The sequence below is a fragment of the Changpingibacter yushuensis genome (assembly GCF_014041995.1).
GTDB lineage: Bacteria > Actinomycetota > Actinomycetes > Actinomycetales > Actinomycetaceae > Changpingibacter > Changpingibacter yushuensis.
The window spans coordinates 576,715-634,385 of the sequence record NZ_CP059492.1 but is presented as its reverse complement, the minus strand read 5'-3'; the positions used below and the strand labels follow the sequence as shown (position 1 = coordinate 634,385).

51 protein-coding genes and 1 pseudogene (2 of these 52 only partly in view) are annotated in these 57,671 nt (G+C 57.6%); 27 read left to right on the top strand and 25 right to left on the bottom strand.

Annotation, left to right across the window (positions count from 1 at the left end; genetic code table 11):
- Together H2O17_RS02625 and H2O17_RS02620 are read right to left on the bottom strand one after the other, a co-directional pair.
- A protein-coding gene (locus tag H2O17_RS02625; RefSeq protein ID WP_182050205.1) for an N-acetylmuramoyl-L-alanine amidase crosses the window boundary here: on the bottom strand, positions 1-2,048 show its 5' portion. The gene continues 64 nt to the left of window position 1, outside the view; the window shows 2,048 of its 2,112 coding nt (coding positions 1-2,048); it begins with the start codon at positions 2,046-2,048; its stop codon lies beyond the left edge, outside the window.
- A 145-nt stretch (positions 2,049-2,193) separates the two neighbouring features.
- Positions 2,194-3,045, bottom strand: a complete 852-nt coding sequence (locus H2O17_RS02620) for a glycosyltransferase family 2 protein (RefSeq protein WP_343037865.1) — start codon at positions 3,043-3,045, stop codon at positions 2,194-2,196.
- 247 nt (positions 3,046-3,292) lie between these two features.
- Here H2O17_RS02620 and H2O17_RS02615 point away from each other — a divergent pair, with 247 nt between their 5' ends.
- Positions 3,293-4,588 carry an LCP family protein gene (locus H2O17_RS02615; RefSeq protein WP_182050204.1) on the top strand — a complete coding sequence of 432 codons (1,296 nt, stop codon included), beginning with the start codon at positions 3,293-3,295 and terminating at the stop codon, positions 4,586-4,588.
- Between the two features lie 3 nt (positions 4,589-4,591).
- Positions 4,592-6,028 carry an LCP family protein gene (locus H2O17_RS02610; RefSeq protein ID WP_182050203.1) on the top strand — a complete coding sequence of 479 codons (1,437 nt, stop codon included), beginning with the start codon at positions 4,592-4,594 and terminating at the stop codon, positions 6,026-6,028.
- A 77-nt stretch (positions 6,029-6,105) separates the two neighbouring features.
- On the opposite strand, the gene purE is transcribed toward H2O17_RS02610, so the two are convergent.
- Together purE and H2O17_RS02600 are read right to left on the bottom strand one after the other, a co-directional pair.
- Complete coding sequence (purE, locus tag H2O17_RS02605; protein WP_182050202.1) at positions 6,106-6,627, bottom strand: 5-(carboxyamino)imidazole ribonucleotide mutase; 522 nt, start codon at positions 6,625-6,627, stop codon at positions 6,106-6,108.
- A gap of 10 nt (positions 6,628-6,637) precedes the next feature.
- On the bottom strand, positions 6,638-7,882 hold the full coding sequence (locus H2O17_RS02600) for a 5-(carboxyamino)imidazole ribonucleotide synthase (protein WP_246311312.1): 1,245 nt from the start codon (positions 7,880-7,882) through the stop codon (positions 6,638-6,640).
- Positions 7,883-7,914: 32 nt separating this feature from the next.
- On the opposite strand from H2O17_RS02600, the gene H2O17_RS02595 reads away from it, so the two are divergent.
- Positions 7,915-8,412 (top strand): GtrA family protein, encoded by a 498-nt coding sequence (locus tag H2O17_RS02595; protein WP_182050201.1) that lies wholly within the window; start codon positions 7,915-7,917, stop codon positions 8,410-8,412.
- Between the two features lie 38 nt (positions 8,413-8,450).
- Here H2O17_RS02595 and H2O17_RS02590 read toward each other — a convergent pair whose 3' ends face one another.
- The 3 genes from H2O17_RS02590 to H2O17_RS02580 form a co-directional block, all read right to left on the bottom strand.
- On the bottom strand, positions 8,451-9,764 hold the full coding sequence (locus H2O17_RS02590) for an ATP-binding protein (protein WP_182050200.1): 1,314 nt from the start codon (positions 9,762-9,764) through the stop codon (positions 8,451-8,453).
- Positions 9,765-9,770: 6 nt separating this feature from the next.
- Positions 9,771-10,448 carry a response regulator transcription factor gene (locus H2O17_RS02585; RefSeq protein ID WP_182050199.1) on the bottom strand — a complete coding sequence of 226 codons (678 nt, stop codon included), beginning with the start codon at positions 10,446-10,448 and terminating at the stop codon, positions 9,771-9,773.
- 105 nt (positions 10,449-10,553) lie between these two features.
- The gene (locus tag H2O17_RS02580; protein ID WP_246311311.1) at positions 10,554-11,747 is read right to left on the bottom strand and encodes an adenylate/guanylate cyclase domain-containing protein; all 1,194 of its coding nucleotides are present in this window, start codon (positions 11,745-11,747) and stop codon (positions 10,554-10,556) included.
- Between the two features lie 253 nt (positions 11,748-12,000).
- On the opposite strand from H2O17_RS02580, the gene H2O17_RS02575 reads away from it, so the two are divergent.
- The 3 genes from H2O17_RS02575 (at position 12,001) to dapD (ending at position 16,018) form a co-directional block, all read left to right on the top strand.
- Positions 12,001-13,674 carry a DUF885 domain-containing protein gene (locus H2O17_RS02575; protein WP_182050198.1) on the top strand — a complete coding sequence of 558 codons (1,674 nt, stop codon included), beginning with the start codon at positions 12,001-12,003 and terminating at the stop codon, positions 13,672-13,674.
- A gap of 11 nt (positions 13,675-13,685) precedes the next feature.
- On the top strand, positions 13,686-14,837 hold the full coding sequence (locus tag H2O17_RS02570) for a Maf family nucleotide pyrophosphatase (RefSeq protein WP_182050197.1): 1,152 nt from the start codon (positions 13,686-13,688) through the stop codon (positions 14,835-14,837).
- A 203-nt stretch (positions 14,838-15,040) separates the two neighbouring features.
- Positions 15,041-16,018 carry a 2,3,4,5-tetrahydropyridine-2,6-dicarboxylate N-succinyltransferase gene (gene dapD / locus H2O17_RS02565; RefSeq protein WP_182050196.1) on the top strand — a complete coding sequence of 326 codons (978 nt, stop codon included), beginning with the start codon at positions 15,041-15,043 and terminating at the stop codon, positions 16,016-16,018.
- A 72-nt stretch (positions 16,019-16,090) separates the two neighbouring features.
- Here the strand turns inward: dapD and H2O17_RS02560 are convergent, their stop codons facing one another.
- The 6 genes from H2O17_RS02560 to typA form a co-directional block, all read right to left on the bottom strand.
- A complete protein-coding gene (locus H2O17_RS02560; protein WP_182050916.1) occupies positions 16,091-17,428 on the bottom strand; it encodes a citrate synthase in 1,338 nt (445 codons plus the stop codon).
- A 206-nt stretch (positions 17,429-17,634) separates the two neighbouring features.
- Positions 17,635-18,774, bottom strand: coding sequence for a succinyldiaminopimelate transaminase (dapC, locus tag H2O17_RS02555; protein ID WP_182050195.1), 1,140 nt, complete (start codon positions 18,772-18,774; stop codon positions 17,635-17,637).
- Positions 18,775-18,776: 2 nt separating this feature from the next.
- Positions 18,777-19,103, bottom strand: coding sequence for a ferredoxin (gene fdxA, locus H2O17_RS02550; RefSeq protein WP_182050194.1), 327 nt, complete (start codon positions 19,101-19,103; stop codon positions 18,777-18,779).
- 98 nt (positions 19,104-19,201) lie between these two features.
- On the bottom strand, positions 19,202-21,424 hold the full coding sequence (locus H2O17_RS02545; protein WP_182050193.1) for a VanW family protein: 2,223 nt from the start codon (positions 21,422-21,424) through the stop codon (positions 19,202-19,204).
- Positions 21,425-21,571: 147 nt separating this feature from the next.
- Positions 21,572-21,907: a hypothetical protein gene (locus H2O17_RS02540; RefSeq protein ID WP_182050192.1), complete on the bottom strand. Its 336-nt coding sequence runs from the start codon at positions 21,905-21,907 to the stop codon at positions 21,572-21,574.
- A 72-nt stretch (positions 21,908-21,979) separates the two neighbouring features.
- The gene (gene typA / locus H2O17_RS02535) at positions 21,980-23,887 is read right to left on the bottom strand and encodes a translational GTPase TypA (RefSeq protein WP_182050191.1); all 1,908 of its coding nucleotides are present in this window, start codon (positions 23,885-23,887) and stop codon (positions 21,980-21,982) included.
- A gap of 122 nt (positions 23,888-24,009) precedes the next feature.
- Here typA and H2O17_RS02530 point away from each other — a divergent pair, with 122 nt between their 5' ends.
- The 4 genes from H2O17_RS02530 (at position 24,010) to H2O17_RS11470 (ending at position 25,629) form a co-directional block, all read left to right on the top strand.
- Positions 24,010-24,666, top strand: coding sequence for a hypothetical protein (locus H2O17_RS02530; protein ID WP_182050190.1), 657 nt, complete (start codon positions 24,010-24,012; stop codon positions 24,664-24,666).
- 196 nt (positions 24,667-24,862) lie between these two features.
- The gene (locus tag H2O17_RS11480; RefSeq protein ID WP_220456811.1) at positions 24,863-25,072 is read left to right on the top strand and encodes a hypothetical protein; all 210 of its coding nucleotides are present in this window, start codon (positions 24,863-24,865) and stop codon (positions 25,070-25,072) included.
- 71 nt (positions 25,073-25,143) lie between these two features.
- The gene (locus tag H2O17_RS11475; RefSeq protein WP_220456810.1) at positions 25,144-25,266 is read left to right on the top strand and encodes an SDR family NAD(P)-dependent oxidoreductase; all 123 of its coding nucleotides are present in this window, start codon (positions 25,144-25,146) and stop codon (positions 25,264-25,266) included.
- 21 nt (positions 25,267-25,287) lie between these two features.
- Positions 25,288-25,629: an SDR family NAD(P)-dependent oxidoreductase gene (locus H2O17_RS11470; protein ID WP_220456841.1), complete on the top strand. Its 342-nt coding sequence runs from the start codon at positions 25,288-25,290 to the stop codon at positions 25,627-25,629.
- A gap of 419 nt (positions 25,630-26,048) precedes the next feature.
- On the opposite strand, the gene H2O17_RS02520 is transcribed toward H2O17_RS11470, so the two are convergent.
- The 4 genes from H2O17_RS02520 to H2O17_RS02505 all read right to left on the bottom strand — a co-directional run bounded on the left by H2O17_RS02520 (position 26,049) and on the right by H2O17_RS02505 (position 32,118).
- A complete protein-coding gene (locus H2O17_RS02520; RefSeq protein ID WP_220456809.1) occupies positions 26,049-27,749 on the bottom strand; it encodes an ABC transporter family substrate-binding protein in 1,701 nt (566 codons plus the stop codon).
- Positions 27,750-28,032: 283 nt separating this feature from the next.
- On the bottom strand, positions 28,033-30,156 hold the full coding sequence (locus H2O17_RS02515) for a dipeptide ABC transporter ATP-binding protein (RefSeq protein WP_182050189.1): 2,124 nt from the start codon (positions 30,154-30,156) through the stop codon (positions 28,033-28,035).
- Positions 30,153-31,172, bottom strand: a complete 1,020-nt coding sequence (locus tag H2O17_RS02510; protein ID WP_182050188.1) for an ABC transporter permease — start codon at positions 31,170-31,172, stop codon at positions 30,153-30,155. Before H2O17_RS02510 ends, H2O17_RS02515 begins: the two co-directional genes overlap by 4 nt.
- Before the next feature lies 1 nt (position 31,173).
- Positions 31,174-32,118, bottom strand: coding sequence for an ABC transporter permease (locus tag H2O17_RS02505; protein ID WP_246311309.1), 945 nt, complete (start codon positions 32,116-32,118; stop codon positions 31,174-31,176).
- Between the two features lie 496 nt (positions 32,119-32,614).
- Between H2O17_RS02505 and lipB the strand changes: the two genes are divergently transcribed.
- A complete protein-coding gene (gene lipB, locus H2O17_RS02500; RefSeq protein WP_220456808.1) occupies positions 32,615-33,292 on the top strand; it encodes a lipoyl(octanoyl) transferase LipB in 678 nt (225 codons plus the stop codon).
- Positions 33,293-33,298: 6 nt separating this feature from the next.
- Positions 33,299-34,324 carry a lipoyl synthase gene (lipA, locus tag H2O17_RS02495; protein ID WP_182050186.1) on the top strand — a complete coding sequence of 342 codons (1,026 nt, stop codon included), beginning with the start codon at positions 33,299-33,301 and terminating at the stop codon, positions 34,322-34,324.
- A 64-nt stretch (positions 34,325-34,388) separates the two neighbouring features.
- Here the strand turns inward: lipA and H2O17_RS02490 are convergent, their stop codons facing one another.
- Together H2O17_RS02490 and H2O17_RS02485 are read right to left on the bottom strand one after the other, a co-directional pair.
- The gene (locus tag H2O17_RS02490; protein ID WP_182050185.1) at positions 34,389-36,011 is read right to left on the bottom strand and encodes a class I adenylate-forming enzyme family protein; all 1,623 of its coding nucleotides are present in this window, start codon (positions 36,009-36,011) and stop codon (positions 34,389-34,391) included.
- Positions 36,004-37,284 carry a M18 family aminopeptidase gene (locus H2O17_RS02485; protein ID WP_182050184.1) on the bottom strand — a complete coding sequence of 427 codons (1,281 nt, stop codon included), beginning with the start codon at positions 37,282-37,284 and terminating at the stop codon, positions 36,004-36,006. The genes H2O17_RS02490 and H2O17_RS02485 overlap by 8 nt, the downstream gene beginning before the upstream one ends.
- A gap of 335 nt (positions 37,285-37,619) precedes the next feature.
- Between H2O17_RS02485 and H2O17_RS02480 the strand changes: the two genes are divergently transcribed.
- From H2O17_RS02480 to H2O17_RS02455, 6 genes are all read left to right on the top strand, one after another.
- Entirely contained in the window at positions 37,620-39,536 is a 1,917-nt protein-coding gene (locus H2O17_RS02480) for a potassium transporter Kup (protein ID WP_182050913.1), read from the top strand.
- A gap of 226 nt (positions 39,537-39,762) precedes the next feature.
- Positions 39,763-40,185, top strand: coding sequence for a PadR family transcriptional regulator (locus tag H2O17_RS02475; RefSeq protein WP_220456807.1), 423 nt, complete (start codon positions 39,763-39,765; stop codon positions 40,183-40,185).
- The gene (locus tag H2O17_RS02470) at positions 40,178-41,008 is read left to right on the top strand and encodes a DUF5808 domain-containing protein (protein ID WP_182050183.1); all 831 of its coding nucleotides are present in this window, start codon (positions 40,178-40,180) and stop codon (positions 41,006-41,008) included. Before H2O17_RS02475 ends, H2O17_RS02470 begins: the two co-directional genes overlap by 8 nt.
- 1 nt (position 41,009) lies before the next feature.
- Positions 41,010-41,363 carry a hypothetical protein gene (locus tag H2O17_RS02465; RefSeq protein ID WP_182050182.1) on the top strand — a complete coding sequence of 118 codons (354 nt, stop codon included), beginning with the start codon at positions 41,010-41,012 and terminating at the stop codon, positions 41,361-41,363.
- The gene (locus H2O17_RS02460; RefSeq protein WP_182050181.1) at positions 41,360-42,334 is read left to right on the top strand and encodes an ABC transporter ATP-binding protein; all 975 of its coding nucleotides are present in this window, start codon (positions 41,360-41,362) and stop codon (positions 42,332-42,334) included. Before H2O17_RS02465 ends, H2O17_RS02460 begins: the two co-directional genes overlap by 4 nt.
- Positions 42,331-43,188: an ABC transporter permease gene (locus tag H2O17_RS02455; protein WP_182050180.1), complete on the top strand. Its 858-nt coding sequence runs from the start codon at positions 42,331-42,333 to the stop codon at positions 43,186-43,188. The genes H2O17_RS02460 and H2O17_RS02455 overlap by 4 nt, the downstream gene beginning before the upstream one ends.
- A gap of 48 nt (positions 43,189-43,236) precedes the next feature.
- Here H2O17_RS02455 and H2O17_RS02450 read toward each other — a convergent pair whose 3' ends face one another.
- Positions 43,237-43,827: a GNAT family N-acetyltransferase gene (locus tag H2O17_RS02450; RefSeq protein WP_182050179.1), complete on the bottom strand. Its 591-nt coding sequence runs from the start codon at positions 43,825-43,827 to the stop codon at positions 43,237-43,239.
- Positions 43,828-43,936: 109 nt separating this feature from the next.
- Between H2O17_RS02450 and H2O17_RS02445 the strand changes: the two genes are divergently transcribed.
- The 4 genes and pseudogenes from H2O17_RS02445 to H2O17_RS02435 all read left to right on the top strand — a co-directional run bounded on the left by H2O17_RS02445 (position 43,937) and on the right by H2O17_RS02435 (position 47,377).
- Entirely contained in the window at positions 43,937-45,814 is a 1,878-nt protein-coding gene (locus tag H2O17_RS02445; RefSeq protein ID WP_182050178.1) for an AMP-dependent synthetase/ligase, read from the top strand.
- 312 nt (positions 45,815-46,126) lie between these two features.
- Positions 46,127-46,255 (top strand): hypothetical protein, encoded by a 129-nt coding sequence (locus H2O17_RS11705; RefSeq protein WP_281363058.1) that lies wholly within the window; start codon positions 46,127-46,129, stop codon positions 46,253-46,255.
- Between the two features lie 596 nt (positions 46,256-46,851).
- Positions 46,852-47,046: pseudogene (locus H2O17_RS11780) on the top strand (DDE-type integrase/transposase/recombinase); the annotation flags it as partial.
- Positions 47,047-47,107: 61 nt separating this feature from the next.
- Positions 47,108-47,377 carry an IS3 family transposase gene (locus H2O17_RS02435; protein WP_182050177.1) on the top strand — a complete coding sequence of 90 codons (270 nt, stop codon included), beginning with the start codon at positions 47,108-47,110 and terminating at the stop codon, positions 47,375-47,377.
- Between the two features lie 76 nt (positions 47,378-47,453).
- Here H2O17_RS02435 and H2O17_RS02430 read toward each other — a convergent pair whose 3' ends face one another.
- Both H2O17_RS02430 and H2O17_RS02425 read right to left on the bottom strand, forming a co-directional pair.
- Positions 47,454-48,902 carry an amino acid permease gene (locus tag H2O17_RS02430; protein WP_182050176.1) on the bottom strand — a complete coding sequence of 483 codons (1,449 nt, stop codon included), beginning with the start codon at positions 48,900-48,902 and terminating at the stop codon, positions 47,454-47,456.
- A 274-nt stretch (positions 48,903-49,176) separates the two neighbouring features.
- Positions 49,177-50,253 (bottom strand): patatin-like phospholipase family protein, encoded by a 1,077-nt coding sequence (locus H2O17_RS02425; RefSeq protein ID WP_182050175.1) that lies wholly within the window; start codon positions 50,251-50,253, stop codon positions 49,177-49,179.
- Positions 50,254-50,370: 117 nt separating this feature from the next.
- On the opposite strand from H2O17_RS02425, the gene H2O17_RS02420 reads away from it, so the two are divergent.
- Positions 50,371-50,919, top strand: a complete 549-nt coding sequence (locus H2O17_RS02420) for a GNAT family N-acetyltransferase (RefSeq protein ID WP_182050174.1) — start codon at positions 50,371-50,373, stop codon at positions 50,917-50,919.
- Positions 50,920-51,198: 279 nt separating this feature from the next.
- On the opposite strand, the gene H2O17_RS02415 is transcribed toward H2O17_RS02420, so the two are convergent.
- Positions 51,199-51,669 (bottom strand): YagU family protein, encoded by a 471-nt coding sequence (locus tag H2O17_RS02415; protein ID WP_182050173.1) that lies wholly within the window; start codon positions 51,667-51,669, stop codon positions 51,199-51,201.
- Positions 51,670-51,919: 250 nt separating this feature from the next.
- On the opposite strand from H2O17_RS02415, the gene H2O17_RS02410 reads away from it, so the two are divergent.
- Positions 51,920-52,783 (top strand): NAD(P)-dependent oxidoreductase, encoded by an 864-nt coding sequence (locus tag H2O17_RS02410; protein ID WP_182050172.1) that lies wholly within the window; start codon positions 51,920-51,922, stop codon positions 52,781-52,783.
- 56 nt (positions 52,784-52,839) lie between these two features.
- Here H2O17_RS02410 and H2O17_RS02405 read toward each other — a convergent pair whose 3' ends face one another.
- Positions 52,840-53,244, bottom strand: a complete 405-nt coding sequence (locus H2O17_RS02405) for a DUF1801 domain-containing protein (RefSeq protein WP_182050171.1) — start codon at positions 53,242-53,244, stop codon at positions 52,840-52,842.
- A 126-nt stretch (positions 53,245-53,370) separates the two neighbouring features.
- On the opposite strand from H2O17_RS02405, the gene H2O17_RS02400 reads away from it, so the two are divergent.
- The 3 genes from H2O17_RS02400 (at position 53,371) to H2O17_RS02390 (ending at position 56,850) form a co-directional block, all read left to right on the top strand.
- The gene (locus tag H2O17_RS02400) at positions 53,371-54,711 is read left to right on the top strand and encodes an NAD(P)/FAD-dependent oxidoreductase (protein ID WP_182050170.1); all 1,341 of its coding nucleotides are present in this window, start codon (positions 53,371-53,373) and stop codon (positions 54,709-54,711) included.
- 272 nt (positions 54,712-54,983) lie between these two features.
- A complete protein-coding gene (locus tag H2O17_RS02395) occupies positions 54,984-56,003 on the top strand; it encodes a glycosyltransferase (RefSeq protein ID WP_182050169.1) in 1,020 nt (339 codons plus the stop codon).
- A 160-nt stretch (positions 56,004-56,163) separates the two neighbouring features.
- Positions 56,164-56,850, top strand: a complete 687-nt coding sequence (locus H2O17_RS02390; RefSeq protein ID WP_182050168.1) for a response regulator transcription factor — start codon at positions 56,164-56,166, stop codon at positions 56,848-56,850.
- Between the two features lie 197 nt (positions 56,851-57,047).
- Here H2O17_RS02390 and H2O17_RS02385 read toward each other — a convergent pair whose 3' ends face one another.
- A protein-coding gene (locus H2O17_RS02385; protein WP_182050167.1) for a dipeptide ABC transporter ATP-binding protein crosses the window boundary here: on the bottom strand, positions 57,048-57,671 show its 3' end. Its footprint extends 1,104 nt past the window's final position; 624 of the gene's 1,728 nt are visible here — the last part of the coding sequence; the start codon falls outside the window, past its right edge; the stop codon is at positions 57,048-57,050.

Genomic DNA, 57,671 nt, shown 5'->3' with positions numbered 1-57,671 from the left:
GAAACCCGGCCATAGATGAGCGACCAATCTGCAGTTCCGCCTTGAAGATTCTCGGTTACGTAGTAGGTGGAGCCGCGCCGCACAGCGAATGAATCGGTCTTGCTGTTCTTACCGAAATGACCCGCAAAGACCGCGTCAGTGTCCTTGCCATAAGCGAAGTTCAGTTCTGCAGTACCGCTGGCGAGCACATTGAGAATGTAGAAGCGCCCAGATCGTCGAACTGCAACGGTGTCCTTGCCATCGCCATCCCAATCTCCAGCAAAGGCTGCGTCAGTTGCTCGACCAAAGGTGAAAGACTTCTCCGCCTGGCCAGTGCTTAAGCTGTTTCGGACATAGATGGACGCGTCACGGCGCACCGCTATGGTGTCCTTGCCATCGCCGTCCCAATCACCAACTAGCACCTCATCGTCGGCTCGACCGTAAACCATTGTGAATTCGGGTGCGCCTGTTGGCGTCGTTGAATTAGTAAAAGCAAATCGCGTGCCACGCCGGATAGCAATCGTGTCCTTGTCATCGCCGTCCCAATCACCAACCAACACCTCATCAGTTGCCTCGCCCCAACTAAACGTGGTGTTCGCTTGCCCAGTCCACGCATCGTTTAGATAGAAGGTCGTGCCAGCGCTAGGGGCGGCCGTGCTTGGAGCAGAGGTAGGCGCGGCTGTGGTGGGAGCCGTGGTAGTTGGCGACGCCGTCGGGGTGTCACTTATCGCCATGAAAGCGTCATATTTCGTGGCAACAGCCGTTCGTATCGTGCTGAGGCTGTTATAGATCGAACCCGGGCACGCAGTACTTGAGACATCCCGGTGCCCAACGATACGCGGCAGAGCGGAACCTGGCGTGAGTGAAGAGTTGATGACCTTCTCGGAAGGCAGTGGAACCGTGAGCGGACTCGTGGAACGCGGATCTACAGCCGCCACCACAAACTTCCACGCGATCACATCCTCCAACGAAGTAAGCACTGTGTTCGAGGGAGTGACGCCATCGATCGCGTAGTTTCCCATCACAGAAACACCCATGGTGCCAGTATTGCGAGGAACCGCATGTGCTCCCACTGCCATCTGGTCATTAGCAGATGCAAGCGTGCCAGAGCGGCCTTCCCATCGCCCACCAAAGCGATCGATGAGCACGTTGTAGCCGATGTCTCCCCAACCGTTAGTGACGGCGTGGTATCGATAGATGCCCTGAATGGTGGACTTCACCTGCGCCTGCGTATAGGTATTAGATCCAGCGGTGTGGTGCACAATTACGCCTTGGAAAGTCGCATACGTCACCTTCCATGTCATGATCGATTCATCGGCGCCCCAAGCCGAACGTGGCTGCACGTTCGCTGTTGCAGTGGCCTTCGCAATTGCCGTCTTGGAGGCACTTGTGGAAGCGACCGTCTGGACCACGACGGAACGTGCGTACGCCGAATCGTCGTCGGCAACAAAAGAACTGGCTGTGTTAGCTAGGTTCTCTTGTAGATCTTGGGTTTCAGTGTTAGAGACGTCGTCTGTCACGCTTGAAGCTGTCGGAAGAACCTCGGCCAGATCCTCACCATCGTTGGCGGTGATGCCATCATCCGCGGTATAGGAGACGTCGATCCGAAGATCTGTTGGCAGGGCACCCGTGCCCTTGGTTATACGGACTTGGAGCCCGGTGGATCCGCCCGAAACGTTCATTTCTGTTCCGCTTCGCGTTCCCGGTTCGTCTTCCGTCTCAAGCGCAAACCAATCGGACCACACCTCATCGTCCAGCGTGCGCATCTGAACCGAGGAACCAATTGGAAGCTCCTGACCGGACGTCCATGTGACGCCCGCCACAGAGAACGGATCTTCCACAGAAATCGGCGCAGTGAGAACTTCAAAGTCCTCCGCACCCTCCGCGGCGCCCGCCTCGTCCCCATCAGAGGTTGTGCGGCTTGTGTCAAATCCGGCCGAAGCCGCCTCAGTCTCCACACCTGTAGAGTCGGTCAGCTGAATAACGACGCCGCCGGTACCCGTGGCCTCTACGGCCGCTACCGGCGATAACGGACCGAATGCCGTGGCGAAAGCGGCGGCAAGAGCCACCCCTCCCAAGGCCGTTAAGAATTTTGGTTTTGCGCAAATGGACATAGGATGTCAGCCACCAATCAGGATTCACACGATTCACATCGTCCTCACGATTCCCATTCCTACCATAGATATGGCGGGAACTGGCGGCTTGGCAGGGAACTTAGAAGAATCTAGCGCGCAGGATCAGCAACTCGCCGCGCAGGCGTAAGCCCGCGCGCAACATCAACCGCAAGGGAGCCTGGTAGGGCTGCGAGTAAATGCGGTCCAAGTAATGCGCCGCAGACTGATGATGCGTACGCAGCATGGGCGCCGGGCGGCTCTTCCACGAACTGCCTTGTTCGTGGGTCACCGTACCTTGAGGAAGGAAAACGCTCTGCCAACCGGCGGCCTCCATGTCCTCCCCCAACTGCGTATCCTCGAAGAACATGAAATAGGATTCGTCGAAACCTCCGACCTCCCGGAAGGCCCGTGTCCGCAGAAGAAGGCACGCCCCGGAAAGCCAATCCACAGTGTGAGGGAAATCAGTGTTCGCGTTGGCACGGTACGCCTGCGTGAACGGATTATCCGGCCACACACCTGCAAGCAGCGCGTGCCCAGCCCCGGAAACAAGCCTTGGGAAACGCCGCGCAGATGGATACACCAAACCTTCAGGCGTCATGATGAGCGGGCCAAACGCGCCACCTCGCGGCCAATCCTCCGCACCGGTCAGCATGGCATCAATCGCGGCTGGCGCAAACTCTAGATCGGGGTTGGCAACCAGAATCCACTGGCCCTCAAAGCCTTCGGCTCCCAGATTCGCCGCTGCGCCATAGCCAAGGTTCTTGCCTGGGCGAAGGACCTGCGCACCACTCGCGGCAGCCACATCGTCAACCACATGAGGATCGTGGCCGTTGTCAACCACAACGAATTCGTACGGCATCGATGCCGCTGCGGGCAAGCTTGCGGCAAATCTGGCCAGCTCTTCGCCAGGGTTGAAGGCGACCGTGATAATCCGCAGAGATATTGTTTCCACCAGTTAAGGGTATCGGCTACGCCGCGAATTCACTTTGCCAGCCAAGAGGAACACATCACGCCCGCCACCGTGACAAACGCCCCCAAGCGAGCCGCCAAAGGCTCGTAAACCTGCGCCACAGTTCATTCTTATGGCGCTAGGGACTAACGGCCCAACGCGGACTGGGGCACTATACCTTCTTGTATCCAGCCTGTGACTCGCGCGACCAGCATCGAATCCTTCCAGCCTCGACCATTATCATGTGTGGGTGAGCAAAATCGCCCGCGCAGCTGCGCACCAGAAACTTTCGGCCTCCACGAGACACGTGGGCCGCACAGCTCTGCTTGTCTTCATGGCCGTTATCCTCGCAGTTGGCTCAGCCGCAGCCACCGCATATGTGGATCTGCAGGGCAACATTGCTCAGACAAACGTGGATGACCTTCTGGGCACAGACCGCCCGTCAGCTGCAACCACGAATCCTGATGATCCAAACGCCGGGCAGGCGCTCAGTATTCTTGTACTCGGTTCGGACGTTCGTTCCGGAAGCTCTGATATTGACGGCAGCGGCGCGTCAGGCGATGTCACTGGTATGCGCGCAGATACCACAATGCTCTTCCACGTTTCTGCGGACAGAAGCAGGGTCGACGTCGTCTCCATCCCTCGCGATACGCTGGTGGACATTCCTTCGTGCACAGTCTGGAACAACGAAGACGGCACGGACTCCTCCGAATCGGCAGCGCAAACCAGCGCGATGTTCAACTCCGCTTTTGCAACCGGCGGTGCTGGAGGCCAAGTAGCTTCGGCCGCTGCTTGTGCCATGAAGACAGTGGAGCAACTCACTGGTATTCGCCTCGACGGCTACATCGTGGTGGATTTCAATGCCTTCACTGAGATCGTGAATGCACTAGGCGGCGTTCCGATGTACTTCGACGAGGATCTGACCGATACGTACGCCGGGCTCGATGTTTCCGCAGGCTGCCGCCTCCTGGACGGCGAACAAGCCCTCGCACTTGCCCGCGCCCGCAAGCAGATTGGCGATGGTTCGGATATCAGCCGGATCGGCCGCCAACAGGAACTCGTAACAGCCATGCTCAAAGAGGTCATGAACCTCAACCTGTTCACAGATCTGCCCAGCCTATATACAGTGCTCGATGCCGCAACGCAGTCGATTTCCACCTCAAAGGGGCTAGGCGATATCACAACGCTGGCAGGCTTGGCCTCCTCACTGCGCAACATCAGCCTTGACAGCGTCCACTTCATCACGATGCCGTGGGCATACGCCGGAAACCGAGTTTCGGTTGCTGCCGACGCCGATATACTCTGGAACGCAATCGCAAACGATCACGTCATCACTGCCACCACTGATGATTACGGAAACGTCTCAATCGTGGATCAGACGCTCGCGGACGAAGCAGCAGCTGCATCTCCGTCCACGTCTTCAGCTGCAACTGATTCTGCCACCACCACTCCGAGCGCAACCGCTACGTCAGATACGGCCACTTCTCCCGCCTCCTCGGAGGCCACCACAACTGCTCCCGTGTGCACCAAAGAGAACGCCAATTAACAGATGAACTCACAGCCGCCGTCCTTCGAACCGACCAACCCAAAGCGCCGTCCATCCGATCAGACAGCGCGCAAGGTTGGAAAGGGTCAGCGCCCAACAGACCGAGGCACGGCCGCTTCTGGTGCTCGACCATCTGGTAGCGCACCACAGGGCGCGGCACCTGTTCGGCGCTCAGTGTATGGGGACCGCGCAGCGCAGGGTGGGCAAGCAGCGCAGGGTGGGCAAGCAGCACGCCAAGGTAATTACAGCGCACGTGACGGTTCAAACCAGGCCTCGCGCCAGCAGCCACCAAGCTTCGCTCCGGCTCACTCACGCCCACAACGCGCCCAGACCCCCGCAAGCTATCCTCCTGCGAACCACCAGCCCGCTGGCGGTCCAAAGAGAGTTCGTAGTTCCGCCGACGACGCATGGTCGCCTAGCCCTAAGAACTCCGGCATCCCACCGCGTGATTCCGGCACACCATCGCAGTTTGCGGCGCCAGCTTCCCCACTGAAGCCGAAGAAGGGCCGTGCCAAGCGCCGCGTGTTGACCGGCTTAGCTATCGTGTTGGCCTTGCTCATCGCGTGGCCCGCCTACCTCGTCTTTTACGGCAACTCGAAGCTGGAACACAAGGAGGCGCTCTCAGGTGCCGCTAACACCCCCGGCACTACGTTCCTCATTGTCGGATCCGACGAACGCGAGGCGGACGGTATCAATGACGGTACTGAGGGGCAGCGTTCGGACACCATCATGCTGCTTCAGGTACCAGCTTCCGGTTCTACCGCCTTGGTTTCAATCCCGCGCGACAGCTACGTGGAGATCCCAGGCAATGGTGCCGGCAAGATTAACTCTGCCTATTCACTAGGCGGCGCGGAACTACTGGTGGAGACGGTTGAAAACCTCACGGGTATGACCATCGATCACTACGTCGAAGTCTCAATGTCCGGCGTTTCCGAACTGACAGATGCTGTGGGCGGAATCAACTTGTGCCTCGATTACGACGTCAATGATGCCTATTCAGGCCTGACATGGACGGCCGGTTGCCACGACGTGGACGGGACGCAAGCTCTTGCGTTCTCCCGTATGCGCTATTCGGATCCGCTTGGCGATATTGGCCGCGCACAGCGCCAGCGTCAAGTGATTGGCAAGATCCTTGATAAGGCCACCACACCCTCCACACTTCTCAACCCGATCGCTCAACGCCGCTTGGTTGGTACGGCTGCCACACAACTGACAACTGATACAGATACCTCGATCATCGGTCTAGGCCGCGCAGGATTGGGGTTGCGTAACGTGATGGGAGCCGATGGACTCATGGGAGCCCCGCCGATCTCTTCTCTCGATTACAAGGTAGGCGGCCAGTCAACTGTGCTGCTCGATCCGGATTCCATCGATTCGTTCTTTGAGAAGATGATGAACGGCGAACTGACTCAAGACGATTTCGCCCAGCTTGCGGGCTGAGGTTAAGGGTGGAACTCGGGGCTGGACCAGGAGCCTCGGTTTCACGCGAGGACTCAACGCTGCAGTGCGAGCCTTATTCAGGCGCGTGGCTCGCCCGTCATTCCCTGAAGCTTTGCCCCTTTGTCAATCGCAACTTGGCGCAGATCCCGCTGGAATACTGCCATCTTCTCAGCTACCCGCGCATCGGCTGCACTGGTGCCCGATCCAACTATTCTGGCTGCCAACAGACCAGCGTTCCGCGCTCCCCCGATGGATACTGTGGCGACCGGCACACCAGCTGGCATCTGAACGATCGAAAGCAGGGAGTCCATCCCATCCAAGTACTTCAGGGGCACTGGAACTCCAATGACAGGCAGGGTAGTAACCGCAGCCAGCATGCCCGGTAGGTGAGCCGCACCGCCCGCACCGGCAATGATCACCCTAAGTCCGCGCGAGGCAGCATCGCGCCCGTAGGCGATCATGTCTTCTGGCATCCGATGAGCCGAAACCACCCCTACCTCGTACTCGATCCCGAACTCGCTGAGCGCCTCAGCTGCCTGCGACATCGTTGCCCAGTCCGAATCCGAACCCATGACGATTCCAACAATTGGTGTGCTCATCGCATCTCCTTCATTTCGCTGCGGGAGCCTGCGGCGGGTTCTCACCGCGCAAAAGCGCCGCTGCCCCGCGAGCGCTTGACCGCACGCTCTCCAGATTTTGCCCCATAACAGTCACGTGTCCAATCTTGCGGCCGGGCTTCACGGCCTTACCGTACATGTGGATCTTTGCGTTGGGGAACTGCTCCATGACCTCGGGATAACCGATCCGTGGATCCTCAAGCTCAGAGCCAAGGACGTTCACCATGACTGACCACGTAGCCCGCGGTTCGGTTGACCCCAAAGGCAGGTCCAACACCGCGCGCAGATGCTGTTCAAACTGACTGGTCTGTGCGCCCTCGATGGTCCAGTGCCCCGAATTGTGCGGGCGCATGGCGAGCTCGTTGACATACGGCTGCAGCTCACCGGACTCATTCGGTGCGATGAAGATCTCCACCGCAAGCACCCCCACGACGTCCAACTTGGCCGCGATGCGCTGGGCGATCTCCCCCACTTCAGTGACAAGCGCACCGGGGACCTCTGGAGCGGGAGCCACCACCTCGAAGCACACGCCATCCTGCTGAATTGTTTGAACCAGAGGCCAGGTTCTCATCTGCCCAGATGGCCTGCGAGCCACCAGCTGCGCCACTTCCATGGTGAATGGGATCTTCTCCTCGACTAGAAGACCTTCTGGTCCAGCGGCCTCAAGCCAGCCCGCCGCATCGCTGGCATGACGGATTACCATGACACCTTTGCCGTCATAGCCGTCGCGCGGAGTCTTGAGAATGGCGCCGTCGAAGTTCGGACGTGAGGAAAGGCGTGCGAGCGCTGCGGCGACGTCGGCGGCAGAATGGACTTCATACCATCGCGGCGAGGGAATACTCAGTTCGTCCATGCGCGTGCGCATAGCCAACTTGTCCTGCGCAAATCGGAGCGCGTGTGCACCGGGGCGAACCGGCACTATTTTGTTGGCAGCTGCGAGGATCGCATCAGGGACGTGCTCATGTTCCACAGTCAACACATCTACTCGGCCAGCCACAGCGAGCACGGCCTCAATATCATCCGCGCTACCAACGGTGGATGCGGGAATCACTTGGGCTGCCGAACCGTCTGCGGCTTCGACCAACGCATCTAGCTTGATTCCCAGAGCATTCGCTGATTCTTGCATCATTCGGGCCAACTGGCCACCACCAACAACGCCCACTCGGGGAGCGGCGGCAGCTGCACCGGTCCCGACAACTCGCTGGACGTGGGTTGGGTCTATCGATTCGATTGGCACAGAACCACCTTACTCACCATTAGACTGGTCTAGTGTTCGCATCCAACAAACTGGTACAGCGCTTGCTCAACGGACAATCCTTCCGTGAATGGTTCGTGGAGTTTGTGCGTTTCTGTGTGGTGGGGCTTGGCTCGTACATCGTCGACGTCGGGCTGTTCAACCTCTTAGCACACAGTGGACTGGTGAGCCTTCCCGGCGATCCTTCGATGACCGGCAAGATAATCTCCGTGTCCATCTCGGTGATCTTCTCGTGGGTTGTCAATCGCCTGTGGACGTTCGGTGACAAACGCAGCTCGGAGCGCGCCCGCGAGTTCCTCATGTTCGTTTTGGTCAATGTGGGCGGAATGCTCATCGCTCTGGCGTGCTTGTGGTTCTCCCGGTACGCCCTAGATCTTCGCTCCCAGCTTGCAGATAACATCTCCGCCAACGTTGTAGGGCTCATACTCGGCACGGCGTTCCGCTACATCATGTATCGCTACGTGGTATTCGCGAATGAGCCACAGGTACAAGAGCAAGTTGTCTCACAGTAGGTAATCTCGGTGCAGAATAGGCCACCCGCACGCAACCTCTAGTGGCGGCGCCTACGCGATCCCATCGTGATAATGGCCCCCGACGGCAGCACCTTTTCCGGGTCCAATGACTGTGGCACGGCATTCATCGAAAGCGTGAACACGGGCGGAGACGCCTGCGTGAGTTCAAGCCTGCCGCCATCATTCTCTGCGAGGCTTCGGGCCAACGGCAACCCGATTCCGGTGGACCCTCCCGTAGAGACTCCCTTGCGGAAAATCGCTTCAGTCAAGTCTTCAGGAACTCCCTTGCCTTCGTCCGTAACGTCGACGACGACTCCGTGACCCACCTTCTTCGATACCACTGTTGTTTTTCCAGCACCGTACTTCAGCGAGTTTTCGATGAGGGTAGCGATGATCTGTGACAACGAAGCGGGCTTGGCCAAGATGGCCAGATTGGCTTCATCGGTGCATTCGAGCTTGCGGCCCTCGGCCTCAAAACTGCGATGCCATTCATCAAACTGTTGCTCGAAGATCGGCCCAATTCGGACCGCTTCTGTGTGACCTCCTGCTGCGGAGCGGGAGTTCGCCAAGAGATCCTCCACAACACCTGTGAGACGCTCCACCTGTTCGAGGCACTTCTCAGCCTCCTCCTGAACCTCAGGCTCCTTGGAGATGTACTGGATCTCTTCAATCCTCATGGAGAGCGCAGCAAGTGGCGTACGCAGTTGGTGCGAGGCGTCCGCAGCGAACTGGCGCTCGGCTGATATTCGCCCCGCCATTCTGTCTGCAGTTCGGACTAGCTCTTCGTAGACGAGGTCGATTTCCTCAATGCCGGATTCCTCCATGAGAGGGCGGGTTTGCCCGGCTCCAAGTTGCTCAGCCGCGGCAGCGAGGTAGATGAGCGGCGCAGATAGTCGCCGCGATTGGTGCAGGGCAACCATCACTCCCACGAGGAAGGAAAACGCGACAACGCCCACGCTGACCAACAGGAACCAAGCAACTGAGCGGACCAAGGTGTTACGCGGGATCGCAACAGTTACCGTGGTGTCGCCACTCGTGGTCACAGCCCGCGAGATCTTTGGTCCTACTATCTCCTCGCCAGCGTCTAGCCTTCCCTCAGGAGACAACACTGTGATTCGCGCAGGGATTTCACCCGCCTGATAGGCGTAGCGCTCCAGTACCCCAGTGGTTATCTGCTCATCAGCTTCCGTGCGCTGTTCAACCATGGATGCCACGGAGACAGCGCGGCTCTGCACCGCGGATTCGGCGTTGTACCAGATCAAAGCAGTTCCCAGCACAACACCTGGTACACCCAACAAGAGGACGGCCACCGCCACAGCGGCGGTGGTCATCTGAATTGCGCGCCGGCGCACGGTAGGCTACTCCTTCTCGAAGCGGAAACCCATGCCACGGACGGTCACGATGTAATGGGGATCGGTGACGTCGTCGCCAAGCTTGCGCCTCAGCCACGAAATATGCATATCAAGCTTCTTGGTGGAATCATCGCCCTGCATTCCCCACACCTCTTGCATGAGGTCCTCACGGGAAACGACTGCGCCGGCTTGCCGCACAAGAATAGTAAGCAAATCGAACTCCTTGCCGGTGAGCTGGAGTTCATTGGTATCGAGGAACGCACGGTGAGCTGCCACATCCACCGTGACATCCCGGGCGCGCAGCAGATCCGTTCCATCGATGTGTTCGGAGCGGCGCAGCTGAGCGCGTACGCGGGCCAGAAGTTCGGCGAGCCGGAAAGGCTTGGTGACGTAATCATCGGCGCCAGCATCGAGGCCGACCACCATGTCTACTTCCTCAGTGCGAGCAGTGAGGATCAGTATTGGAAATTCCCAACCGTGCATGCGCACCTGACGAGCTACGTCCAGACCATCCATGTCTGGAAGCCCGAGGTCAAGAATGACCAGATCCACTCCGTGCTCCATGGCGTCGAGCGCATCGTGGCCGGTCTCAGCCAAGGCAACTTCATAGCCTTCACGCCCAAGCGCACGTACCAACGGGCCCGAGATCGCTGGATCATCTTCAACAAGCAGTAAGTTCGTCACTCCTAAATGCTATGCCAATCGTCAAACAATAGTCGACAATTTGCACAGATTGGCCTATCTGCGGGCCCCGGGTGGCAGGTGGCGTGTGGTCGATGCCTACCAGATTCAGCCGGAGAACGCCTCGCGTGTGGGCATTCGGCGTAGTTCGACGGCGTCGATCCGTCCAAACCCCTTGATGTCTGGAGTACCTGCCGAAACGAGGGTGAAGCGGCCAAGCTTGAGTGTACGCAGGATGTTCGCAGTGGTCGTATCCGTGAGTACAGAGCCCGTGGGGGCAATATCGACCAGCCGTGACGCAAGGTTGACCGTTGGTCCGAATACGTCTCCAAAGCGGGATACCACCCCGCCCCACACTAGCGATGCACGCACCGGCAGCATTCCTGGAACCTTGTTGAGTTCTTCGACGATCTTTGTGGCAACATCAGCGCCCACCACAATATCGTCAGCAATGTACAAGAAGGCATCGCCAATGGTCTTGACCACGCGAGCGCCGCATGACGTAATGACGTCCCGGCAGGTCTTCTCAAACATTTCAATGAGCGTCACCAGTTCAGAGGAACCCAGTTCTCGCGACCGGTTGGTAAACGCCACCATGTCCACAAAGCCCAATGCGCGCTGGAGCTGCAGATCCCCCGCATCCTCCACATCCATTTGGTCTGCTTCGGATTCCGAGCGGCGTAGGAGGGCGGCGAGGTGGCGCCGCCAAGCGTAATCCATTTGACCACGCAGAAACTCATCGAACTCGTGGAAATGATCCAACACCCAGTACCGAGCCGTGATCGAATCAAGGCCTAGGTCATCACCTGCATGTTCGACCAAAGCCTCGTGCTGCCACAGAACGAGGCGATCGGACATGTGAGACTGGGCGCGCACCAGTGACCGGAGAGTCTCTATTGACAGCTTTCCATCGTCGATCAACGCTTGGTGGCAGCGCATGGCGGCGACGTCGTCGTCGGTAAAAATGATCTTGGTAGCTTCGTTGGAAATAGTTGGGAAACCCATTGCCAGCCAGAACGTGCGTGCGACTTCGGTATCCATGCCCGAAAGCTGCGCAGCCTCACCCAGCGTGTACTTTTCTTCTCCCAGGAGAAGGCGCTCAACATGGCGTTCGACGGTTGTCTTTGTGGACCGAGGCTTGTGTGACAACGTCCGATCCTCCTCCAGATCCTTGCGCGAAATCGCGGTGCGAGCGTCGATTGAGCCGTTAAGCTGCAGCGTTCTCCCCTGCCCGCCCGGGGTGAGTGGTATTGAGTTATCCAAGTCGCGAATGCTCAGTGATGCGCTGCTGTCCGTAGTCACACATCCGCCTCTCGTCTTCACGTCGTTTTGTGTGTCACAAATCACAGTAGAGTCTACCCTTTGTAAGAGTCTTCGTCAGGCAACATGCAAGCGAATCTCCCGAGAACTCTCTGGACGTGTGACACATTACACGCCCTACGGGCAATTGGGGGACCCCTTTCGTCCCAAACCATGAAGCACGCTGTTGTGAACGCGCAACGCCTACCTACGTTACGTCAAGTGGCGCGAGGTCCACTAACGGTAATCTTGAAGAATGACTGACCGGCGTGAATCCAGCCCTATAGACGAGCTTTCAAACTCTTACTTCCGCAAGTGCCTCGAACTCTCCCCCGAACTTGCCACCAGCGTGGGAATGGAGGGAGGCGATAAGGGTACGTTCTCCGATTACTCTCCTGAAGGCATCGCCGCAGAGGCCGACTTAGCTAAGTCCACGCTCGCAGCGCTCGGCAAACTTGAGGTGCGCGACGACGTCGACAAGGTGAGCGCAGCAGCTTTGCGCGAACGGCTTGGACTGGACATTGAACTCATGGATGCCGGAGAACGCGTTGGCAACATCAACGTGATTGAATCTCCCATCCAGTCCATTCGGGACGTCTTTGACCTTATGCCCACCCAGACGGCTGAGGATTGGGGCACGATCGCCCGCCGCCTTAGCGCAGTTCCTAGCGCACTCGCCGGTTACCAGAAGTCCTTACTCGAGCGGATATCCTCCGGGCCCGCCATTCCTGAACGTCAAGTGCTGCGCTGTGCTGAACAGTGTGATGCTCTGGCCGGTTCGGCTTCTCCGCTCAGTAAGTACGCTGAACGCGGCTCGGCCGCCCAGCCCAGCGTGGCGGACCACCTCGCTGATGGCGCGGAGCAAGCTCGTATCGCCTACGGCGAGCTCGGTCAGTTCTTGCGTACCCAGGTGGCGCCCCACACTACCGCTGTGGACGGCGTGGGCCCTGAACGATATGCCCGTTTCTCTCGCGTCTTCCTTGGAGCGGAAGTTGACCTCGAAGAAACCTACGAATGGGGTCAGCACGAACTGGCCAGCATCATCGCCGAACAAGAATCGATCGCGAAGGAGCTGTACGGCCCGGGAGTCTCCGTCAAGGAAGCTATGGATCGCTTGAACAACGATCCAGCGCGCCAACTTCACGGCACGGCCGCGCTTCGCGAATGGATGCAGACCACTGCGGATGAAGCGATGAATGCAATTTCCGGAAGGTTCTTTGACGTTCCCGATCCGCTCAAGACCATCCAGTGCATGGTGTTGGAGGATGGCACCGGCGGCATCTACTACACGGGCCCTACGGACGATTTCTCACGTCCAGGCCAGATGTGGTGGTCCGTCCCGGCAGGCGTCACTGACTTTGTCACTTGGCAGGAAAAGACAACCGTGTACCACGAAGGTGTTCCAGGGCATCATCTTCAGGTCGGACTCGCCGCCTATCTCCATGAGAACCTCAACGATTGGCGCAGGCAGGGATGCTGGGTATCCGGTCACGGCGAAGGATGGGCGCTCTACGCCGAACAACTCATGGCTGAACTTGGCTTCCAATCCGATCCGGGAGACAGGATGGGTGTGCTTGATTCGATGCGCCTACGGGCGGCTCGCGTAGTTGTTGACCTTGGTGTGCATTTGGGCAAGCCTGCTGGCTCCTTTGGATCGGGCGCATGGGACCATGATTCGGCGTGGGCTTTCCTACGCGAGAATGTGGCGATGGACCCTTCATTCCTCTCATTCGAGTTGGACCGGTACTTGGGATGGCCAGGGCAGGCTCCCTCATACAAGATCGGCCAACGCATGTGGAATGAGCTGCGTGAAGAGGCTCGCACACGGGCCGCCACTGAGGGGCAGGAATTCGATATGAAGGCATGGCACATGCGGGCACTATCGCTTGGTTCCGTGGGACTCGACGTGCTGCGTGAGGCCCTCCGGTGAGCCTGCCACACATGACTCTGGCCCTGGCCAGCAAATCTCCCGCACGTTTGGCAACCCTACGTTCTGCGGGCATTGAACCGCTCGTGCAGGTTTCTGAAGTGGACGAACAGGCAGTGTTGTCAGAAGTGCGAGGAGGCCCGAGCCAGATGGTACTGGCGCTCGCCACTGCAAAGGCGCGTGCTGTAGCGGAGGACCCACGTGACGCAGATGGCGCAGACCTCATTCTGGGCTGCGATTCCATGTTTGAGTTTGACGGTGACGTGGTAGGTAAACCCCATTCGCCTGAGGTTGCCCGCGAGCGCCTCCGCGCGATGTCCGGGCATTCCGGAGTGCTCCACACTGGTCATTGCTTGGTACACCCGGGGACGTTTGCCACACTCAGCTCAGTCTCCCACGCCACTGTTCACATTGCCGAGATGAGCGACCGCGAAATCGACGCCTATGTTGCTTCTGGCGAACCCCTCCATGTGGCGGGATCGTTCACTGTGGACGGGCGCGGAGGCCCGTTCATTGAGTCTGTCGACGGCGACTACCACGGCGTGGTTGGTTTGTCCTTGCCGCTGTTGCGCCGCATGCTCGCTGTGCACGACCTTTCGATCACGCAGTTGTGGACTGATGCTGAACCCGCAGCTGGCGGACTCTCAGAGCGAGGACTCGCGTTCTTGGATGAGACGCGGGTGTTTCGGCCTCGGCACGGCGCAGATGGCTTCATTCTCTGCTCGTGCGGGCGCCGCCATTGGGGGATCGGTGGAGCTGCTGGCGTGTGCGCATTCCGCGTGTGCGATGGCCATACGCAAGTACTGCTCCAACTTCGCTCAACGTGGTCGCATGGAGGGGGAACATGGTCAATTCCTGGTGGAGCCATCGAATGGTTCGAATCCCCCGAGGAAGGAGCATTGCGCGAATTCACTGAGGAGACTCAGATCGGCGCGGATCGCTTAACTATCACGGGATCACACCTCGCCGATCACGGCGACTGGAGCTACACCACTTTTGTGGCCCGCTGTGATGCAGACACCATACCCATCGCTGATCGGGAGTCCCTTGAACTGGCATGGGTGGACATCGATGGACCGGAGGAGCCCGGCGAACTGCACGCGGCCTTCGCGGCTTCTTGGCAGAAGGTCAAGGAGCTTGTGAAGCAAGCCGCAGCAGGGGCGTGATTCACCGGTGATCAACGAACCAGAGATAGCCGTCGTGAGCTGATCGCCGATTCAGAGCACGTTCGCCATCTGAGATTTGTTTCCTTGTTAGGCAGTGCACAAAGCGGAGTGTTCTGGCTCAGGCCAAAGGATCTGGGAAGATCGACCATTCCACGGTGTGGCTTCGAAGCGTGTCCATCATGTGACACCGTTAGGATTTAGCCATGAGTCAGAACGCAGCTTGGGGCTACGGCCTCGCGACATCCCGGCCAGACGGCAAGGTTCTTGACGTCTGGTATCCAAAGCCACAACTTGGCACGCCTCCCGAGGATGCACAGCCAGATCCCGTCCTCCTCTCCTTGGAGCGCGACGACGACACCCGCCACGTTCATCTGCGCATCGTCAAGACTGTTATCAACCTCGACGAAGAGCCGTCCACGGCTGCTGGTGCGTACCTGCGGTTGCATCTGCTCTCATGGCGTTTCGTTGAACCAAACTCAATCAACCTCAACGGCATTTTCTCGGTTCTTGAGAACGTGGCGTGGACCAGTCTGGGACCATGCTTCCTCACAGATTTTGAGGACACTCGGATGCGGGCGCGCGCAAAGACCAACACTCCAGTGCGCATCCTCTCGGTGGACAAGTTCCCCCGCATGGTGGATTACGTTATCCCATCGGGCGTTCGTATCGCTGACGGAAACAATGTGCGCCTGGGAGCCTTCCTTTCCGAGGGCACCACAGTGATGCACGCCGGGTTCGTCAACTACAACGCAGGTTCACTCGGCCGCGCGATGATTGAGGGCCGTGTCTCTCAAGGAGTGCTTGTTGACGACGGCGCAGATATTGGTGGTGGAGCATCCACCATGGGAACTCTTTCTGGTGGTGGCGCTCAACGCGTGCGCGTGGGCAAGCGTTCCCTCTTGGGTGCAAACTCTGGCTTGGGAATCCCCCTAGGCGACGATTGCATCGTCGAAGCAGGCTTGTACGTCACTGCCGGAACCAAGGTCACTATCCTGCCAACCGGTGGCGTGGCACCGTCTCCTGAAGGCTACATTCTGGAGCCGGACGTGGTTCCAGCGCGCCAGCTCGCACACATGGACAACATCCTGTTCCGCCGCAACTCACAGTCGGGCGCAGTGGAGGCACTCCCCCGCCCAGGCGTAACAGCAACCAAGCTGAACTCGGTTTTGCACATAAACTAACGAATTCAGCTCTACGTGCGGTGAGGGAGCACTTCGTTCGAAGTGCTCCCTCACCGCACGTAGACACCTTGATCAGAGGCGCTTGTTTTCAAGCGAGGATGAGATCTCCACTAGGTGCTGCTTCTCGCGCTGCGTGCGGGCAACCCAATCGCGCTGCGCGTGACCAATGTAGACCTGACGTGGGCGTCCAATCTTTTGGGCCGGATCTGAGACCAGCTCGCGGTATTGAGCGATCCATCCTGGTAGGCGCCCCAGAGCGAAGAGCGGGGTGAACATCTGCGAAGGGAATCCCATCGCCTCGTAGATGAGGCCCGTGTAGAAATCGACATTCGGGTACAGCTTGCGTTGAATGAAGTAATCATCGGAGAGCGCTGCTTGTTCCAGTTCCTGAGCGATGTCAAAGAGCTGGTTGTCCCCACCGAGCCGCACGAGGATATCGTCTGCCAAGCCCTTGACCACCTTGGCGCGAGGGTCAAAGTTCTTGTAGACACGGTGGCCGAAGCCCATGAGCTTGACCTTGTTCTGCTTATCCTTGACCTGCTGCACGAACTGAGAAACCGGAATGCCTTCATTGCGAATCTGACGCAGCATGCTCAGCACTGCTTCGTTTGCTCCACCGTGCAGAGGGCCGGAAAGCGCGCCCACGCCCGCAGATACCGAGGCGTACACATTGGCCTGTGAGGACCCCACCAAGCGAACGGTCGAGGTGGAGCAATTCTGCTCGTGGTCAGCGTGCAAGATGAACAGCTTGTCCAATGCGTTGACGATCGTGGGATCGATTTCCTGCATTTGGTAGGGCAACCCAAAGGTCATCCGGATGAAGTCCTCTGTGAAGGACCGGGAAGAATCAGGGTAGAGCAACGGCAGGCCAGTGGCACGCTTTGCGATGTAGGCGATCATTGTTGGCAACTTGGCCATGAGAAGCACCGTAGCAAGGTCCAACTGAGCCGGATCCTTCGGATCAAGCGTGTGATCGTAGTAGGTGGCCATGCCAGCCACTCCCGATTGCAGAATGGACATCGGATGCCCACCTGCGGGGAAAGCTGTGAAGAATGCTTTGAAGTCCTCATGCAGTAGTGTGTGGCGCTTGATACGGCGGGTGAAGAGCGCCAGAGCTTCTGGATCCGGAAGCTCGCCGTAGATGAGCAGGTAGGCCACTTCGAGGAAGCTGCAGTGTTGTGCCAACTGTTCGATGGGATAACCCCGGTAGCGCAGGATCCCAGCATCGCCGTCGATGTACGTGATCTCTGATTCGCAGGATGCTGTATTGGTGTAACCCGGATCGAGCGTTACGGTGCCGGTGGATGCCAGCATCTTGTCGATTCGGAAGCCGTCCATACCGATGGACGCCTTCACCCGGGGAAGTTCAAGCGTCTTGCCGTCAACATGAATTGTTGCGGCGCCTTCCATGGCGTTTTCAGTCACGGAAACCTCCTAGCTGTGGACCGCGGTGGTCCGCGGCGTACTCTTTGTGCAGGGCAGCGGGACGCCGCAGACACATCTTATCTTCAAGTCAAGATACTACGTGCTCGACGTCACCTGCGTAACAGAGACAACGGGCAAGATACCCGGACACCTCGTGATTGGCTCATACTATCGAGCCCCACATGCGCGATTTACGCAGGATTCCCGAGCTCGGCGGGCAGTTGTGGCAAACGCGCAACTGCCTGTTCAATCGCCCAGTCTGTCGCGGTTAGCGAAATCCGCACGCGGCCCTTTCCGGCTTCACCATAGAAATCGCCCGGTGCTACAACAATGCCGAGCCGTGCGCATGCATTCACGATGTCCCAGGCACTCACACCCTCACGAACGTATTCCGCCCAGATGTATAGACCCGCCACTGAGTTCGGATCGTTTCGCAGCCCGGACTGTTCCAGTACTCCCAGTAGCGCATTTCGACGACGACGATAGACCTCACGTTGCGCATCAACGTGCGCCTCATCGTTCAGGGCAACTACCATCGCGTTTTGTACCGGAGTGGGCATAAGGAAGCCAGAGTGCTTGCGGATCTCGGTCAGAGCCGCCAAACGCTGTTGATCACCAGCTATGAACGCTGCGCGATAACCAGCCATATTGGACTGTTTGGACACTGAGTACAAGGAGAAGATACCGGAGTAATCTTCGCCGCATACGCGCGCATCGAGAATCGAAGGCGCCTCTTGTACATCCCATGGCAGCTGCGCATAGCATTCGTCGGAAGCGATCAGCACATTGTTCACCCGCGCCCATGCCACGATGCGGCGAAGGTGTTCTACGTCTAGCACGTGGCCGTCTGGATTGCCGGGCGAATTAAGCCAGAGAAAAGTGATACCTGCCGGCCAGGATTCCGGCGCTGCGTCGGTATCGATAGGAAGTGGCCGAGCACCGGCCAGCCGTGCGCCAACATCATAAGTAGGGTATGCGGCGCGCGGGAATGCAACGGTGTCACTGGATCCTAGCCCAAGCAAAGATGGCAGCAATGCCACGATCTCCTTGGATCCGATGGTCGGCAAAACGCCCACAGTTCCAGTCACTCCGCGATGGCGGCCAAGCCACCCCACGATCGCCTGGCGCAAATCTGGCGTACCGATGGTTTGGGGATAGCCGTGGGCGTCCGCTGCCTGGCTCAGGGCATCTTGGATAACCTGAGGGACCGAATCAACTGGTGTACCAATAGTCAGATCCACCACACCGTCGGGATGCTTCGCGGCCTGCTGGCGAGCAGGTACAAGTGAATCCCATGGGAAATCTGGCAGCGTCGCCCCTAGCAACCCCACGCTTACTCGCCGGCGCTCTGTGGCGGCAGCGCCGAAACGTACGGGTGATCCTTGCCTGTTGGCCCCAATTTGGCAGCACCACCAGGAGATCCGAGATCCTTGAAGAAGTCGACGTTCACGTCATAGAACGCTGACCATTCCTCCGGAACGTCATCTTCGTAGTAGATGGCTTCTACTGGGCATACGGGTTCGCATGCTCCACAATCCACACACTCATCTGGATGGATGTACAGGGTACGGTCACCCTCGTAGATGCAATCCACTGGGCATTCGTCCACGCAGGCGCGATCCTTCACGTCTACGCAGGGCAGGGCGATTACGTAGGTCATTGCTTTTCCTCTCTTCAGAATTACCGTATCGGTTTCATCTGGTCAACGCTGTTTTCAAGAACACACATGTGAGCTGGTCTTTAGCTCGCCATCTGTGCCTAATTGCATTTCACAGCGTTCACGGGTGAATACGTCCAAGTGTATGAGCCACTGACGTCTTCGTTAACCACCCCGTCGTGCGATACGGTCCGAGATACCTTCACAGTGAACCCATTGCCTCCTGCCGCCGAAGGCGTGCAGTCAGAGGCAGTGTTCACCTCGGTGGTGGGCGATGTCTGGTTGTAGGGGTCAGACGTGGTTGTGGTGACGTCCCAGTACTTAGTGGACCATAGCTGGGAGTGAACGTAGCCGTCAGCGACCCAGGTATCGATCATCACGCCATAGGGAGTGTTGTTCTGCCACTTCATATCGATTTGCCCGGACCAGAGAGTCGCTTCGCGGCCCATTGGGTAACGCGAGAAGTACTTAGAGTGTGGCTTGTGTTCGACGTCGACCAATCCGGCCAAGTAACCGATATTGAACGTGTTGGTAGATAGCTGCGACAGTCCACCGCCAAGTGCCGTGGAGTTGAAACCATTTGCCACCACACCAGAGGAGGTGAAACCACGGGCCTCTGTGATCTCACCTAGTGCATCAAGCAGTGAGAAGGTCTCATCCGGCTTCACCAGAGTATTCGTAATGAGCTTTGTGCCCACAAGCAGGTTGGTGGTGCGCACAGAATCGCTGGTCAGCGGCGTTTCGATAGAGGAGACCACTTCCTTGATGCCCATGGCCTCGGCATCCTCCGTGGTGAACTCTGCAGGAACCTCGACTGTTGTCAGTTCGATCGAGCGGTTGGTGGAGGTGGCGGCAGCGAGAGCCTGTGTTGCCAGATCATCATCGTCAATTCCAACCCCGTCAGTTGACGGGCTGATGGTGGGGGTGGTGTGGTCAACGATCGTAATGACTGCGTCAGTACCTTTCTTCAGTACATCACTGGCAGCAGAACGCACAACGTCACCTAGCGCCTTGCCATCCAGCGATAGGTCTAGCGTTCCATCCGTCGCGGTAAAGGAAGCTGCGGAAGCAAGCTGGGCAGGCGTGATCTCGACGAGCTTGCCACCCACGGTGACCGAAAGCTTGTCAGAAATGAGCGTGTTGGCGGTTTCGACTGCGGTGGCCGCCGCGGCGTCGTCAATAGCAGGATCGGTGGCCGAAACGTCTAGGCGGATCGGCTGGCTCGCCGTGAGAATCACCGTGGATAGCTTCTCTGCAGCCGAATCTGTGTCCAGAGCAACGCCTTGCACAGATTGTGTGGACTGAACGGTGGGAACGGCATCGCTGCCCTCCCCCACTGCGAAGCTCACGGTGGCGTCAGTAGCATCCGTGTTGACCTGCTGCGCTAGCGAATCAACCGTACTGGCAAGCTTGTCAGCATCATATGTGAGCACCGGGTCTACGTTAGAACCGCCAGAGACATGCGCCCAAATACGAGCCGGTTCCAAAGAAAACCCGACGATGGAGCTGATGGTGGCGTCTTCGTCAATACCCAGATCGAACGAAGAAGGATCCACGCTGTGTTCCGTGCTGTCACTGCCCGCTGTGACTGTGACTGCCTCCGAGAGCTTGGGGGTGAGCTCGGCTTCGAGCTTTGCGGAAGCTTGAGACTTGGTCATGCCACCCACTGAGACTCCGGCTACCTTTGTATTGGCCGGAACACGGTCTGCAAAGAAGTATCCAGCGCCAACGTATGCGCCCCCAAGCACGACGGCAGCTGCCAGCACCACCCACGGCCACTTACGGCGGCCCTTCTTGGTCATGTGTGGGGACATGTCTTTTCCCTGATCACTGAAGACCTCATCGGCGAAATCCTCCGATTCGTTGCGCGACGCAGGAAGCGGCGAGGCAAGGTGTGCCGGACGGGGTGCACTGAAGGCCGCGGTGGGCGCAGCCTCGTCCACCGGCGCGGCCGGAAAAGCCTCGGTAGGTTGAGCCGCAGGCACAGCCTCGTCCACCGGCGCGGCCGGAAAAGCCTCAGTAGGTTGAGCCGCAGGCACAGCTTCGTCTACCCGCGCGGCCGGAAAAGCCTCAGTAGGTTGAGCCGCGGGCACAGCTTCGTCTACCCGCGCGGCCGGAAAAGCCTCAGTAGGTTGAGCCGCGGGCACAGCCTCAGAAGGCTCAAAGAGTGACTCAATAGGGTTGGGAGCAGAACCGGAGGCCTGCACATCCTCCGCATTCCAACTGGCGGGAGAACTGCCTGCCTCTTCCGGTTCATCGATTCGGCGATTCAGTGCCGATTCGAGCGAGCCGGAACGGGATTCCTCATTGGCGTCTTTTCCCACAACAACCCTTTCTTGCGCAGTAACTCAGGCAATTCTAGCGAGCGGCAGTGCCACCACGGGAACAATGCCCCCAAGGCATATGCGTCTAGTTCACCACAACATGCACGCACAAAGCGCTGCTATCTCGCAGCACTGCCGTGCCTTTTCCTACCGGCGCCTGAGCACAAATCTTGGCACAAGTGCCGATAACGGGGCAAGAACGAGCCACGCTTCTGAGGGCCAATACTCCACGAGTACGAGTGCATCGTTGCCGGTCGGGAACAGAAGTAGCCAGAAAGTGGCCACCGTGACTCCCGCGAAGTAGGTCAACCAAGCAGAGACCTTTCCCAGTTCGATGAGGAACCAGGAACCGGCCGCCACCATGGCTGTGGCCAGAACGAGGCCGACGATAGGTAGATCGACGGGGCCGCCGTGCACCACGCAGCCAAGGATCCCAACAAAGAAGCCAAGTATGGCTCCCCACACAAGCTGACCGATCTTCAACAGCCCCTCCATTGCCGAGCACCACGCTTTGGCACCACAGTGCCTGAGACTACTAGCCCCAGCTGAGAACCGTCACTTAGCGCGGCGGCTGGCGCGGAACCGTTCAGTTGAGTTGAGGATAACCTTGCGGATTCGTACAGATTCGGGGGTGACCTCGATGCACTCGTCGTCGCCAGCGAACTCCATGGACTCCTCAAGGGTTAGCTTGCGCGGAGCCTGAAGCTGTTCAAACACATCAGCCGTGGCTGAACGCATGTTCGTCATTTCCTTGGGGCGGACAACGTTGACGTCCATATCCTCATCGCGTGGGTTCTCTCCCACAACTTGGCCCTCATAGACTTCAACGCCGGGCTCCACAAAGAACGTGCCACGATCCTCTAGGCGCTGCAGCGCATAAGCAGTGACCTGACCAGCGCGGTCTGAAACGAGCGAGCCGGTTGCACGGGTTTCGATCTCACCGAACCACGGCGCGTAGCCCTCGCCGATTGAAGCCGAAATGCCTGTACCGCGGGTCTGAGTCAGGAAATGGGAACGGAAACCGATCATGCCTCGAGACGGAATGATGAACTCCATGCGAACCCAACCAGAGCCGTGGTTCTGCATGGTCTCCATGCGGCCCTTGCGCGTTGCCATGATCTGCGTGACGGTACCGAGGAACTCCTCAGGAACATCAATGGTGGCGCGTTCGATGGGCTCATAGCGCTTGCCGTCCACCATTTTGGTGACGACCTGCGGCTTACCAACGGTAAGCTCGAAGCCCTCGCGGCGCATCTGCTCTACCAAGATCGCCAGCGCGAGCTCGCCTCGGTCCTGGACTTCCCATTGATCTGGACGTTCCGTGGGAAACACGCGAATCGAAACGTTGCCAACCAGCTCAGCGTCCAAACGGTCCTTGACCTGGCGCGCAGTGAGCTTGTGGCCCTTTTCGCGGCCCGCGAGTGGCGAGGTGTTGATTCCGATGGTCATGGAGATGGCTGGGTCATCTACATGGATCGGAGCCAGTGGCCTCGGGTCTTCCAGATCCACCAAGGAGTCACCAATGGTGATGTCAGTAATACCGGCAACCGCCACGATGTCACCCGCATATGCCGCTTCAGATGGAACGCGGCTCAGGCCTTCGGTCACAAGTAGTTCAGAGATGTGAACACGCTGGATCGAGCCGTCATGACGGGCCCAACCAACGTATGAACCCTTCTTCAGCTCACCAGAGTGCACGCGGATAAGCGCGAGGCGGCCCAAGAAAGGAGAGGCATCAAGGTTCGTCACCTGTGCGACAAGCGGTGCTTCCTCATCGAACTCAGGAGCAGGAATGTAGTGAAGAATGGCCTCGAAGAGAGGCTCCAAGTTCTGGTTCGCGGGAAGCGCACCATCATCGGGACGCACGGTATCTGCGTATCCAGCCTTCGCTGCACAGTAGATAACGGGGATCTCAAGAAGCTTGTCCAAGACGTCGTCGTCGGGATCATCAAGATCAGAGAAAAGAGAAAGCAGAAGGTCCTGCGCCTCATTGACCACACCGTCAATACGTGCGTCTGGCCGATCAACCTTGTTGACGACCGTGATCACAGGCAGGCCTGCTTCGAGTGCCTTACGGAGCACAAACCTTGTTTGAGGAAGTGGACCTTCGGATGCGTCAACAAGCAGCACCACGCCGTCCACCATTGAGAGTCCACGTTCCACTTCGCCACCGAAATCGGCGTGGCCGGGCGTATCAATGACGTTGATCGTCACGCCATCAGGCGCGCCGAACTTTGCAGCGGAGGGGCCGGCGTAGCGAATAGCCGTGTTCTTGGCGAGAATAGTGATGCCCTTTTCGCGCTCAAGATCGCCAGAATCCATGACGCGCTCACCGGTCTTCTCAACCGTAGCCCGTTCTCCAAATGCGCCGGACTGCCAAAGCATCGCGTCCACCAAGGTGGTTTTACCATGGTCAACATGGGCGACGATGGCAACATTACGCAGGTCTTTGCGGGTGCTCACAGATGGACTTCCTCGATCGTTTGTGGCCCCGAGGCACGCGGACGCCTGCGGAGCGCTTCAGTGCGCGGGGCGCAATCGCGCCGCCTTTCAATTTTACGCGCACTTGGGCCACAATTAACACCATGGAACCCAGATATAAGCTGCGGACGACGTCACAATATGGCGCAATGGCTGCCTTTTCGGTGCTAGCCATCACAATTGTGATTCTCCAAGTGGTCCAAGTCGGCCTAACAGGGCTTCCCGGCACCGTTTTGTTCTGCATCGGAATCGTGTTCTTGGCAATGGCTTTTTATGCCATGCCATACCTCGAGGTCAATGCTGAAGGATTAGTCGTAGCCAATACCCTGACAACAGTCACAGTTCCGTTTAGGTCACTCATAGCAGTGGAATCACGTTGGGGAATGCGGCTGACCACGACTAACGGTGAATCCATTGGAGTCCGCGTGTTCAGCCGCTCGTCGAGCTCGCGTGCTCAATACAAGCCACAGCGGGCTAAGTCCGAGAGTGCTAGTTCCGGCGCCTTCGGCTCACACAGTCACGATGCTAGCGAGTACAAAGTCGGAAACGCGATTCCGCTTATCAGTTCAGGCACCATAAGCATGCGAGCCACAACGTACTCAGCAAGCTCACTCATCGACGAGATGCGAGATGCCTATCCCGTGACGCGCAAGGCCGATCCACAAGGTATGGCGTGCAGCCGGGCTTGGGCATGGGATCGGATTGGCATCGCTGCCCTCGGAGCCGCAGCAATTGCAACTGGAACAGCCGCGCTGTTCTAGCCAACTGGCCGGCCACAATACCTAGATTCCTACTGTGACCGGCAATTCACTTCAGCTCACTTCAGTTAGATGGAATTGTTCTGCTATATTCCTTACCCTCCTAGCCAAGCTGTGGGACGATAGTTCCGACACGGCAAAGATGCCCGCCAAGACAGCGGCCTGGTGGTCTCTCCTAGACCCAAGGTTTGGAAAATTCATGACAAAGAAACACGGACCCCTCAATGGCCATCGCACAATCGGTGAGTGGATGGATGACCCCACCGGTGGCCCAGTTATTCGTGTGATCTTCGACGAAGTCGGCATGATGATGATGCAATCGCGCAGGTGCACTCCTTGCCACTGCGTGGCCTACCCGGTCTCAGTCAAGGTCAGTCTCCCTAGGAACTTGTCGATCGAATCATTCTGACCGCCAACAACGGCGTCGTCCCGGAAGATGAGCCACCACCAGGCGCAACCGGCAAGTGGTTCGAAGGCAAGGTGACCGTGAATACGGGCGCAGCCTCTGGAATCGGACGCGCAACCCTTGAGCGCATCCTCTTAGACGGTGGAACCGTCATCGCAGTTGATCTATCGACGGAACGACTTCAGAAGGCCGCATGAGCATTTCCGGAGGGAAAGGTTATTCCGGTTGCTCGTGACATCACGAAGGATGAAGATGTCGAGCGGACTATGGCGACAGCCGGACCACGGATCGACTGTCTGGCTAACGTCGCAGGAATCATGGACGGCATGATGCCATTGCACGAAATAGACAACGCGCTCAGGGATCGCGTGATGGCCGTCAACGTGACGGGAACCTCCAAGGTCTCCCGTGCCGTCTTGCCACTCATGATGGAACAAGGCGAAGACTCTATTGTCAATGTCGCCAGCCAAGCGGCACTTCGAGGCAATGCCACAGGTACAGCTTGCGGCACGTCAAAGCATGCAATTGCTGGCATGACGAAGAGCGAAGCCTTCTTGTAGGGTCCGCTCGGAATCCATATCAATGCAATCTCGCCTGATGAAGTGGCAACCAACATCGAAGGCTCATTCAAGTCCGATTTCGCTCAGGAACGTGTGGCTCCCTTCCTTGCTTTGATCCCGCCGATTTGCAGGCTGCCGCAATCGTCTGGCTTCTGAGCGACGAACGTCAACGGCATCATCATGCCAACTGACGGCAGCTGGTCGGTTCAGTAAGACTGTTGACAAACCAGTGCTGCTGGGTTGGGAGTATCGGTTGTAGCTAGATCTGGCTGGCTCACGTTACGGTCAGGTTTTCCGCATCTGCCAGCGTCACCCACACTCACGAGTGACAAAACTACAACTGGACAACAAGAATGCTCCCCGGCAACCTACGTTGCCGGGGAGCATTCTTGTTGGATTACTCTCACTAATCAGTTGGATCAGTCGGCAACCCAACCAATGTTCTCGATCGGAAGAACCGCAAAGCCCATCGAGCCTTGGCTCGTATTGCCTGCAAAGTTGGCAAGGCCTTCCTTCACTGCAGCAATTCCGGGACCGTTGTAGAGAGGCATGATGCCGTAAAGCTTGAAGGCTTCAACTTCTAGCTCGTTGGCAGCCGTGATCTGCTCGTCCGGATCACCGATCTTCTGAAGGTCAGCAATCTTTGCATCTAGCTCTGCGGTGCCTGTACCCGAGAGGTTCAAGCCTGAGTCAGAGCCGTAGATCTGGCCGAAGTACGCAACGCCGAACGGATCAGTGGACGAGAAGCCCATCGTGAAAAGATCGAAGTCCTTTTCGGTGTACACATCAGAGAAATCGGACGAGGGGCGCTCTTCGATCTGAAGGTCGACGCCGATATCCTTCAGGTTCTGCTGCATCGCGGTTGCGCGGTTCTTGGCAGTAGTTGCATCGCCAAGGAGCACGTAGCGCAGGGACAGCGTCTCACCATCCTTCTCACGGATACCATCGGCACCTTCGGTCCAACCAGCCTCATCAAGAAGCTTCTTGGAGTTCTCCGGATCATATGTCACGGCCTTGGAGAAGTTGTCCTCGTAGCCCGGCTGCGATGCGAACAAGGTGAAGGAGCCTGGCAGTGGTTCGGTGTAGTCGAGCCCATTAAAGGTGATCTCAGCGAGGACCGAACGGTCAATACCATCGAAGATTGCCTGACGAACACCAGAATCCGCGAGGATCTCGTTGCCCGAGTTGAGCATCAGCAGAGCGTTGGAAGGAACCATTGCTGTGAAGATGTTGATGCCAGACATGTCCTTGACTGCGGTGTAACGCTCGGCAGTTGCTGCAGAAGTGAAGTCAATTTCTCCATTGAGGAAGGCGTTCAGCGAAGCCGAAGTCTCCATTACCTTGTAGGTAACGCGATCAAGCTTGCCTGGTTCGCCCCACCACTTTTCATTCTTGACGAATGAAACGGTTCCGGCGGTCTGGTCGAACTTCTCAACCTTGTATGGGCCCGCACCCAAATCTGGCTGAAGTGTGTTGATGTAAAGGTTATTGAAAGCATCAGCCGAATCCACAGCCGGGTTGAGAACTAGATTGAAGAGGCCCTGCCACCAAGCGTAGATGCCGTCAAATGTGACAACAACTTCCTTATCGCTGGAGCCTGCTTCTACAGAGCTGATGCGCTCGTACCCGTCGGTCGCCGAAGGAAGGTAATCCGGATCGGTACCGTTGTTGGCCTGCCAAGTTGTCTGGAATGCCTTGTAGTCAATTGGAGTGCCATCGTTGTACGTGGCCTCGTCCTTGATCTTGTAGGTTACGACAGTGTTGCCGTCTACCTCATCAGACGTGACGTCATCGAAGTAATCGGGGTTGAAGCTCCACGTACCGTCATCTGCGAACAGAGCCAGCTGCGGGTTGTACCAGTACCATAGCCAGCTTGTGTAGCTGGTGCCATCCTGCTGGAAAGGGTTCTGCTGTTCGCCGAGCTCGGTGATGGCTAGGGTGAGCGTGCCACCTTCCTGAAGCTCGTCATAGTCTGCATGCAGATAGTCAGCGGCGGCGACCTCGGTGGCGGAACCCGTATCGGTGCTGCCCGAGGATCCGTCGCTGCTACCAGAAGCACCGCATGCAGAAAGTGTCAGAGCAGCAACCGCAAACGCGGCAACAATTCCTGTCTTCTTCATGAACATTCCCTTCATGTAATAACCAGTTGAGTGGTACTGGTTAGGTATCTGATCTTAGTGAACGACCCCGTGGTGTCCACGTTTTCCATCCACCATTTGGACATTCTGGACTATCTTAGCTTTTTCTTGACGAAATATTGGCCTTCGTACTACCAGCGGTTTATGCTCACCACTCATCTAGCCTCATGATCGCGTTCAATACTTCAGCATTGGAGAGTACCTTCCGGAACTGCCTAACAATGGCACGAGCCCAGCGCCTATCAGCATCGGCCTCGTGAGGTTTCTAGCGGTAGTGGCACGCGTTCGCATGATCCAGCTCGTCGTGCTTCGACACGAGCGCTGGCGTGACGTCGTTGCACTTCCGGCGCTGCTCTTCCGAGAGCATCTGGTATAGCGGGCAACGGCTCCGGAACGCACATCCAGGCAAATCGTCCGTTGGGCTTGGAAGATCTCCCACCAGAATGGTCCGCTTCCTATTGCGCTCAATATCGGGGTCCGGAATCGGGACAGCCGAGAGCAACGCCTGCGTATAGGGGTGCTCAGGATTGCTGAACACTTCCGCTACTGTTCCGGTCTCCACAAACTTGCCGAGGTACATGACGGCAACCCGGTCAGCAATGTGGTGAATGACGGAAAGATCATGCGCCACGAACAGGTAGGAAAGCCCAAGTTTCAGCTTGAGTTCGTCAAGCAGGTTAATAACGTCTGCCTGAATCGAAACGTCAAGAGCGGAAACGGGTTCATCTAAAACGATAATCTCAGGGTTGGTCGCCAGAGCACGGGCCAAACCAATGCGCTGACGCTGCCCACCGGAGAACGCTCCCGGGAACCGATCCATCTGTTCGGGCTTTAAGCCCACCGTATCCATGAGTTCGCGTACTCGTGGAGTAACGTCGCCATCCATGCCGAAAGCGGTCAACGGCTCAGCAATAATATCGCGGACCGTCATACGCGGGTCCAGAGCACCCATCGGGTCTTGGAACACCATCTGAATGTTACGGCGCTTCTGGCGTCGTTCGCGGCTATGGAGTGTGGTTACATCAGTCCCGCCGAGAATAATCTCGCCGGTCAAATCCTTACCTGCTCCCAGATCCATGACCTCAAGCAGCGTGGTGGACTTACCTGAACCGGACTCACCCACGATCGCGAGCGTCTCACCCTTGCGAAGTTCGAAGCTAATCCCGTTGACGGCATACACCGAACCAACGCGACGCTTCATGATCGACCCCTTCATGAGCGGGAACGTCTTTACTAGGTTATTGACCTTAAGTACAACGGGACGATCTTCACGGGCCATACCGGCAAGTGAATCCTCAGGACGCTCCGGCACCGGGAAAAGATCGTGACCGTCAATCTGGCCATCCTTAATCTCACCTGTACGAATGCACGCAGCCGAATGAATGAAGACCTGATTTTCGTGCGCACTGAGCGCGGTTCCTTCAACGACGACGCTATCTGCAATTGCTCGTCCTGAACCGACAGCTACAAGCTGCGGCTCCTTGACACGACAAGCATCAATGGCGATCGGGCAACGTTCGTTGAATGGGCAAACATCCGGAAAATCAATGACCGTAGGTGGATTGCCGTGAATCGGAACGAGCGGATCTTCACGCTTGCGGTCCGCACGCGGAATCGAACCAAGAAGACCGATCGTGTACGGCATGTGAGGCTCGTGGAAGATTTCATCCACGGAACCAGTCTCAACTGGCTTACCTGCGTACATGACGACGACGTCATCGGCAGTCCCGGCGACTACGCCCATATCGTGCGTAATCATGATGACGCCAGCGCCGGTTTCCTCTTGTGCCTTTGCAATGACCTCAAGAATCTGAGCCTGAATGGTCACATCGAGAGCCGTAGTTGGTTCGTCAGCGATGAGTACGCGTGGGTTGTTAGCAATTGCCTGCGCAATGACTACACGCTGGCGCATACCACCAGAAAACTCATGTGGGAATGCCTTGACGCGACGTTGCGGATTTGGAATACCGACTAAGTCCAAGAGCTCTACTGCGCGGGCTAGCGCCGCTTTGTCCGAGATCCTCTTGTCGTGAGCTTGAAGAGCTTCCACAAGTTGCGTGCCAATGTCGAATACCGGAGTGAGGGCCGAAAGCGGATCTTGGAAGATCATCCCAATGTCCTTGCCGCGGTACTCCGACATCTCCTCATCGGTGAGGCCCAAGAGTTCCTGGTTTCCCAGCTTAACTGAGCCGCTTATCGAAGAGTACTGCGGAAGCAGGCCCATGACGGCAAGAGAGGTTACCGACTTGCCGGATCCAGACTCGCCCACGATGCCAAGAGTCTTGTGTGGCATGAGGTCAAAGTTGACACCACGAACGGCGTCAACACGTCCCGCTTCCGAAGGGAAAGAAACGGTCAGATCTCTAACTGAAAGAATAGGATCGGTCATGCGCGGCCTCCAGCCGACGAGTTCGGGTCGAGTGCGTCGCGAAGACCGTCAGAAATAAGTGCGACGGAAATCGTCAGAAGCATAAGCGCACCTGCTGGGAACCAGAATGTCCAGGTAGCCGACCGGATTGAATTAGCACCGACCGTCAAGAGGTTGCCGAGCGAGACATCCGGGAGTTTGACGCCAAGTCCAAGGAAGGACAAGGACGTCTCACTCATAACTGTTGAGACAATGCCCAACGTAAAGTTGATGATCAGCAGGGAACCAATGTTCGGAACTAAATGGCGGGCAATGATGCGGGGGCTAGAAACGCCCATATAACGCGCGGCAGAGACATACTCGCGTTCTCGAATTGAGATGGCGAGAGACCAAATCACTCGCGCTGGATACATCCAGCCGAACAGGGTTAGGACGACCATCAGGACGATCCAGTTGCCGCCAGATCCCGAAACCATCAAAGCGATGAGGAGGAAGGACGGAACCAGGAGCATAAAGTGGATAACGGCCAAGATAACCTTTTCCACATTGCCACCAAAGAATGCGGCTCCAGCACCGATGAATGCTGAAAGAAGCATCGTGGCTGCCGAGACCACGACGGCAATGATCATCGACCGGCCCAGACCATGCGAGACCTGCGCGAATAGGTCGTTCCCAGCGCCTGTTGTGCCAAACCAATGCACTGCCGACGGTGGTTGGGAAATCGCTAGGAAGTCGGGAGTCTGGTAGTCCCACGGGGTAATGTACTGGCCGAAAATGGCAAAGAGCGCAAGGATCACGAATACGATCAGTCCGGCTACCGCCGTGTTATTGCGCATAAAACGTCTGCGGTAGAGCGCCATCTTGGACAGGTTCTTCGGAGGAGTATCAACTTCAGGACTCTTCAGTGCGGGCGTCTTCTGCGAAGTAGCATCCTTCCCACCTTGAGCCAGAGCGGTGGTGGTGCCAGACTCTTCGAGATTATCCATGACTGGCTCGTTCAGAGCTGCTTCTTTCATTCTGTCGCGATTGTCAGTCATTTCAGCTCACCCTCACTCGCGGATCCAGCGCTACGACGAAGATATCGGATAAGATCGCGCCAATCGCAGTCAGAACTGCCGTGAAGGCAGCAGTGGCCACAACACCATGTATGTCGTTTCGAGAAATCGTCTGGACCAAGTATTCGCCCATTCCATGCCATGCGTAGATGTTCTCGGTCATGACTGCTCCGGTGAACACGCCTGGAACGGAAAACGCAACCGAGGTTGCCACCGGAATTATCGAGGTGCGCAGCGCGTGCTTACGAATTGCTGCGTGGCGTGTAAGGCCCTTAGCGCGAGCAGTGCGGACGTAGTCCATTTCAATGTTGTCCAGAAGCAGCGATCGCTGGGTCATGTGATAGCTGGCGTAGGAAATGAAGACCAGAGAAATCGTGGGCAACGTGAGCCGTTGCAGCAGATTCAGAAGCGCCGGGAAGAAGCCTGTGATTGTATCGTCAGCGCCTCCGGTTACGAAGAACACCTGAGTGCCAGCGAGCGAGTTGATCTTGATGGCTGCGAGCACAAGCACGAGTGAGGCCACGACAGTGTGGGTGTTCATGGCAACAACTGAAATGCCCTGCCATAGACGATCCGCACGCTGGTACTGCCGTGATGCTGTATACACACCAATCGCAACACCGATAACCACAGAAAGAACGGTTGCACCAAGTACGAGCTCAGCAGAAACCCACATGCGATGGCTGATTTCCGCATTCACGTTGCCAGTACCGTAGAAGCCTTGGCCCCAATCCCAATGAAAGAGAATATTGGTTAGCCACGTCCACCAGCGGCTGAGAATTGGTTCTTCTGGACTCAAGTTCATCGGCTCGAGAGCCGCAATGATCTGTGATTCAGGAAGCGGTGGGCGCCTACCGAGATAATTGGCACGTGGGTCCAAGAAGATGTTGGCAAGGAAGTACGTCATGTTGGTTGCGAGGAAAACCATCACAAACCAGCTTGCCGCTCTTCTCATTAGGTATCTAACCACGAAGTGGCCTTCCAATTGTTCGAAGACCGAAGCCCTTGGAATGGCGGGACAACGGCCCTTCTGCTAGATGCATGTATGGTACGTGCTTGTTGCAACCAGACTTCGCAGGTGCAGTAGCACGCGCCTTCAGGTAACAAACTCAGATGCTCCACGAATGAAGCGCGGTGGCGCGCCCTCAAGCATTTGATCATTCTATCCACATTCGGCAGGACCAACGAAACAGCCCAATCCACAATGCGGTCGCCAGAATTCCGCGTAAGAGCGGCAAAAGGTGGCCAAATCCCGACGCTTCGTAATATGGCTAGTACCTCACATCAAGGCAGCCTGCCCGCGCTCTAGCAAGTTCTACATAGCAGAAAGTGGCAGTTCTCCTCCCTGCGTTTGCCCCCCAGAAGTCTGTGAAAACCACCCGTCCAGTTGCACACCATGTGGCCTGCTCGCGTAAGCTCAAGCTGTGGACATAGCCGATTTCTTGGACCAAGGTCCTATGGACTACATGGTCGTAGACTCCCATCAACGTGACCTACACGATCGTGTGGCGGCGCAAACCGCCCCGGACACGTTCATTGTGTGGGAAGCCAAAGATACGTATACGGCGGGCCGGCGCACCAAACCCGCCGACATCCCTAACAAGGAGATCCCCGTCATACAGATGGACCGCGGTGGCTCGGTCACATATCACGGGCCCGGTCAGCTGGTCATCTACCCCATAATCAAGGTGCGGGCGCCACGCGATGTGGTCGCTTTTGTCCGGGCAGTTGAGCGCGCCATCATTGCAGCGCTAGATGAGGCCTGGGAGATCGATTCATGCCAAGTTGAAGGGCGGTCAGGCGTCTGGATCTGCCGCCCCGGCGTCGAAGATAGAAAGATTTGCGCGATTGGCATCAAATTTGCCGACGACGCCACAATGCACGGCTTAGCTTTCAACGTATCTACGGATCTGGCCAAGTTTGGTCAGATTGTGCCCTGTGGTTTGGACGACGCCGGCGTAACGTCACTGCACGAACTCGGCGTCACCGCATCGCTTGAAGAGGCGGCGGCTGCACTCCTGCCGCACCTCGAATCAGAGCTGGGCCGCTTCGCTAACCGCGCCACCGCACCTATCTCCCGCATCCCGACACACACAAAGTGAGGAATCATGAGTCCACTAGCTCCTGAAGGCCGCAAGCTGCTGCGAGTCGAAGCACGCAATGCTCAGACCCCCATTGAGAAGAAGCCGGAGTGGATTCGCACTACGGCAGTTGTGGGCGAAGAGTATTCAGATATGCGTTCGCTGGTTCATGGTTCGTCTCTTCACACTGTGTGTGAAGAGGCTGGGTGCCCAAATATCTATGAATGTTGGGAAGACCGGGAGGCGACGTTCCTCGTGGGCGGCGATCAGTGCACGCGGCGCTGCGATTTCTGCCAGATTGCCACTGGCCGCCCCACGTCCCTAGATCGTGATGAGCCGCGCCGGGTGGCCGAATCAGTACAGCAGCTCGGCCTGCGATATGCCACAGTTACGGGCGTGGCTCGCGATGATCTGCCCGACGGAGCTTCGTGGATTTATGCAGAGACGTGCCGTCAGATCCGTAAGCTGTGCCCGGGAACGGGAGTGGAGCTCTTGGTGGATGACTTCCAAGGGAACCTTGCCGCGCTCAAGCAAGTGTTTGAATCGCGCCCTGAGGTATTCGCACACAACGTTGAAACCGTGCCGCGTATCTTTAAGAAGATTCGCCCGGCCTTCCGGTACGAACGGTCACTGGACATCCTCGCGATGGCTTCCGAGGAAGGTCTCATTACAAAGTCCAACCTGATCCTTGGTATGGGCGAAACTCGTGAAGAGATTGAGCAGGCCATGGTGGATCTGCATGAGAACTCGTGTGATCTCCTCACAATCACCCAATACCTGCGCCCTTCTCCCCTGCACCACCCCATCGATCGCTGGGTCAAGCCTCAGGAGTTCGTGGATCTCAAGGAACTGGGTGAAAAGATCGGGTTTGCAGGGATCATGGCCGGGCCACTGGTGCGCTCCTCTTACCGGGCCGGGCGCTTGTACGGCATGGCCATGGCCAAGAAGGGATGGGAGATTCCCGCCAACTTGGCGCACTTGGCCGAACCCAAGGCCGCGCGCCAGGAGGCCAACTCATTGATTGCAGCACACCCGCAGTTCGCGGCGCTCTAGCCATCACTTGGGCGCTACAGCACGTCGAGCCGCGTTACAGCAGGTCGAGACGCGTCACCACGCGTCACGCTGGTGATTGCGCATCAGGTGAGTCGGGATGTTGCCACAGCTGGCGTCGCACCGCACCGCGGTCAACCTTGCCTGAGCTCGTGAATGGGATCTCCTTGACCACTGCAAGCTCACGCGGCATCTTGTATCGCGCTAACACTTGCCCCGCAAAGGCCTGCAAATCCACCAACGTTGGCTCACTGGCGCCTTCATCCACAGCGATGGCAGCTACCACGCGTTCACCCCATACCTCATCGGGAACACCGCACACCACTACGTCGCTGATCCCCGGGTACTGGCGTAGGACCTCTTCGATCTCAGAGGGGAACACCCCCTCACCACCGGTCATAATCCGCTCAGAGAGCCTTCCGACGATGGAGAGGAATCCTGCAGCGTCCATGGTGCAGAGGTCGCCCGTGCGCAACCATCCCTTGTCGAATGCGGCGGCTGTGTAATCATCCCCGTGCCAGAATCCATGAGTGACCGATGGCCCGCGCACTACAAGTTCGCCCGGCACTCCTACAGCCACATCAGTGAGGGTTCCCGGATCAACTACCCGAGCCTCAATGTTGCTAAACGGCCGCCCAATCGAACCCGGATGGGAAGCACAGTGTTCGAAAGGCAGATAGGAACCGGAAGCCGAGGTCTCCGTCATTCCCCACACATTGATGGGCCGCAATCCCAGGGCTGCCAGCGAACCGAGGAGCGGGGCGGGCACTTGAGACCCGCCCACTAACGGCAAGCGCCACGAGCTCAGATCCCGCGTAGCGATGTCGGGCTGCGCAAGCAGTGCCCCGTACATCGTGGGCACGCCAAACATAATGTTGATGCGCTTCTCCTCGATGAGCCGCAGCACTTCTGCCGGATGAAAGTAGCGGGAGACAACAACGTGGCCGCCGTTTGAGAACAAGTCCAGCGTTGTCCCGTTGAAGCCACCGATATGCGAAAGCGGTGCTGCCGCCAACACACTTTCATCGCTTCGATACTCGAATCCACTCCGGAAGTTCTGAGAACCCCACCATAGGTTGGCATGTGTCAACTCGACGGCCTTTGGCGTACCTGAACTGCCCGATGTAAACAGAATCGCTGCAAGCCCCTCAGGGTATTCCCGTCCGCCCAACTCATCGTGGCCAGAAGGCTCACTATCGGCGATAAATGATCCATCGAATGGCGACATGGCGGCAGAGAGCGCCAAGTACCCGTTCTGGAGGCCAGGTGAAAGCGGGCCTGCGCTGACGTCGTCGTCAATCACAAAATGCAGCAGTGTGCCGGTGGATGTGAAAGAACCTCGCGCCGCAATCTCCGGTTCGCAGATAAGCGCACGCGGGGAACAGAAGTCCACGAGGTTCTGCAGTTCGAACTGCGTAAGGCGGAATGAGACTGGCACAAACACGGCACCCAGCCGTGCACAGGCCACAAACGCGAGCAGATGATAGGGAGAGTTCCGGGCGGCCATGAGCACCCGATCGCCCTCTGTGACGCCAGCCTGGGCAAAAAGCTGAGCAAGCTTGCGCGTGGCAACTGCGGCTTCAGCCACCGTCATCGTCTGATCCCCATACGTGAGAGATGAGCGATCAGGATGCGCAAAGGCGGCACGGTCCAAGGCATGTGCCGCGTTAAAGATCGGATGCTTAGGCAACAGACCAGTACCCCTTCAGGATCTCGGCCAACTCCCAATCATCACGGATAGAGGATAGTTCGCGGGCCGAATGCATAGACAACAGTGGAACGCCAACGTCTACCGTTTCAATACCAAGTCGCGTGGCAGTGAGCGGGCCAATCGTGGTACCGCAGCTGACAGCGTTGTTGGATACGAACTCCTGGGTGGAAAGGCCTGCGGCGAATGCTGCGCGCAGCCAGAGCGCCTGCCCGTGCGCATCGGTGGCGTAGCGCTGATTCGCATTGATCTTGAGCATTGGCCCGTTGCCCATCACCGGGTGTTGGTCAGGATCGTGGTATTCCGGGTAGTTCGGGTTGATGGAGTGGCCGGCATCCGCGCTCACGCACGATGAACGGGCAAGCATTTGGAAGTACTGCTCTTGGGTGGCGCCAAGTGCCAGTGCTGTGCGCTTCAGGGTGGTCTCAAGGATCGGGCCGCATGCGCCGGTGGTGGTGGAAGAGCCGATTTCCTCGTGATCGAAGGCGGAGAACACGGCAACCTCGGTGGGTTCAGCGGCAATGAACGCGGTGAGCGAAGCGTGCACCGAGACGAGGTTGTCCTGGCGCCCTGAAGCGAAGAACTCATCAGAGATGATTTGGGGCGGCTGCGTATCGTAAGCGAAAAGGTCCATTCCGGCGATTTCGTCAGCAGGCACCTCCGCGCGTTCCGCGAGGAACTCGAAAAGATCCTTCTCTCCCAAAGCCCACAATGGGTGGAGGTGAGTTTGCGGGTTGAGTTTGAGTTCCTTGTTGGCTGCGCGGTCTAGGTGCGGTGCCAACTGGGGAATAACCATGATGGCGCCAGTAGTGACGAGGTGCTCCTCACCGTCTACCGTGACGATTCGCCCAGCCAAGCCTAGTTCACGGTTGAGCCACGAGTTGTACAGCAGGCCGCCATAGGTTTCCACGTTGATCTGCGCGAACCCGCTGTGTACGGAGTTGGGTGAGGGCTTGACTTTGAAGCTGGGTGAATCGGTGTGCGATCCGACAATGGCAAATGCGTTGTGCGGCCCGGCGCCTTCCGGCACGCGCCAAGCCATCACGGCCCCGCCGCGAACCAAGTAGTGGCCGCCGGGTGTGGCGCTCCACTCTTCGTCTTCCATCTGTTGGGAGAATCCAGCCTTATCCAGCCTGCAGGCAATCTGCCGGGCCGCGTGGTAAGAAGAGGGTGATGCGCTTATGAAGTCCGCCAAGTCATGGGCGTATTCGAGCTGTGTGTTCGGCGTGTTGTCGGCCTGCTGTGTGCTCTGCATAGTCACCAAGTGTAGACGTGGCTTCTGAACCCCGAGCACCGAACCGGGCGCCTTTCCGGCAGATGTGGATTCAGAGTGCCGAGAAGCCGGCAGTGTAACCCCATAAAGAGTTGCCCTATTCGGGACCTATTGGCACAGTTTCCCTCCAGACGTAGAGTTGCCTCACAAAGCCGGATCTTCAGCTTGTGATTCCGCTCAAACGAGCATGCAAAGTGGCGTGTTTTCGCCACTTTCTCCCACATCAACATGTGGTCTCTATCACTGGTCTTGTTCGTCACTTCGCCGCGATGTTGACGTCTGCAAGTATAGGAGTAGTGTTACCGGCCGTGGCTCAAATGATTGCCGCGGGAGCGCCTTCGCGCACTGCACATGGGCACGCCAGTACGCCCGTCCTCGGACTGGCCGCACTGGGCGTGGTTTTTGGTGATATTGGAACCAGCCCCCTATACGTCATGCGAACCGTCTTCACACTTGGCGACGGCGCAATTGCCCTCACGAACGAGGACATCGTAGGTGTGGTTTCCTGCATCATCTGGATCCTTCTTATCATCGTAACTTTCAAGTACGTGGGTTTTGTTCTTCGAGCTGATCACGACGGCGTCGGCGGAATCCTCGCACTCTCCACTTTGGTTCGGCGGTTCCTTAAGCCGAACACTCGATCTACCGCGGCCGTGGCAGCCCTCGGCGCGTTTGGTGCGGCTCTCTTTTTTGGCGATTCTGTTATCACGCCCGCCATCTCTGTGATGTCTTCGGTGGAGGGCCTCAAGGTCGCATTCCCAACCATGCCGAACATTGTGGTGCCGGTTTCCTTGGTGATTCTTGCAGCGCTGTTCTATATCCAGCGGATAGGCACGGCCGGGATCGGAAGAGTCTTTGGCCCAGTCATGTTGGCATGGTTCCTGGCCTTGGCCGCCATGGGCATCCCCCATGTGGTGAGCCACCCTGGAATCCTCCTAGCACTCTCTCCCATTGAGGCAATGGAGTTTGTGAGCCACCATCCGGGTACCGCATTCATTGCTCTGGGCGCCATCGTGCTGGCAGTAAGCGGTGCGGAAGCGCTATACGCGGACGTCTCCCACTTTGGGCGCCAGCCGATTCAAGCCACGTGGATTGTGGTGGTATTGCCCGCGCTGATCCTCAATTACTTGGGTCAGGGTGCTCTGCTCATCGTCAACCCGGAAGCGCTTGCTAATCCCTTCTTTATGCTGGTCACTTCAGGGTTGACTGTCCCGCTAGTGGTACTCGCCACGTTGGCAACCCTCATTGCATCCCAAGCCGTCATTTCTGGTGCGTACTCCAATGCGCGCCAAGCCACTCGCCTGGGCTATCTCCCACACATGAAGATGGTTCACACTTCGCCTTCTGCCTCTGGACAGATCTATGTGCCAGCGGTCAACGGCCTGTTGTTCTGTGCGGTGGCGTTGGTGGTGGTGGTGTTTGGCGGATCGGAACATCTTTCTGCCGCCTATGGCCTCGCGATCAGCATGGACTTCGTGATCACCAGTACCCTCATGCTGATCCTGACTCGGACCGGCTGGAAGTGGCCGCTGTGGAAGTCTGCCTTGTTTTGGGTTGGATTGAGCCTTGTGGAATGGCCGATCCTTGCAGCCAACATCACCAAGCTTGTGACAGGCGGTTGGCTTCCACTCTCCATTGCGCTGGTCATGTTCTTTGTGATGCGAACCTGGCATCGCGGTGAGCAGCTGGTGTGGAAAGCTCGCACTGAGCGGGAAGGTTCGCTGGTTGACTTCCTCGCCGATCTGGAGAAGCATCCCGTCAGGCGTATTCCCGGCACAGCCATCTATCCGCACTCGATGATTTCGACCACCCCGGTCTCCCTCAAACTCAACACAGAGATCAACCGCACTCTGCACGACCATGTGGTGATTGTGTCCATCAAGTCTCTTCCCACGCCGTACGCCCCCAAGTGTGATCGCGTCAGCTTTGACAAGCTGGACACCACCATTCCCGGCATCATCCATGTGACCATCAAGTACGGCTTTATGGATCGCCGCAATCTGGAGACGGCACTGCTTGAGAGCAAGGACGACCTCGGCTGGCGGACGTGGAATCTAGACAAAGCGTGGTTCATGCTTTCGCATCTCAACGTGCTCAATGGGCCAGAACCCTCAATGATGTGGTTCCGCAAGCGAGTATTCATTTGGCTGACCCGCGTGAGTGCCTCGCCGCCGTGGACGATGCTGCTGCCTTGCGCACGCACCACTGAGATCTCAACGCGCTTGACGATCTAGGTAGAAACCCGCCCCTTGTTCATGGGGCGGGTTTTTCGTTGATGGATCGCGTTAATGGTGTGCGCTCATGGTTTGTGTTGGTGATGTGCGCTGGAGATGTGCGCTGGTGGCTTCCGGGCGGGTTTTCCAGGGCAAGCCTTCAATCCGCGCATGTTCGGACGGTTCGACGACGACGTCGTCGACCAAATGTATGTATTGCCAGCTACTATGCAATACACGTATATTGGTGATACATAAACAAGCGGCAATCGGCCATGGCCACAGGGTCCGCGCCCACAACGCACTCCGGTGCACCCATCGAGATCAGGCAGGAATGATGGCCGACGAGGCAACGCAGCTACGCAAAGGAGTATTGGAACTTGCGATCCTTCGCTTGCTCAAGAGTCAGGAGCTGTACGGCGCCCAAATCGTGGCAAAGCTAAGTGAGTTCCCCGGGCTCAACTCCTCAGCAGGAACCATCTATCCGATTCTGACTAGACTCACCAAGGCCGGATCGCTCAGCGCCTCGTGGCGAGAATCGCCGGTCGGACCCCCTCGCAAGTACTACGCCATCACCGCCGATGGCCTCGCTTCTCTCACCAGCCAAACTGCCGCTTGGCACACCTTGACACTCGCACTCGATTCTCTTCTGGGAGCACACCATGCCTGATGCATTGGACCACGAACTCTACTTAGCTGAACTCGCTCATGAGTTGGAGAAGCTGTCGCTTACTGCCTCTCAACGCGAGGAAATGGTGCAGGAAGTGGCAACCATGCTCAGCGATGGCACGCCAATACGGTCTTTAGGGAGCGCGTCCGATCTGGCACGAGCTCTGGAGTCAGAAATCGATGCTGCCCTTCCAGAAAACCCTGAACTCAGCTTCGACTTCTCAGGTTTGTTCAGCTCGGATGCTCGCGAGCGCCTGTGGAACCCCGAGGATCCCCGCATCTTCGTGCCACGCGTGATGGGAGCCGGGTTTGATATTAATGCGGGTGCGCTGGCGGTCAGGCTGGGTTTGCTGCATCCAGATGATCTGGATGCAGAGGTAGTGGCCGCGATCCCTACGTGGCTCTCCACAGCTCTCCTCGCTGTGCCCGCAGGCCTTGCGGCGGCTAACGCTTTGACAGTCGTGGGAACTCTGCGCAGCGGGAAGCGTCTAGCGCGCAACGTGGCGCTGAGCGGGCGCATCACACCCAGCACCTCGCGGTTCGGGGCAATACCAACCGTAGCTTTGCCCGCCGCAGTGGCGGGATGGGTCATCGGCGCACGGGGCGGCAAGCGGGACGGAATCATCCGGGCGGCGCTAGGCATCTCAATCAACGGTGCTGTGCTGGGCTCATCGCTCATCTCGCTTCTTGCCACCAATGGGCGGGTTAAGCCGTGGGTGGCCATTGCCAGCGGACTGCTCCCGCTGGCAACACAACCGATTGTGCTTGTGGGCGCGGCACGGCTGGGACGAGCTCGCGTCGCGCGCCCGCAGAAAGGGGCATGACATGGTGACCACATCGGGGGTACTTCTAGTAGCTTTGGCGGCGGCGGAGATTGCGATCGTCATTGTGGGGTTGGTGTTCTTGGTCAAGACCCCCGCGCGGGCGCTTCCAGGCCAGATCAAGTGGCCTTACGCGCTGCTCATCGTTCTGCTGCAGTTCATAGGAACGCCCATCTTCTTGATTATTCGCCACGACGGAATGCGCAACCTTGCTGGCGGCGCTACCACGCCCAACCACACTGACGCTGCCAATCCCAGCCACATCGACGCTGCCAATCCCAGCGCCACGGATCCCAGCTCCACGGGCGTCGATGCCACCATTCGCGCCTTGTACGGCCATGAGCCGGATGCATCGTGACTTCGACCGAGCTTTCCCCGCATCAACCTGCAGGTTCGCCCACCGCGCCCTCAACCTCCCACAACCCCGTGGTTGTCTTTGACGGAGTATCGCGGGCATTTGGCACTACCCTCGCGCTCAACAACGTCTCCTTTAGCTTTCCGGCAGGATCGGTGTGTGCGCTGCTGGGCCCAAACGGTGCTGGCAAGACTACTGCCCTGCGAATCCTATTGGGGCTCGCGCGGCCCGATTCCGGCACTGTTCGGATACTCGGGGAGGAACCGGGTACAACGTGGGTTCGCCAACGGTTGGGGTACTTGCCTGATGTGCCTACTTTCCCAAACTGGCTGAACGCATCGGAGTACCTCTATGAAGTGGCCTCGCTCGAAGGCCTCAGTGCCTCTCAAGCACGCACGCGAGTTCCACTACTCCTCGATCTAACCTCACTCCAGACATCCCAACGCATCGGAGGTTACTCACGCGGGATGCGTCAACGCCTCGGCTTGGCTCAGGCCCTCATCTCTTCACCTGACGTGTTGGTGCTCGATGAACCAACATCTGCATTGGACCCCAGCGGACGCCGCGCGGTACTGGATTTGCTGCACGAACTCGGAAAGCATGCCACTGTGATCATCTCCTCCCACAACCTCAGTGAGATTCAGGAGATCTGTACTCACGCAGTACTGCTCAAAGATGGGAACGTGCTGGCGGCCTCCACCCTTGAAGAACTCATGAGTACAGTCGGAGCCGGATTCATGAGGGTGCGCGTTGATCACCCGGATGCCTTCGCTGCAGCAGTGCGCGGTGAGCCGTGGTGTGCGTCAGCCCGTGTGGAAGGGCTGGACGTGATTGTGCGCGGCGATGAGCAACTAGCTGGTGTGCAGATACCTCGCATCATCACCCAGTTGGGCGAACGCCTCCACGCTTACTCACCCAGCGCTTTGACATTGGAAGAGGTCTTCCTAACTCTCACGTCTGAGGAGGGCCAATGAGGAGCCTAGCCACAACACCTTTGGGCGCGGGCGCTGCTCCCACGGCATCAGTTCCCGCGCCTCCAACCACTGGTGTCACATGGGTTGCCAGCCTGCGCAGAGTTCTTCGTTTCGAGGCTCTCACCGTGTGGCGCACCAGCAACCGCTGGGTGGTTCCATTGGTCATCGCTGCCGCTGACGTACTCTCTGTGCTCACGGCGCGCTACTCTCCCGCTATTCTCAAGCAACTGGTTGGTGAAGATCTCATTGGTCTGTTGCCCGGACCCAGCTGGCAAGAGTCGTACGCTCAATGGGTGAAGAATCTGAGCCAATTGGTCATCTTCGCAGTCATCCTGACGGGCGCAGGCGCCACTTCCAACCTCATCTCCAGCGGACGCGCGCAGCTGCTTGCCGTGCGCCCGGTGACCCGCTGGCACCAACCAGTTGCCGCCTACATTGCTCGGCTGGGCGTAGTGGCGGTCTCAATCTGTGGCGCAACTCTGCTCACATGGGGGCTCACGCTCATCTATTTCCCGGAAGCTCCGATCGGGCGGCTCATTGCTGCGAGTGCCATGTGGATGGCGCTCGCAGCCCTCATGCTTGCCGTCTCAGTAGGTCTTTCTGCGTGGCTTGGCTCCACTTTGGCTAGTGCAGGTGCCACGATCGGGGTGTACCTCGTGTTGTCGATCCTCTCGGCACTGCCCACTCTGGCTGATCATTCGCCTGCCGGTCTCATTGCAGCTCCCACAGCTATCGTTGCGCACGGGATCGCGACTTCAGGCCAGCCCATTCTTCTGCCGCTCCTGAGCTCAGCAGTATTGGCTCTGATCATTCTCAGTTGTGGCGCATGGAGCTTTGCCCGGCGCGAGTTGTGATGTGCCTCAGTGCACGCCAAAGCCATATGGCAAAGTGCTCACAGCATCTCAGTGCACGCCAGGGCGCCACATCCCCATCTCGGGTACCGGATGGGCGGAGGGAACAATTCCCAGCGGGATGAACCCTTTGCGCTCATACAGCTTTCGCGATCCGGCAGTGGTGGATTCAAGGTAGATGGGCCAATCTGCAGCGCGCTCTATCCCGTGGTCCAGCAGCATGGAACCAACGCCTTTTCCGCGCGCACTATCGGACACAACTATCGAGTACAAGTACCAATGCGGGAAACCGGGTGTGGCGGCGGCGTCGTACGAATCGAACTGGCGAGCCCGCGGAAATGAACGTCCGAGCGCCCGCATGAGGCCGGGTAGCATACGCAGTTCGTCAAGCTTGGTTATGGGCACATTCGGTTTGGCCCACAGTGCCACACCGAGCAGTTTGCCATCCTCCTTAACCGTGTCCACAACTCCCTTGGGGATGTAAAACTTCTTCAGCTCAGTCGTAAAGAATCGCTCAAGTGCCAGTTCAGGATCGCGCGAGCGCGCCACATACTCGGCGAGTACTGGGTCGTCAATGAACACTTTTCTCAATAGCTCGGCGATGGCGGCAATGTCATTGTGGCGTCCAGGCTTGATCTGCATGGCGCAATTGTATTCGTACGGGCACGGATAGCGAGGAAGGCTCTCGAGCGCGCGGCGGTTTCCGGAGTGGTGGAGGCGTTGCAACCCTTCGGCAGCGTAACCTAGGACCATGGTTGCAGCATTCTTGCCTGAGGGTATGACCCCAGAAATTGAAACCGCATTCGAAAACACGTGGCAGAATATCGGCGCCGGTATCGACGACCGCGCCAATCGTTTTCCCAATCAGACCGGATGGATGTTCCCGGATTCCTCCGGGCATTGGCAGGAAATGTCGTGGGATGGCTTCCGTAAGTGGACGCACCGCATCGCCGCTGGTTTGCTGGCACTCGATCTCAAGCCTGAAGAAGTGGCCTCGATTTGTTCGGGAACCTCGATACGGTGGGTCGTTGCCGACATGGCAATGTCCTGTGTTGGGATCACCACCAACACCGTCTATCCGAACACTCGCCCAGATGATATTGCCTTCATTCTCGACGACGCCGCCTCGATTACAGTATTCGTTCAGAATGAGGCGATTCTCGAGAAGATAGTTGCCCTCGAAGGTCTGACAACAACCATCCGTCACATCATCGTGATGGAAGGGACGCCTTCTTCGCCCGATCCTCGAGTCATTACATGGGATGAACTTGAGGCAGTGGGGCGCGAATATCTCGCGGCACATCCAACATGCGTGACTGACGCGCAGGCCAATACAAACCACGATTCACTTGCCACGATCATCTACACGTCCGGAACAACCGGCCGCCCAAAGGGCGTGGAAATTACGCACGGTACGTGGATCTATGAGGCAGTGGGTTGGGGCGCAAACGATTCCATTCATGACCGCCAGATTCATTACATCTGGCTTCCCCTCTCACACGGATTCGGTAAATGTATGCTCCTGATTGGCATGTATACCGGAACCATCAACGCTATTGACGGACGCATTGACCAGATCGTGCCAAACCTCGGCAAGCTCAAGCCATCACTCATGTGCGGCGTTCCGCGCATCTTTGAGAAGGTTCGGGCCAGTGTTCTGGCTGCGGCACCTGAAGGCTCACCCAAGCGCAAGATCATCGATTGGGCGATGGCCGTGGGTGAGGAGTCCTTCCCCTACCGTTCACAGAAGCTGCGCATGCCAAGTGGTCTAGCTGCGCGTTACAAGGTGGCTGACAAACTGGTGTTCTCCACGATTCGGCAGACCCTTGGCGGCAACCTTGACTTCCTTATCTCTGGATCGGCCAAGTTGAACCCGGAGCTCCAGCGCTGGTTCTTCAACGCGGGTATCCCGTTGCTCGAAGGGTACGGAGTTACTGAGACCGCCGCAGTCACGTACTACAACCGTGTTCAAGAGTTGACCTTCGGATCGGTCGGAAAGATCATCCCAGGTTCGGCCGCCCGGATTGATCCGGAGACTGGCGAGATTCTTCTCAAAGGCCCGGGGATCATGCGCGGATACCATAATGACCCTGAATTGACGGCCTCGGTCATCAGTGAAGACGGTTGGTTCCACACTGGAGACGTTGGCTTCTTTGATAAGAACCGCTTCCTTTACATCACAGACCGAATCAAAGACGTCATCAAGACCTCGAATGGCAAGTTTGTTGCACCGTCTGAAATTGAGGCGCTACTTACTGCCACATCGAGCGCGATCTCTCAGGCCGTGGTGGTGGGCGAAGGCCACAAGTTCTGCGCTGCCCTCATCTCGCTAGACCCCGAATGGGTTGAGGCGTGGTGCGCCAGCCACGGAGCAGCAGGTCTGGCTTATTCGGATGCCGTCAAGCTGCCGGAGATCCGCCGCGCAGTGCAGAAGGATGTGGATCAGGCGAACTCAAAGCTGGGCCGCTGGGAAACCATCAAGCGTTTCGCCATCTTGGATGCCGAAATGACCGTGGATGACGGCACAGCAACCCCAACGCTCAAGGTACGCAGATCGCACGCCATCGAGCACTATCAGGCCCTCATTGATCAGATGTACTTCGATGAGAATCAGGCTCATTCGGCTTAACGCCAAGCCGAAGGGGTGAGGCCCGCAAGCCTCAATTGGCCCAGTCAGGTAAGCCTCAAACGGCCCGGTAAGGCGGGCGCCGCAAACTGAAACACGGGGGGGTTAAAGGCCAAAAGGGGGTCTGGACAGTTTTCCGTATCTTTTCGGGAGGCTTGTATGAGGGTTGTGTATTCAGCTGAGCAGAAGCGTGTGGCTGTGGCGACGTTCCGTAGGTTGGGTTCGTATGTCAAGACGATCCGGAAGTTGGGGTATCCGTCTCGGCATGTGCTCCATGATTGGGTGCATCAGTCTCGTCGAGGTCGCAAACCGGTCGTGAAGAGGCAGCCTGCCCGCCACTATCCATGGACTGTTAAGTTGAGCGCCGTGGAGCGGATGAATGCTGGCCAATCAGTTAAAGACATTGCTGGGGATCTCGGCATTGTTAACCATATGCTTGTATAAGTGGATGCGGCTATGGAACCAAGAAGGTGAGCGGGCCTGATGACTAGACGTGAGAAACGCGAGGCTGATGGTTAGCCACTCGAGCTCAACTAGAGAATCATTGCCGGATGATCCTGACGAGTTGCGTCGTTTGGCGGCCAGGCTTCTAGTGGAAAAGCATGTGTTGGAACACGAGCTTGATCTGGTAAAAAAGACGGGGCGTCATCCCGGGACAACTGTCGAACTGAACAAGACACGCATCATTGACCGGTTGCGTGCTCGTCTTCCTTCGTGATGCTGCTGGAGGCGTGCGCGATCTCGGCCAGTAGCTACCACTATTGTCGGGGTGTGCTTGAACGTCCGACAATATGGCGAGCTCGCTGGCAGGATTGAGAAGATTGCTGGCGATTCGGGCTTTACGTATGGTTGCACGGGTCTGGCTCAAACTCAAGCGTCTTGGGGACTGTTTCTGAGAAGGTTGTTCGTCGTTTGATGAAAGAACATCAGATCCCGGTTTATTACGCTCACCGCAAGCGTCGCTATTCCAGTTATGAGGGAGAGACAAGCCCGGCCCAGATGATCACGTCAAGAGGAATTTTCATGCTGATGAGCCTGACAGACTATGGCTCACTGATGTCAGTGAGTTTGCTGCTTCGGACGCCAAGGTCTATCTCAGCCCGATGATTGATTGCTGTGATGGGAAAGTGGTGGCGTGGCAGACGAGTCGACGACCGGACAAGGTGATGACGCAGTCGATGCTGGAAGCTGCGATCGCGAGTTTGCCTACCGACGCCACGACGCTTTACGGATGATAAGGAAGCTATCCCACTGAATTATTCATAGCGATCGTGGTGGACATTACCGGAGCGCTGAATGGATCGAGACCACGAAGGCTGGGATCACCCGCTCGATGGAAAGAAGGGATGTAGTCCCGATAACGCGGCCTGTGAAGGATTCTTCGGACGTATGAAAACGGAAATGTTCTACGGTCACACCTGGACCAGTGCCGCACAGCTCGAGACGGCAATCAATGATTACCTTATCTTCTATAACACAGAGCGCTTGAAAACATCCCTTGGAGGCACCATCCAAGAAAACCGTGACAAAATGGAGAAACCAGAACCATCCAGAAAACAGTCCTGACCCCCTCCTGGCCTTTAACCTACACGGGGAGCCCAGTACGTGAAGTACTGGGCTCCCCTCATGTTCAATGTTTGTTCTAGGAGACCTTTTCTCCGTCAGTACTCTCAATGATTGCCGCGGCCGCCGCATCGTCACGAACGACGCGACCTCGGATCCTGCGCCACGCAATGAACAGCGCGATAAACCATATGGGCGTGACTGCCTCGGCGATCGCGGTGTCAGGATCCTGCGTGAGAGCTACAAGAATGAACACAAAGAACGCGAGCACGATCCACGGCATCACCTTTGCGCCAGGCATCTTATAGCTCGAGGAGGCGTGCGCCTCCGGGAACCGGCGCAGATACACGATGTAGCACGCTAGGATGATCGCCCACACGCACAGGAAAAGTACTGAAGAAACTGTGGTGATGATTGTGAAAGCGCGCATCACCGAACCTGAGGCTGTGAGCACCAGTGAGCCCACGATCATCGCAACGGTGAGGATTAGTCCGGGCCAAGGCACCCCGTGTGATGAGACCTTGCCAAAGGCACGCGTTGCCATCTTCTTATGAGAAAGCCCGTAGAGCATCCGCGAAGTTGAGTACACGCCTGAGTTGCACGATGAGGCCGCGGAGGTGAGAACCACGAAGTTCATGATCGATGCTGCGGCCACCAGGCCAATAAGGTTGAAGAGCCCAACGAACGGTGAATGCTCCGGATCCACTCGGTCCCATGGGGTGATGCACATGATGGCCGCGAGCGCTACAACGTAGAACAGCAGCACGCGCACTGGAATTGAGTTGATGGCCTTGGGAAGGGTGACCTTAGGGTTCTTCGTTTCAGCAGCTGTAGTTCCCACTAGCTCAATGCCCACAAAGGCGAAGATGGCCAGTTGGAAGCCGCCTATGAAGCCTGTAAAACCAGTCGGGAAAATGCCGCCGTGACTCCAAATGTGGGTGACGGATGCAGATACGCCGTCGTGCTGGAATCCGGTGACGATCATGACGATGGCCACCACAACCAGCGCGGCGATGGCAAGAAGTTTGATGATCACAAACCAGAACTCGAGTTCGCCAAACAGGCGCACACTCAGCAAATTCATGACCAACAACAGCAGCATCACAGCCACGGCCAGCACTATTGACCAAGCCTTTGAGTCAACCCAGAAGTTCCAGTAATCCATGATGGCGATGATGTCAGCCATACCCAGCACTACCCAGCACAGCCAGTACGTCCAACCCACCACGAAGCCCGCCCATGGGCCGAGGATGTCAGCAGCGAAATCCTGAAAAGACTTGTAGTTGAGGTTGAAGAGCAGCAGCTCACCCATCGCACGCATCACGAAGTACAACATGAATCCGACGATCGCGTAGACCACCATGATGGAAGGGCCCGCAACGTGAATTGACTTGCCCGATCCCATGAAAAGCCCGGTGCCGATTGCGCCGCCGATAGCAATGAGTTGCACGTGGCGATTACTCAGGCTCCTGCGCAGCTGGTTGTTTTCTTTTTGTTCGACGACGTCGATCTCAGGCTTCGTGGTCAATGGCCCTCCTTGAGTGTCCGCCGAGTCACTTTACTCGCGAGGGTACTCAGCGCGGGTGCGATTCACTATTCGGACACGTGAAACGGCGTGTTTCCGCCACTCGTGGCGATCGGTCTGAAGAACTCCGTAGGGGCACGCAGCACACCTAAGACCTTAGTCCTAGGCATTGGTGTATTGGTGGCTGAAGAGCCACATCGAGCGTGCAGAAGGGAAGGCGGGTGGCAAATCGACATTTTCAGCCCGCTGGGGTGGCGCGCAGAATCACGCGCGCCACTCAAATGCCGGCGCGGTCAAACGCTTCCTTGGCAAGCTGCCGGCCGAGTTCAATAAGCTCCGGCGCCTTATTGAAGTCCAGCGTGCTGGCCGAGGCGTATGGCACTGTGATGTTGATTTGCGCGGGGTTGGCAGCAGCGCGATAGCGCTCAATCATCCCTTGCATTGTGCCGAGGGAGTCCATAAGCAGCGCAGTGGTGGAGATCGACTTGCCTCCGGTTTCGATCACGGAGTCGCTCGCTTCCATGGCATCCACTTCCCCGGCGTGGCTCAACAGGCCGGAATGGGAAGCCACTGCCGATGTCTGGGCATCAAGCGGCGTGGGCACATGAGCAGAGTCAGCTGGATCGGCTTCATCTTCCACTGCCACCTGTTCGATGTCATCAGCATTAACTGAGCGCGAATCTCGGAAGAAGCGCGAACTCATCGCCTTGACGGACTCCGAGATCTCCTCCACACCTCCGGTGAGCTTGGCAAACACACCACGTTCGGCGGCGATCTCAACAGGAGCCGGTTCCGGCTGATCTACCAAGAACGGGCGCCCGGCAAGGGAGACGGCCACCGTCACGTCCGATCTCACTGACAAAGTGGGCTCAATAGGAACCGGGTTGCACACGCCGCCGTCGACCAATGTGTGGCCGTGCATGCGAACCGGGGTAATGAATCCAGGGATTGCGATGGAGGCTCGAATGGCGGAATCGAGCGGGCCGCGTTGGAACCACACCTCGCGTTGAGCTGTGACATCGCTGGCGACTGCCGTGAAAGGAATGGGGAGATCCTCGATGCGCACATTCCCAGAGTAGGAGTTGATTTCGTCAATGATCCGATCGGCCTTGACCATACCCGCACCAGAGACTGTGAAGTCCAAACGCCGGATCACGGCGAGGCGGGTGAGGCTTGTGGCCCATTCGGTAAAGGCAGGCAAGCCACCGGAGGCTTCCAGACCTCCCACCAGCGCTCCCATGGAGGTCCCTGCGATAGTCACGATTTCGTGGCCACGGGATTTGAGTTCCTCAATGACGCCGATGTGGGCGTAACCGCGTGCTCCGCCAGATCCAAGTACAAGTGCGATGCGCATAGATTCATTGTGTCATCGCACAGCCCCGCTCGAAAGACCGCTACAGCGCGATTCGCTGACGACGTGGAGCGGCCCCGTTTGCTAGTCACCCACATCACATGACCTTAGAATCGTTGCATGACTGTCACACTCGAACCTTTTGCTGTATCAAACCCTGAGGACCGCGAGGCGCTCATTGACTTCATGTCACAGAACGCTTTTCCTTTTCATGTGGGGCATCGCCTGACTCGCTCTGAGATCGCAGCCAAGATTGAACAGGGAGATTTCGACGGCGACGATCACAAGACATTCTGGATCTCTGAGCAACGGCAGGGCCGCATTGGCGTGGTTGTTCTCTCCGATTTGACCGAAAACGCACCACTATTTGACCTTCGCTTCTCCGAAGCGATGCGCGGGCAAGGGTTGGGCGTAGACGCGCTGCGCGCAATTGCCAACGTGGTATTCGAGACGATGCCGAGCGTCAACCGCCTTGAGGGGCAGACGCGCGAAGACAACATTCCTATGCGCCGCACGTTCCACAACGCAGGCTGGGTCAAGGAAGCCCATTACCGTGAAGCGTGGCCAACCGAAAACGGTGAGGCCTTGGCCAGCGTGGCATACGCAATTCTGCGCAAGGATTGGGAATCGGGCACTACCACTCCTGTGACGTGGAATGAGCCTTGGTGATGTGCCGCGCAATCTGAGCAGGCGAGGTGTTCGACGATGTGAGCAGGCGCCAGCCTCTGAGTGAGGCAGGAGTGGGCGGAAATGGAGACCACGAGCCAATAGCCTTGAACTCCACGCGAAGCTAGATGCACGGAAGGCGACCCCAACTGGGGTCGCCTTCCGTGTTTGCGCCGATCAGGATAGCCGAAGCCGCTTCTGGCAACACAAGCCATTCCGCGTTACTCAAGCCCCACTGGCTACCTCGGCCTCTGGCCTCTGGGCCACACAGTTCACGGGCGATCAGCGATTTGCATCAGGAACGGTCAGAGGGACTTCGGCATCTGGCTCATGGGTGATGCGATTACGCAGATCGCGACGAACGATTTCAATAGACCACAACCACACGACATGACCAAGTGCCTCGGAGAAGTGCTCTTCGAGAGGCTGATCCCATGGAGCTGGGACTGTACCCATGGCCGGCATGATGATGATGTGGAAAGCAACCCAGATAAACAGACCAAAGGCAGCGCCCTGCCAGAGCTTGATCTTCGGGTACTTCTCAGCAACCAAGCAGTAAAGAACTGCAAAGAAGATGGCAAATCCGAAGTGGATGATGAACGAGATGATCGGAAGATCGTTGCCGTTGAATCCGATCGTGGTGTGCACGAAGTCGGAGGAGAACCCCAGTTGCTGCAGGAGTTCCTGGGGAGGATTGGTGGCATTGCGTTCCGGCGTGCGTGGAGGGAATGGAACTTCCCAGCCGAATAACAATCCTAATCACTCATATTCTGTAGGAGGTTCGATGTTTTGAACCTTCCCACATTCGACATAAACAGGTAGGGGTGGCTATTCGACACACGGATCGTGGGTATTGGCAGGCGCTCCGGCGCTAGATGCCATGCGCATGCCTGACCGGCCCGCGTCACCGGCAAAGCTCTGAGTAGGGCTTACGGAAGTCTCACCACTCTGATTGCGTCAGAAGTTCCTCCGAATGGATGTATGTGACGAGTAGCATAGACTCATGAGAATTGCATTTCTAGGCACAGGCCGCATGGGGACCGAACTGGTACTTCGACTCATCAGTTCTGGAAGCCACGATGTTGTGGTGTGGAACCGCACCCCAGATAAGGCCCACCGAAGCGTGGCCGGAGGAGCGAAGCTCGCCTTCACTCCTGAAAACGCAATCAAAGGCGCAGACCTCGTCATGACCTGCCTATTTGGGCCGGATGCTGTGGAGGAAATTGTCATGGCACCGGAACTTCTCCCCGAAGGTACGGTGTGGGCGGATGTCACCACAATTTCACCTGAGGATGCCAAGCGCCAAGCAGAATGGGCTGCCGCACGCGGTATCGATTTTGTTCACTCTCCTGTAGTGGGGACCCTCGGGCCGGCCCGCGCTGGAATGCTCGGCGTGTATGTTGGCGGCGCTTGCCCGCGCGCACGTGAAGTAGTGCACGAAGCCGTGAAAGCTTACGCAGATCCAGAAAGACTTCGATGCATGGAGAGCGCCTCAGAGGCGGCAACAGCCAAGTTGCTGGCAAACCTTGCTCTAGCCGTCACAGCACAGGGGGTCTCAGAGGCCATTAGGTTGGGGGCGGCGCAGAACCTCACCGCAGAACGCGTACTGGATCTGTTGGGATCCACAGGCTTGGCATGGATGGCCAACTTCAAGCGCGACTTCACGCTAGGGCGTGACACGGCTGAGGCTCAGTTCTCTACAAACGCCATCGCAAAGGATGTGCGGCTCATGCTGCACACATCCAACCTCCCGCTACCTGCCACCAGCGCGGCACTCGAATCGCTTGTGCAGGTGCAGCGCAACGGCGGAGGCGAACACGACTTCTCCGAGATGCTGCAGGTGGAAGCCAACCATCCAGTCAGTTAGGTTGCGGCAGCCTATCGCTGCTGCCGGGCTACCAGCCCGGCAGCAGCGCCTCGTTATCATCCGTCCGTGCGATTCCAAGCCATCGCTATGAGCTGGCGCATGACTGAGAGGTCCACATCCTCAAGCTTCTTCACATATACGCACCCCACACCCTCGGTGTAGGTGCCCAGTTGTGGAAGAAGGCGTACTTGTTCCGGAAGATCTTTCAAACCATAGAGGGAAAGCTGTGCCTTGCGCGGCGAAAACGCGACCCGGGGCCAATCACCTTCTGTGCTGCCAGAAGCAGAAGCGTAATGAAAACTTCCATAGCCCACCATGGTGGGGCCCCACATGACGGGTTCCGTGCCCGTTACCTCACGGAAGATCTCTGCCAGCGCAACTCCATCACTCTGGCGTTTAGGTGGGACCACTCCGAACAGGAACTCTTCAACAGGAACATTGGTCGGTTTTGTCTTGGCCATAATGCCTCCCACGTGGAACAGATGGCAGAGATGCCACGGGATTCGCGCCGACCACGATAATGGCGTGACCGGTTGCACCTATACCATCCATTCTCTCACGAAAGTTGGGACGTTAGGCTTATATGCATGTCGACCCAAACAACGAACGCCCGCCACCGCCCGCACGTCGTCGTAGTGGGAGGTGGATTCGGCGGATTGAATGCCGTTCGGCAACTACGCCATGCCAATGTGGATATCACGCTGATTGACCGACACACGTACAACACGTTCCAGCCACTCATTTACCAAGTCGCAACAGCCGCACTGAACCCTGGTGACATCACCTGGTTCCTGCGCTCAGTGCGAGCCAAACAGAAGAACGTACGCTTCGTTCGTGGCACAGTGGAGTCGATCGACCACGAAGCCAAAGCGCTCACCTTAGACGGAAACGTCACCGTCAAATACGACTACTTGATCCTCGCAGCTGGAGTCACCGCCAACTTCTTCGGGATTCCCGGCGCCGAAACCTTTGCATTCCCGCTCTACCGCCGCTCCCACGCACTTAGGGTTCGCGACAAGCTATTCGCCAAACTTGAAGACGCTGCCATGAACGCGGAGGATCAGGAAGACCTGCGGATCATCGTTGTGGGAGCAGGGCCAACCGGCGTGGAGACTGCTGGTGCACTAGCCGAGATGCGCAACCAAGATCTGCCTGTCACATATCCGGAGCTGGACCCGCATCGAGTAAACATTTCACTGGTCGAAATGTCACCCAACGTGCTTGGCCCATTCCACTCCAGCCTGCGCGACTACGCCAAGAAAGCTCTGGAGAAGCGCGGCGTAGACCTGCGCCTCGCGACGGCTGTGAAGGAAGTGCGCGAGGACGGCGTCGTCGTCGAAAATCATGCGAAGCAGGAATTCCTTGAATCAGAACTGGTCATCTGGGCTTCCGGAGTTACGGCACATCCGAGCGTTGCCGCATGGAACGTCCCTCAGGGCCGTGGTGGGCGCATCCTTGTGGATGAACACCATCGAGTTGCCGGGTTACCGGGAGTTTTTGCCGTGGGCGACATCTCGATTAATCCAGACAATCCGCTGCCCCAACTAGCCCAGCCTGCGGTTCAGGCCGGCAAACACGTGGCAAAGTTCATCCGCGCCGAAGTGGAGGGCAAGGAGCAACCCAAGCCATTCACGTACGTGGACAAAGGGACCATGGCAACAATTGGCCGTTCATCAGCAATCGCTGAGATAACTGGCCTACCCCGCATGAAAGGCTTCCCAGCATGGATCATCTGGGTGGGGATCCATGTGGCGCAACTCTTGGGGAACCGAAACCGCCTAGCCACCATGACCAACCTGAGCCTCAAGTACATCGGGTGGAGAAGCCACAACGCGATTGTGGGCGAAACCCCCTACACCGCTGCACGCAAACCTCGAGTGATCGACCACAACCCGCATTCGCCCGGAAGCGCTGAATCGGCGGAGTGAACTGGTCTGCATTCGTGACGCCTAGGTGTTGATGAGCCTAGGTGTTGATGAACCTAGGTGTTGATGAACCTAGGTGTTGGTGATGCCCACACGTTCGTGAGCGCCTTCTTCTCACCCTTTGAGGTGTGCCGCAAACACTCCTCAAAGTCCTAGATTTGTTACCTAGGCCACATTTTGTGTAAGGAGTGAACGTGCTGGAAGGCGGGGCATAACTGCACGCGAGGGGTTGAAGCATCACGATTGACCCCGCGGTACGCGAGGGGGTGGTGGAAATGCTGATCGGCTACTACGTTGACCAGCAAGGAGACGGCCATCGCAATCGCGCGCTGCAAATCGCCCAGCAACTGAACTGCGACGTGGTGGGGTTCGGTACCATAACGCAACTTGACGGTTGGCCAGGCCGATGGAATCGGCTGGCAGATGACACTTCGGGCCTCATCGTGGACCCCAGCGCAGGCGGTGTTTTCCACTGGGCCCCGCTACGCCATGAAGGGCATCGCCAACGGATGGGTGTAGTGGCGGTGGAGTTGGCCGCAGGCCTGGATGCGATGGTTGTGGACTCATCCACAGAGGTGGCTGCGCTTTCGCGCCTCATGGGGGTGCCCACCGTGTTAGTTGCCATGCGGGCTCATGAACACGACCGCGCCCAGCATCGCGCATTCGATCTAGCGAACCTCATCATTGCCACCTGGCCCGAATCAGCGCCGGAGCCCGGCTGGAAACAAGAGTGGCTGGCAAAGACCACGTACACAGGCGCAATTTCACGCTTCGATTCGCTGAGCGTGGAGGTTGCCAAGAAGTTTAGCGAAACACTGCCGACCACAGCCCAACCGAAAGATCCGCTCAAACGTGCTCTTGTAGTCTGGGGTGCCTCGCAGCCAGAGTTGCCGGAATCAGAGTTGCGAAACGTGGCTTCCTCCACGGAGGGATGGTCATGGCGGATGCGCAGCCCCCGCCGCCCCTCCCCCAACTTATGGCGCGAAATGCTGGATGCCGATGTGGTGGTAACTCACGCGGGGCAAAACACGATCGCGGAGGTGGCAGCAGCCGCTCGCCCAGCGATAGTGGTGGCCCAACCATCCGACTATGGCGAACAAGCGGCCAATGCCCGCGCACTCGCGCGATTCGGAGCGTGCGTCGCAGTTCAAGAATGGCCGGATCCAACGATGTGGCCGCAGCTTCTAGATAGCGCAATTCGTATGGATACGAGCAGCTGGGCCGAATGGAACAACCGTGGTGGTGCCGCCCTAGCAGCGGAAGCAATCCGAAGATTGGCCAGCAAACGCCGCTGATCTGAAGCCCCAGGCGCCAGTTGGCGGCCTGCTCTACACCCAACGGCTTGCTTCCGCTAGTGTGCAAGGAAAGAGGGAAACCGAACTGTCAGCTGCTTGCGCATCACGAAGCTGACCTAATCGCCATGAAGCCGAACCACGCACACTCAAGGTGAATTCCATGGACAAGATCGTCACGGTCTCGATCATCAATGACTATTCCGTCATCGTCGAAGGCGTAGCGCGGATGTTGGAACACGACACGCGAATCAAGGTTGTGGAACTCGCTGACGTGGCCAATCTAGGTGAGCCCGTAGACGTCGCGCTGTACGATTCCTTTGCTTCCATGTCTAGAGCCAGCCACCTGAAACATCTATGCGAAGATCCGCGTTTCTCACGTGTGGTGGTCTATTCGTTCCGAGCAGATCCACAGATCATCGCCGCTGCGCTAGCCATTGGAGCAGACGGCTACATCACCAAGGATACGGACGCGCGAACCCTCGCAGAGACACTGGTACGGGTGGCAAACGGCGAACGGGTAGTTCAGGTACGCGGAGTGAAGCCGGAGCCCGGCGAAGTTCAGGAAGCCGCAATTCCACTTATGCGCAACCGCAGGCCCCATACCCTGTGGCCTGGCCAACGGAACGGGCTCACGCCACGCGAAGCCGAAATCTTTGCGCTCATCACCCAGGGCCTCACGAATCAGGAGATTGCGGAGAACTGCAACATTTCGATGAACTCGGTGAAGACTTACATCCGGCAGGCATACCGAAAAGTGGGTGTGGAGCGGCGTAGCCAAGCTGTGTTGTGGGGCGCGAAGAATGGGTTACTCCCCAGCACTGAGCACGCCCTCATTGTGAACGAGTAAGGCCGAGAGAACGAACGCGGCTAGGCAGACGCGCAGGGCTAACAAAACGAACGCGGCTAGGCAGACGGGCCGGGCCAAGAAAACGAGCAGGGCCAAGAGAACGGGCAAGGCCAAGTGAACGAGCAAGGCGGGCGCGGCTGTAGCCGCGCCCGCCTTTGCCTTCACCCCGCAGGTCTAGCGGTGTGTCAGCACGATTCTCACATGCCCAGTTCGATTCCTCGGCCCGGAACAGCGTCGATGAGTTCGCGCGTGTAGGCCTGCTGAGGATGAGCGAACAGTTGGTCCGTGGGGCCCGCTTCGACCACGCGGCCCTTCTCCATCACCACGACGTCGTCCGCCATCTGGCGGACCACGGCCAAGTCATGGGTAATGAACAAGTAGGAAAGCCCCAGTTCCGCCTGCAAATCGTTGAGCAGGTGGAGAATCTGATTCTGAACTAGGACGTCCAGTGCGGATACCGCCTCATCCAACACCACAACTTCCGGGCCGAGTGCCAGCGCACGCGCAACTGCAACGCGCTGGCGTTGACCACCGGAGAGTTCGTTGGGATAGCGACGCATGGTGGAACGCGGCAAGGCAACCAGATCGAGCAACTCAGAAACGCGCAGTTCGCGTTCCTTGTCATTTCCGATCTTGTGCACCTTGAGAGGCTCCTCGATGACCCGGAAGATCGAGTACATCGGATCCAGCGATCCGTATGGATTCTGGAACACCACTTGCATCTTGCGGCGTAGTGCAAGGAGCTCCTTGTTGGCGAAGGATGAAGTGTCCTGACCGTCGTAGAAGATCTTGCCCTCAGTGGGATCAAGCAGGTGCAGCAC

Coding starts and splice junctions, on each gene's coding strand:
- H2O17_RS02610 (WP_182050203.1), top strand. CDS start 4,592: ATGAACTCACAGCCGCCGTCCTTCGAACCGACCAACCCAAAGCGCCGT.
- purE (WP_182050202.1), bottom strand. CDS start 6,627: ATGAGCACACCAATTGTTGGAATCGTCATGGGTTCGGATTCGGACTGG.
- H2O17_RS02575 (WP_182050198.1), top strand. CDS start 12,001: ATGACTGACCGGCGTGAATCCAGCCCTATAGACGAGCTTTCAAACTCT.
- H2O17_RS02570 (WP_182050197.1), top strand. CDS start 13,686: ATGACTCTGGCCCTGGCCAGCAAATCTCCCGCACGTTTGGCAACCCTA.
- dapD (WP_182050196.1), top strand. CDS start 15,041: ATGAGTCAGAACGCAGCTTGGGGCTACGGCCTCGCGACATCCCGGCCA.
- H2O17_RS02560 (WP_182050916.1), bottom strand. CDS start 17,428: ATGGAAGGCGCCGCAACAATTCATGTTGACGGCAAGACGCTTGAACTT.
- fdxA (WP_182050194.1), bottom strand. CDS start 19,103: ATGACCTACGTAATCGCCCTGCCCTGCGTAGACGTGAAGGATCGCGCC.
- H2O17_RS02530 (WP_182050190.1), top strand. CDS start 24,010: ATGGAACCCAGATATAAGCTGCGGACGACGTCACAATATGGCGCAATG.
- H2O17_RS11480 (WP_220456811.1), top strand. CDS start 24,863: ATGACAAAGAAACACGGACCCCTCAATGGCCATCGCACAATCGGTGAG.
- H2O17_RS02520 (WP_220456809.1), bottom strand. CDS start 27,749: ATGAAGAAGACAGGAATTGTTGCCGCGTTTGCGGTTGCTGCTCTGACA.
- H2O17_RS02515 (WP_182050189.1), bottom strand. CDS start 30,156: ATGACCGATCCTATTCTTTCAGTTAGAGATCTGACCGTTTCTTTCCCT.
- H2O17_RS02510 (WP_182050188.1), bottom strand. CDS start 31,172: ATGACTGACAATCGCGACAGAATGAAAGAAGCAGCTCTGAACGAGCCA.
- H2O17_RS02505 (WP_246311309.1), bottom strand. CDS start 32,118: ATGGTTTTCCTCGCAACCAACATGACGTACTTCCTTGCCAACATCTTC.
- lipA (WP_182050186.1), top strand. CDS start 33,299: ATGAGTCCACTAGCTCCTGAAGGCCGCAAGCTGCTGCGAGTCGAAGCA.
- H2O17_RS02485 (WP_182050184.1), bottom strand. CDS start 37,284: ATGCAGAGCACACAGCAGGCCGACAACACGCCGAACACACAGCTCGAA.
- H2O17_RS02480 (WP_182050913.1), top strand. CDS start 37,620: ATGATTGCCGCGGGAGCGCCTTCGCGCACTGCACATGGGCACGCCAGT.
- H2O17_RS02470 (WP_182050183.1), top strand. CDS start 40,178: ATGCCTGATGCATTGGACCACGAACTCTACTTAGCTGAACTCGCTCAT.
- H2O17_RS02465 (WP_182050182.1), top strand. CDS start 41,010: ATGGTGACCACATCGGGGGTACTTCTAGTAGCTTTGGCGGCGGCGGAG.
- H2O17_RS02455 (WP_182050180.1), top strand. CDS start 42,331: ATGAGGAGCCTAGCCACAACACCTTTGGGCGCGGGCGCTGCTCCCACG.
- H2O17_RS02450 (WP_182050179.1), bottom strand. CDS start 43,827: ATGCAGATCAAGCCTGGACGCCACAATGACATTGCCGCCATCGCCGAG.
- H2O17_RS02445 (WP_182050178.1), top strand. CDS start 43,937: ATGGTTGCAGCATTCTTGCCTGAGGGTATGACCCCAGAAATTGAAACC.
- H2O17_RS02435 (WP_182050177.1), top strand. CDS start 47,108: ATGGATCGAGACCACGAAGGCTGGGATCACCCGCTCGATGGAAAGAAG.
- H2O17_RS02425 (WP_182050175.1), bottom strand. CDS start 50,253: ATGCGCATCGCACTTGTACTTGGATCTGGCGGAGCACGCGGTTACGCC.
- H2O17_RS02420 (WP_182050174.1), top strand. CDS start 50,371: ATGACTGTCACACTCGAACCTTTTGCTGTATCAAACCCTGAGGACCGC.
- H2O17_RS02410 (WP_182050172.1), top strand. CDS start 51,920: ATGAGAATTGCATTTCTAGGCACAGGCCGCATGGGGACCGAACTGGTA.
- H2O17_RS02405 (WP_182050171.1), bottom strand. CDS start 53,244: ATGGCCAAGACAAAACCGACCAATGTTCCTGTTGAAGAGTTCCTGTTC.
- H2O17_RS02400 (WP_182050170.1), top strand. CDS start 53,371: ATGTCGACCCAAACAACGAACGCCCGCCACCGCCCGCACGTCGTCGTA.
- H2O17_RS02395 (WP_182050169.1), top strand. CDS start 54,984: ATGCTGATCGGCTACTACGTTGACCAGCAAGGAGACGGCCATCGCAAT.
- H2O17_RS02390 (WP_182050168.1), top strand. CDS start 56,164: ATGGACAAGATCGTCACGGTCTCGATCATCAATGACTATTCCGTCATC.